The following is a 56,094-nucleotide window of genomic DNA, read 5'->3' as shown; positions in this document are numbered from 1 at the left end:
AGGCGCAGATACCGGTTCGTGAACCAGGCAAAAACGCCTTTCTGAAGCGCAAACGTCTCGAAGCCGAGGCCTTCGGAGCCGCGGTTGATCATCGAGATGCCGTAAAGCGCCTTGATATCGCCGCCGCCGGGAAGCGAACCGACTTCCTTGGCCAACAGCGGAAGCGCTTTTTTTGACGAGCTGGATGACGCGGATGGCGATCTGCATCTCCGAACGGGAGCTCATGCCGATATCCAACATCATCTTGTTGACGAAATGCAGCTCCAGCACGCGATCGCCCTTGGCGATCCGCTCGCCGTCGTCAAGCGTGAGCGTCGGTCCGCCGTACCGGACGATCCGGTAATGGAACGACTTCCCGTCCCCGACCGGACGCAGCCGGAACAGCCAGCCGAACACGTCTTCCCACAGCATCCAAGCCGCCACGACCGCACGTTTGAACGGCCCGGGCATCGGTACGGCGGCCGATTGCGTCCGTCCCTGCGGAACGCTTCCATCGGCCGGATCCGCGCGAAGCCCTTCGCGCCGCGCGCTCGCCTCGTCCTTGTTCAGCTTGGTCTGCCGCATCATCTCGCCGATGCCGACGAAGCGAAGTCCTTCGCGCTTGCCGTCCTCTAGGATGCGGCCGACGGCGTCGATCGTATTGGCGGGCGCGTCGGGATCGGCGCCGAACGTGTCGCCGCAGTCGTGAAGCAGCAGCACCGCGCCGGGCTGAAGCTTGCGCCTGATCTTGCCGTAAAGGCGCTCCGCGCCCACCTTGAGCTTCCAATCCCCGAACAACGCGGTCCACAACACGATCTGCGGCTTGCCACGGCCGATGAAGTCGAAGACGTTCACGATGCCCCAGGGCGGCCGATAGTATCTTGGCCTCATGCCCGTAATCCGCTCCACGATATCGCCGGTCCGCACGACGTGCCGTCTGACGCTGACCGGACCCATGATCCAGTTGCTGCGGTGCACGTAGTTATGGATGCCGATATCGTGCCCCTCCTCGTACATGCGGCGCACGATATCCGGATGCTTCTCCGCATGCGCGCCGACGACAAAAAAAGTCGCATGCGCGCCATGCGCCTTTAACAAGTCGAGCAGCCGCGGGGTGTATACCGGATGAGGCCCGTCATCGAACGTCAGCGCGATCTCGCGGTCGGCGATGCCTTTGGAGAAGACGCGAAACCCGAACATCCGGCTGATGAATCCCGGCAAAAATGCGTAAAAGGTCAAAAAATAAAAGCCCCACCATAGAATGACGTCCATCCCTTTACCACCAACTTGCTTTATGTTATAAATGTTGCCGCCGTTCAACTTCTCTTATTTTAACATAGGTCGCGCGAAAATTGACGATGCGCCTTATTTTTTTGAAGACGCCGACACCCGATAATGCTGCCGCAGATTTTGAGACGCCGTAGCCTTGTCGGCGTATTATCGGTTAATATAGAATCCATAGCCTCATCTAACCTATAAAGGAGAAGTACATAATGCTCTCGCTGTATCAAAAATATTGGAGAACCGCGTTCGACATCGCATTGGTCGTATTGACCGTCTGGCTTATCATGTTCGCTTTTAGTTATTTGTATAAGATTGCTACCCCGGTATTCCTTTCCTTTATCATTTTTCTTTGCATCGAGCCGCTAGCCCGCAGACTGCACAAGCTGGGCATCCGCAAGGCGATCGCTTCCGGCATCAGCGTACTGTTGTTTACGGCGGTCCTGCTCGCCGCGCTGGCAGGCATCGGATTCATGTTCTATCACCAAACGTCCGAGCTCGTCGAGAAGCTGCCCAAATACCAGGTTCAAGTCGAAGCCCAGATCCGTTCGATCACGGCCGAAGTGCAGCAGCGTTCCGACAGCCTCCCCGACGGCCTAGCGGACAAGCTGCAGGGAGCCGCCGAAAATATCGTCAAGTTCGGCACCAAGCTGGCAACCAACTTGTTCAACGGCACGGTCGGCTTCGTCAGTTCGTTTTCCTCGTTCGTGTTGAATTTTTCGATCGCGCTGATCCTTGCTTACTTCTTAAGCGTCGAGATCGATATGTGGAAAAGGCTGGCGGGCCAGCGCTCGCCCAAAACGCTGAAAAGCGCGTTCTCCTTTTTGCGCGAGAACGTGTTCAAAGGCATCGGGGCTTATCTGAAGTCTCAGCTGAAGCTGATCAGCATCACCTTCCTGGTCATCCTGATCGCCCTGCTCGCGCTTCAGGTGAACAACGCGTTTACGATCGCGCTGCTGGCAGCCTTCTTCGACGTCCTGCCGCTGCTCGGTGTCAGCACGTTGTTCATCCCCTGGATCTTATATTTGTTTATCGTCGGGCAGACGGGCCTTGCCATCTGGCTTACCGCGCTGCTGCTCGTCGTGACGCTGACCCGGCAATTTCTGGAGCCGCGCATCACGGGCCAGACAGTCGGCGTTTCCGCCTTTACGATGCTCGCCTTCATGATGATATCGTTGTCCTTCTTCGGCTTCGCGGGATTGATCGTGGCGCCGATCCTGATGATTCTGCTCAAGGCGCTTTACGATCAAGGCTACTTCCACAGCTGGATACGCTGGCCCAAGGAAGAGTTCATCGTCTCGCCCTTTAATCCCGTCGCGGACGCTACGACCGTGCCGGGGGGGACCGAGTCCGTCTCCTCCGAGTGACGAAGCGCGTCCATAACGTCGCCGAACACGGCCGGCGCCGCATTGCGGGCGCCGGCCGTGCGATTTTCGAGCAGCACGGCAACCGCGTACCGGGGACGGCCTTGGACCGGCCCGTATCCGACAAACCATTGATCGTTCATCGCAGGCCGCTTGCCGGCAAGCTCCGCCGTTCCGGACTTGCCCGCGAGCGGCCATTCGTTCGATGCGAGCGCTTGCTCGGCCGTGCCTTCCGTGACGACCGCGCGCATCGCTTCGCGCAAGGCTGCAGCGGTAGCCGGCTTGATGCTGCCGAATTCGGACGGCGCGCGCCGCGTCGGCATGCGCGCGAGCAGACCGCCGTCGGCGTAGCGGATCTCCGTAGCGATGCGCGGCGCCTGCACGCTTCCTCCGTGGAGCAAGGTCACGATCATATTGGCCGCCTGCAGCGGCGTCACCCTGACGTCGCGCTGCCCGATGCCCGTCCCTGTCCGCACGCCGCCGTCCTTACCGGCTTCCGGCGACGCGAATATCCCGCCCGGCTGTTCCTCTTCCAGCAAGCGCAGCGGCTTGCCGTCGGCGAACGCGCCCGTCTGCCAGCCAATCTGCCGACCTAGCCCCAACTTGTCAGCCGTCTCTGCCAGCATCGCCGGATCGAGCCGCTCCGCGAGCGCCGCGAATACGACGTTGCAAGATTGTGCGAACGCCTCCTTGACGGTGAGCACGCCGTGACCGCCGTGCAGCCAGCAATTCAAGCCGTATCTGCCGTACGTCCCTGCGCAGCGGAACGTCTCGTCCAACGTCGTCACGCCCGCCTCGAGCGCCGCTGCAAGCGTGACCGTCTTGAACACCGAGCCTGGCGGAACGGCGATGAGCGCATGGTTGCGTTCGTCCGTGCCGGCGATCCCGATATGCGTCGGACTGAACGCGGGAAGCGAAACCATGCCTAGAATGTCCGCGCTGTCGACGTCCAGCACGACGACAGCCCCTTCCTTGATGCCGTGCTTTCTCATCGCCGCCTCTGCCGCCCGTTGCACGTCCGCGTCGATCGTCGTCTTGACGAGAAGCGGATAATGCGGATTCGCCGGTCCAGAGATGCGCATGCCGATGCCGGCGAGCGGTCTACGCGCGCCGTCGGTCGTCGCGACCGCATACGTGCTGCCGATTCCCCGGATCAGCCTATCGAGCGACAGCTCCAGACCCGCCTCACCGATCGGATCGGTAGACTTCGCTTTTCCGGCGGCCAGCGCCTTGCCGTACAGCTTCGTCAACCGCGCGGGATCCTGCGCCGTATAGCCGATCGCGTGCAGCGGCAAAAAAGGTTCCTGCGACGAGCCGTTACGGTCGAAATAGGGCACTACGGCAATGCCTGTCAGTTCGAGCGCGCGGATTCGCCTCTCCTGCGCCTCTGTCAGCGCCGCGACAGCCCCCCGTATGCTCCTCTTTCCATACGCGCGGCTCTCGAATCGCACCGAGCCAGGCATCCACCTGGTTAACGCTCGTCCCCAGCGTTTTCGCCAGCGCCTGGAGCCTGTCCGCCGTGCCGCGCGGCATCCCTCCCGTGGGGAAAGCCGCCAGCGCGCGGATCGTCCTGCCGGTCAAAGGCCGTCCGTCGCGATCGAGAAACCGGCCGCGACCGTTGTCGAGCGCAAGCGGATCCGAATGCTGGAGATAAGCTTGCTCGGAAAGACCCGCGATCGCGTTCTCGCTCTTTCCGCCCCCTCCCAGCTGCACCCATGCCAGTCTCGCTTCCATAGCGCCGAAGACGGCGGCAAGCGCGATCATCGATTTAAATAGTCGAGCTGTCACTTTATCGTTCAACAGCCATCCCGTCCCCGTCCACGTCGTATAACGCAGTTCATTTCCATTGTTGCCATGCCCCCCTTTCGTTAACCTGCCTTTTACGCCGAAGGCACTACGCCGGAGCAAAGAAAAAAGCCGCCCCCATGCGCGGGAGCGGCATCCGATTTGCGATGAACCGATACGATTCGATTAAGCGACGGTAAATTGAGACAACGACTGACGAAGCTGCTGCGATACCGTCTCTAGCTTATTGGACAGCTGTACGAGACCGTCGCTGATGCCCAACTGCTCGTTGCTGAGCGATGCGACCTGCTCGCTCGTGGCCGAAGCTTGCTGCGCGACGGCGCTGACGTTCGTCATCGTCATCGTCAGCGTCTCCTGCGCCTTCTCAAGCTGCGATACCGACGCGGTAGCGGCATTGAGACGACCGTTGAAGTCGCTCATGTGGGATTGCACGTTTTCGAAAATTTTGTTGGCATCCCGAACGGCTTCGATCTGTTCCTTGAAAAGCGGATAAGCGTCGGAAAGCACGGACACCGTCTCGTCGATCTCCTGGCCGATCCGGTCGACGATCTCGCCGACGACGCCGATCGATTGGCGCGACTGGTCCGCGAGCTTGCGGATCTCGTCCGCGACGACCATGAATCCTCTGCCTGCGGCGCCTGCGCGAGCGGCTTCGATCGTAGCGTTCAGCGACAAAATGTTCGTCTGCTTCGTCATGTTGCCGAGCAATTCGAGAATTTTGCTGATCGAGCCGGTGCTTTCCTTGAGCTTGTCGACCTTGTCGACCATAGAACGCGTCATCTCTTCGGTATGCCCGGTCTTCTCCATCAGGCCGGCCATATACTGCGTACCCTTGCGTCCGGCTTCCTCGACTTCGTAAGCAGACTTGCCCATCTCGACGTTGGAATCGATGACGGAGACGACCTTGTCGCCGATCTGCCCCGTCATCTCGCTGCCGCGTTCGGATTCGACGGCCAGGTTCGTCGCGCCGCTCGCGATCTCCTCGGTCGCCACCGCGATCTCCTTGGCCGCGCTCGCCGTCTTCGTCGACGCGAGCGTCAGGGAGCTGGCGGTCTCCAGCACCTCGCGCGCGGATTGGTTGGTCTGGCGCACGAGCTCCGTGATGCGCTCCATCATCCGGTTGAAGCTGTCGGACACTTGTCCGATCTCGTCTTTCTGCCGAATGGAGCTGCGCACCGTCAAGTTGCCTCGCTCGCCTTCGTTCATCAAGGTGCGCAGTTGGCCGAGCGGCCTGCCGACCGTCCACATGATGAAAAGGCCGATGAGCGCCGCGATGAGCACGGACAATCCGCACATGAGGAAGGTCAGGTTGCGGATCGCTTTCGCGTCCTTGACGAGCGAAGAAGTCGGGATGTTGCCGACGATGGTCCAGCCGCTCGTGCCGGTCGATTTGGAACCGACGGAGAGCATCTCCCGCCCGCCTGACTTAATCTTGACTTCGCCGGATGCGTCCGGCAGCTTTTCCGTGTACTTCTGGCCCATCAAGGCGGTGTCGGCCGCGTAGACGATCGTGCCGTCCGGGGCGACGATATACGTTGCGCTGCCGTCGCCGAAGCTGACGTTCGCCAGCATGTCCTGCAGCGCCTTGACGTTAAGCTCGATGACCATCAAGTACGGATTGCCCGAATTGACGTTCATCAGCGCCCGTCCGAGCGCGATCGTCGGCGCCGTCTGCTTGCCGGTAATGCCCTTCTGCATCGTCGGGATCCAGACGACTTTGCCTGCCGCTTGCTTCATCGTGTCGAGAAAAGCGGGCGGATTCGCCTTCATATCGGGAATGCCGCCCGAATTGGAAGAGCCGATCACGGCCATGGACGTATCTGTCGGCAGCAAGAATATGCCGGCGATCGAATTGTCCGAGATCATGACGTTGGACAGCTTCGTCGTAATCGTGCGCTGGTTGTCGAACCGCTCGAAGTCGTCCGTCGACGAGATGGCCGATCCGACCTGGGAGATAAACTCCGAGTCCGACAAAAACTCCATCGACTTGCGCTCGTAGCCGGAGAGCAGCAGATCCATCCGTCCGGATACCTGCTTCGCCGTCTCCATGCTCGATTCGGATACTTTCTTTTCGATGACGGAACGAGACTTGGAATAGGAGAATAGTCCCAGTGACACGACGCAAAGCAGGATCCCGCAGAATACAAGAATGAACAGCTTCACGCCGACAGAACGGATCGGGCTTTCCAGCTTCGTTTCTTTCATTTGTTGCCCGAATTTTTTCGCGTACCCCCCCCAGCGTGCCGGCTCCTTGCTTCCACTCCACCGACTTGACACGATCGCGCCAACTTTGCTTCATCTGACACACCCTCCGAGACTTAGTTAAATGACTCCTGGCCGCCGAGACCGCGCCGTTAATTGCGGCGAATCCCGAACGGGAACACGTTAAAACGTACCTTTGCGGATGCGGACAAACCAAAAAGCTTGCCGAACATCCGACAGCGCAGAATCATCTCCGAATATATATCGGCCATCTGCACTATCTGTGTTAATTCGACAAGCTGTTTTATTCTCCTGTTGAAACGCTTTCTGGTGCGAATTATTTATTTTTTTGCCGAAATTAGGCGGATCCGATCTTTTTTCGCATCATATCGAGCGGCGCGACAGGTTCGGAAGTCCGTATTCGGAGCAGCTGAAGCGGATGCCGGGCGACGTCGACTGCCTTCCCGTCCATATCGGCGAGCGGTCCCGCGACCTGCTTGAAGCTGCGTCCGCCCGGGCCGACGAACTCGACCTCCGTGTTCGGACGGAACGGGCTGCGCTGTTCGACGACGGCGATGCCCGTCTTGGGATCGTACTCCCGCACGATGGCGGCGAAGTCGTAAGGCGCGGGCTTTTCCTCGGGCTCGTAAATATGCTCGGAAGCGCCGGGCGTGCTGTAGAAAAAGCCGGTATTGAGCGGCCGATTCGCCGCCTTGCCGATCTCCTCCTCCCACGCGGGACGAAGCGCGTAGCCCTCCGGATCCGCCATGTAGGCATCGATGGCTTGACGATAGGCGCCGACGACGGAAGCGACGTAGTGGATGCTCTTCATCCGGCCTTCGATTTTGAAGCTGTCCACGCCCGCTTCGATCAGGTCCGGGATGTGACGGATCATGCACAGATCCTTGCTCCCCATCGTGAACATATGGTCGCCGGGGTCGCCGACGGGCCCATGGTCCTGGTGCAAGTCGTACTTCCAGCGGCAAGACTGGCAGCAGCCGCCGCGATTCGAATCGCGGTCGGTGAAGTGGTTGGAGAGCACGCAGCGACCGGATACCGAAGAGCACATCGCCCCATGGATAAACACCTCGAGCTCCAGGTCCACCTTGGACTTGATCTCGCGGATCTCCTCCATGGACGTCTCCCGCGCGAGCACGACGCGGGGCAGGCCGACTTCCTTCCAGAACTTCACGGCCTGCCAGTTCATCGTCGACTGCTGCGTGCTCAGATGGACTTCAAGTCCCGGCGCGTGCGCCATCGCCGTCTCGACGATGGCGGGATCGGCCGTGATGATGGCCGCGATGCCGGCGGCTTCCAGCTGCTTCAAATAGTCGGCGATGCCGGGGAGATCCTCCTGGTGGGCGTAAATATTGGTCGCCACGAAAACCTTCGCGCCATAGCGGGCGGCGAATTCGACGCCTTCTCTCATTTCCTCGAAGCTGAAGTTGTCCGCGTTCGAGCGGAGCCCGTAGCTCTGTCCGCCGATATAGACGGCGTCCGCGCCGTAGTGGACGGCGAACTTCAGCTTCTCGAGATTGCCGGCGGGCGCGAGCAGCTCGGGCCGGTCTAGCCGGTACCGGCGCCCCTTCCCGGCCGCGGCTTCGGCATGGACGGCAGTGCCGTTCATCGTCAACACCTCCATTAGTAAACTTGCTCCTTGTACAAAAATCCGAAGCTGAGCTCGCGGCCGGGATCTTGCAGCGCCCGGATCGGCTCCAGCCATTCTTCGTCGAATTCATAGGCTTCGGGATCCCGATGCCATGCGTCGACGACATGCCGGTAGCTTCGCAGGACGGCGATGTTGTAAGCCTCGGACTTCAGCAGCGGCTCGATATAAAAGCTGTCGACGCCAGCTGCGAGCAGCTCAGGCAGCGCTTCGAGCAGGCAAATGTCGTCCGCGCTCATCACGTGCGTGCCGTCCGCGTCCTCGTAGACGGGCAGGCGCTCGTCGGGACGCTCCGCCTCGATCAGAAACCGTCCCTCGCTCGGCCCGAGATCGACGAGACTCGCTTCCCGGCCCAGGTAATCCATATAGCTCTGCAGCAGGTTGCGCTGGGAGTGGTAAATATTCGTCATACCGTGCACCTGAACCTGCACTTCGATCGTGCCGCTTCGCTTAAAATCGGCGATCTCCTCGCCGTTCAGCTCACGCGCCAGGACGGCCCGGGTAACCCCGCGCTTGGCCCAGAAGGCAGCTGCGGCCGAATTCGTGCCCGTCATCTCGACGTTCCAGTGCAGCGCGATGCCCGGCGCCGCGTCGCGGGCCGCCATCCATACGGCGGGATCGCCGAACGTCACGCCGTCCGCCCCTGCCTCCGCAGCCGCGCGAAGATATTCGGGCAGCCCGTGCAGCTCATGGTTGCGCAGCAGCTTGCCCGCCGAGATATATGCCTTGACGCCGAGCCCGTGCGCGCTGGCGACGGCTTCCTTCAGATCGGCTGCCGCGATCGAGCCGGGCAGACGCGCACCGAACCTGGCATCTCCGATGAGCACGGCGCTAGCGCCGGCTTCGGCGTAAACTTTGATCTGGTCGAGCGAGCCGGCCGAGATCAGCAGCTCCGTTGTCATTTCCCTCACCTCATCCAAACGTGAGGCCCGGCGCCTGCCTTCGCCGACTCGCATCCGCAAGGGAATGCGCGCCGCGCGATTGCCGCCGCCGGGCCGTAATGTCGGTCGCCGTCTCACGAAAGCGCCGTTTTACTTCGCGTTCTTTTCGCTTTCGCGAATGTTCCTTTGATGCTGCTTGTACGTCTCCGCGAACAGATGCGTATTGGAGCCGTCCTTTTTTGGTCACGTAATACAAGTAGTCGGTATCGGCCGGATACAGCACCGCTTCGATCGACTTGAGGCTCGTACTCGAGATCGGCCCCGGCGGAAGCCCCTTGTTCTGGTACGTATTGTACGGACTGTCGACCTTAAGGTCGTCGTTCGTCAGCTTCTCTTTTTTGCTTGTCCAGCAAATACTGGATCGTCGCGTCGATCTGCAGCGGCATTTTCTTGTCCAGACGGTTCAGGATAATGCCGGCCACGATCGGCCGCTCATCGTCCACGACGACCTCCCGCTCGACGAGCGATGCGGCGGTCAGCAGCTCGTGGAGCGTCCAGCCGCGCTCCTCCAGCACGCTCTGCCAGTCCTCCGGCAGCGTCCCCAGCTTGCGGTCCAGCTCCGCGAGCATCCGGTCGATGATGTCGGACTCCGTGCTCCCTTTTTTCATCTCGTACGTCTCCGGGAACAAGTAGCCTTCGATCGGAAAGCGCAGGTCTTTGCCTGTCGGGATTTGCTTGGTCCAGGTCGTATTCGCGAACTGGGTCGGGTTGCGGACCGCGTTCATGAACTTGTCCTTGTCGACGATCCCTTCCTTCGCCAGCCGGTCGGCGATCTGCACGACGGTGAATCCTTCGGGAATCGTGAACCGAATCGTCTCGGCGGCGACGGTCTCGCCGTTGTTCAGCTTGGCGACGATCTCGCCGTTCGTCATGCCCGGCTTGAAGTCGTACTCGCCGGCCTGGAACCTCGAGCCTTCGTTTTTATACTTGAGCCACATGCTGAATAAAAACGTGTTGCGGATCAGTCCGTGCGTCTCGAGCGATTCCCCGACTTTTTTGGCGCCCATGCCCTTGCTGATGGTGACGCGTATCGCCTGGTCCGAGGACGCGGGCGGCCGCAGACCGTTCCATACGTAAAATAGGACCGAGGCTGCTGCGATGACGACGAGTCCCAGCGCGATCAGGAAGGACCAAAGCGCGGCGTGCCCCTTCTTCGGCGGCTCGTCGTCTTCGGTCTCTTCTTCGCCGGGATCGGGCGGAATATCGGGCTTGCCGGCAGCGGCGGCACTTCGCGCGGGCGCCGCCGACGGCCGATCGGACGGCGACTGCCGATCGGGCGCCGGCGCCGGTCGCGCCCGCGGCGGCAACGGCGCGATCGCCGGCAGCTCCTCTTCGCCGCGCTCCCGGGCGCGCTCCGCTTCGGGCGCTCCGCGGTCTTCCGGAAGATTGCCCGAATAAACGGATTTCCACCCGTTGTTGTCGTCGTCTTTGCTCACGCTCTCGTACCTCCTGCTTGAATAAAAAGCGGCCGAATAGCCGTGAAGAGCGGTTGCCCGCTCTCCACGAATGCCGCGCCAGCGGCCTTTACGGCCGGTCTTCCGATCCGAATTGCAAGTCGTCGTATGCTTCGGCGACGTCTTCCCATTCCTCGTCGTCGTCCACCGACTCCAGCTTCGGCTCGCTTGCGTCCTCGGTCAAGACGCGGAATACTTCGATCTCGCCTTCCTTGCGCATCGCGTCGCTCTGAAGAACCGCATAAGGCTTGCCGTTCACGCTAAGCTCGGCCAAAATCCGGTAGACCTGCGCCGAACCGCTCTCGCCGGTCAGCTCGATCTCGGCGCCGAACGCCTGCTGCAGCGCGCCTCCCCCGAGCGGCGTCGCCCGGCTTCCCGACTTCGTTCATCGCTCTTCACTGCCGCCGAATTCGGCCGCCAGCGTGTTGAACGTCTCCTCGACGATCTCCCACTCTTCTTCGCTCTCGATCGGATACAGCTTGATCTCGTCGTCCTCTTCGTCGAAGCGGAACGCGTATACTTCTTGCTCCTCGTCCTCGGCGTCGGCCGGCACGACCATCATATACTTGCGGTCGGTGCCGTCGTCGAGCTCGAAGCGCATGATCACCTCGAACGCCTCGTCGTTGCCGTCGTCGTCCGGGATATAAATAATCTCCGCTTCTTCTTCCGGGCGGATCGTATCGTCAGCCATGCAGGTTAGCCCCTCTCGATCTGGAATCCAAATAGCTCTGAAGCAATATTGCCGCGGCCATCTTGTCGATGACCTGCTTGCGCTTCGCTCTGCTCACGTCCGCCTCGAGCAGCGCGCGCTCCGCGGCGACGGTCGTCAGCCGCTCGTCCCACAGCTTGACGGGAAGCTTCAGCGTCTCCTCGAGCCTGCCCGCGAAGGCGATGCACAGATCGCCCCTAGGACCGACGGAGCCGTTCATGTTCTTCGGCAGTCCCAGGACGATCTCGTCGGCCGCAAGCTCCGCGGCCAGCTCCGCGACCCTGCGCAGGCACGCGTCCTCGGTCTTGTGGTGAATGACCTCGACGCCCTGGGCCGTCCAGCCGAACGCGTCGCTGACGGCCACGCCGGTGCGCCTGTCTCCGTAGTCCAACGCCATGATCCTCGGCATCAGCGGTGCTGCTGAAGATAAAAGCGGACCATCTCTTCGATGAGTTCGTCGCGTTCTTTCTTCCGGATCAGACTTCTAGCGTTGTTGTGCCGCGGAATATAGGCCGGATCGCCGGACAGCAGATAGCCTACGATCTGATTGATGGGATGGTATTCCTTCTCCACCAGCGCGTCGTGCACCGTCAGCAGGATATCCTTCGCGGAGATCTCCTCCGGGTCGGGCATGACGTCGAATTTGACCGTCTTATCCATTTGATTTTTGTCGGACGAGCTCATTTTCGCAGCACCTCGCTTTATGCCAACATCATATCATATTCTCAGCTGGACGGGAAATGGAAGCGCGCTCCCGGCTGTAGCGGGAGACGGGCGTCTCGCCCGCCGTGCGCGCGCAGGCAACGCCGCACCGATCCGCCGATCAGGCGCCGGCGCCCGCTGCCGCAACCAGGCCTTCGGCCGCGAGAAGCGCATCGCCGAGCTTCGCAGGGTCCTTGCCGCCCGCTTGCGCGAGCTCCGGCTTGCCGCCGCCGCCGCCGCCGCAGATGGCGGCTAGTTCCTTGATCAGCTTGCCCGCGTGCAGGCCGCGCTTCACGAGCGCCGGCGATACGGAGACGACGAGGCTCACCTTGTCGTCGTGCACCGCGCCGAGCACGAGCACGGCCTCCGGCAGCTTCGCCTTCAGCTCGTCGGCGACGCCGCGCAGCGCGTCCATGCCGCCGACGTTCACCTTTGCGGCCAGCAGCGTCAGGCCGCCGACTTCCTTGGCGCCGCCCAGCAGCTCGGCGGCTTCGAGCCGGCCGAGCCGTCCTTGCAGCGACTCCACCTCGCGCTGCGTCTGGCGCAGCTCGCCCTGCAGCGCCTCGACGCGGCGCGGCACCTCGGCGACGCCCGTCTTGAGCAGCGCGGCCGCGCCCTTCAGCAGGCCCATCTGCTCGTCCATGTACGCATAGGCGTGGCGTCCGGTCACGGCTTCGATGCGGCGAACGCCCGATCCGATGCCGCTCTCCGCCACGAGGCGGAACAGGCCGATCTGCGCCGTGTTCGACACGTGGCAGCCGCCGCACAGCTCGAGGCTGTAGTCGCCGACGCGCACGACGCGCACGATGTCGCCGTATTTCTCGCCGAACAGCGCCATCGCGCCGAGCGACTTGGCTTCGTCGATCGGCTTCAGGCTGATGTCGACGTCGGTGCCGAGCCAGATTTGCTCGTTCACCCTGCGCTCGACGTCAGCCAGCTCGGCTTCGGTGATCGCGCCGAAGTGCGAGAAGTCGAAGCGCAGCCGTCCGGGTTCGACGAGCGAGCCCGCCTGGTTGACGTGCTCGCCCAGCACCTGCTTGAGCGCCTTGTGGAGCAAGTGCGTGGCCGTGTGGTTGCGGACGATGTCCGCGCGGTCCACCGCGTCGACGCTCGCCGTCACCTTGTCGCCGACCTTCAGGGTGCCCGAAGTGACCGTCACTTGATGCAGCGGCTGACCGTGCGGCGCCTTGCTCATGCCGGCGACGGCCGCCACCAGGCCGCCCTCGCCGACCAGCATGCCCGTGTCGCTCACCTGGCCGCCGCTCTCGGCGTAGAACGGCGTCCGGTCAAGAATGACCGTCACCGTCTCGTCTGCGCCGGCGGCATCGACGAACCGATCGCCGGACACGATCGCAGCGACGGTCGCGCCGAGCGTCAACGCGCCGTAGCCGTCGAACTCGCTCTTGACCGTGTAGTCGGCCAGCGGCCCGCCCTGCACCTTCATGCTCTCCGTCTCCTGACGGGCCGCGCGCGCCCGCTGGCGCTGCTCGTCCATCGAAGCGTCGAAGCCTTCGCGGTCGACCGTCATGCCTTGCTCTGCGGCGTAGTCCTCGGTCAGGTCGAACGGGAAGCCGTACGTATCGTACAGCTTGAACGCGTCCGCGCCGGCGATCGTCTTCTCGCCTGCCGCCGATGCCTTCGCGCACAGGTCCGCCAGCAGGGACAGCCCCTCGCTCAGCGTCTCGTGGAAGCGCTCCTCTTCGGTGCGGATGACGCGCTCGATGAACTCGGCCTTCTCCACGACGGCCGGGTAGTAGCCGCCCATGATGTCGCCGACCGTCGGCACGAGCTCCCACAGGAACGGACGGTCCACGCCGATGACCTTGCCGTAGCGGACCGCGCGGCGCAGCAGACGGCGAATGATGTAGCCGCGGCCTTCGTTCGACGGCATGACGCCGTCGCCTACGGCGAAGGCGACCGTGCGGATGTGGTCCGCGATGACTTTGAGGGCGACGTCATGATCGGCGTTCGCCTTGTATGAAACGCCGGCGATGTCGGCAGCCCGCGCGATGATCGGCTGGAACAGGTCGGTATCGAAGTTCGAGTCGACGTCCTGAACGATCGAAGCGAAGCGCTCGAGACCGGCGCCCGTATCGATGTTCTTGTTCGGCAGCGGCGTATAGCTGCCGTCCTTGTTGTGGTTGAATTGCGAGAAGACGAGATTCCACACCTCGAGAAAGCGCTCGTTTTCGCCGCCGGGGTAGCATTCCGGATCGGACAGGTCGCCGTAGGCTTCGCCGCGGTCGTAGAAAATCTCGGTGCACGGTCCGCAAGGGCCTTCGCCGATATCCCAGAAGTTGTCCGTCAGCTTGACGATCCGTTCGGCCGGAATCCCGATTTTCTCGTTCCAGAACTTGAACGCTTCCTCGTCGTCAGGATGAACGGTGACGGACAGGCGATCCGGCGCGAAGCCGATCCATTCAGGACCGGTCAGGAATTCCCAAGCCCAAGTGATCGCCTCTTCCTTGAAATAATCGCCGATCGAGAAGTTGCCGAGCATTTCGAAAAACGTGTGGTGGCGGCGCGTCTTGCCGACGTTCTCGATGTCGTTCGTGCGGATGCACTTCTGCGAGTTCGCGATGCGCGGGTTTTCCGGCTTTTCGCGGCCGTCGAAGTAAGCCTTCAGCGGCGCCATGCCGGCATTGATCCACAGCAGCGACGGATCGTTGTGCGGAACGAGCGATGCGCTCGGCTCGACGCGGTGTCCTTTGGAAGCGAAAAAAACGTAGCCATCTGTCGCGAATCTCGGCGGCTTTTAACGGTTGCATAATGAGGTTCCTCCCTTGTCGTTGCGGCGCTTCGGCCAGTTCTTTACCTGTAAAAAAATAAAAAACGCCCCTGAAATTCAGGGACGAATCGATCGCGGTACCACCCTGGTTATTCCGCCTGACGCCGGCAAGCTGCCTGGTATCGGCGCGGAATCGCCTTATTCAGGCTGTAACGGGCCTGCCCGTCGGATTCGGTCCGAAGCTCGGAAGCCGGCTTCCCCCGCCCTTCGCACGAAGACGCTCGCAGCCTGGCCGGATACCGCTTGTCCGCGAAGCCGCGAGGCTCGGGGGGCGATACGGGCAAGGCGTCTTCTCTCTGCACTGCGGACTCTCGGGGTACTCTTGCTTCTTCAACGCTCGATAGCTATGTTTCGCTCGCGTTTTGCATGCGACGTTATCATTATAGAGTTGCGCTTTCGGCGGTGTCAAACGGTTTTTCGCCGGATATAGTAAGCGAACAGATGCTGGACGACGACGCGCAGCGCCGCATAGAAGGGCACCGCCAGCAGCAGACCGACGACGCCCGCCAGCTCGCCGCCGATCAGCAGGACGAAGATGATCGTGAGCGGATGCATTTTCATCGACCGGCCCACGACCTGCGGGCTGATGACGTTGCTCTCTAGCGTCTGGCACAGCGTATTGACGATGACGACGAAGAGCGCCATTTTCCAAGAGATCGTGCTCGCCATGACGAGCGCCGGCAGCGCGCCCAGGAACGGTCCCAGATACGGGATGATGTCGAACAGCGCGACGAAGGCGGCCATGAGCAGCGGATACGGCATGCCGATGATCAGATACCCGATATAGGCGGCGAGTCCGATGCACAGCGACACGATGAATTGTCCCCGAATATAGCTGCCGAGCGCCATGTCAATTTCTTTGAAAAGCCGGATCGTGCCCTGTCTTCTGGCGCGCGGCAAATATTTCAGCACGGCCCGTTCGAAAACGTCCATATCCTTCAAGATATAGAATACGAGGAAGGGTACGATCATCAACAGGAATATGACGTTGACGACGGCGCCGATATTGTTCAAAAAATTGGATATGCGCACGGAGATTTGCTTTTCCAGCCCGAATACGGCCCGGTTGATGCCGCTTCGCACCGTATCAGGCAGCGAGTCGTTTTTGTTGAAGCTGTCCACCAGGCTTTGCGCGCGCATCGTCAGCTCCGGCATGTGCTCGTTCAGCTCGCGTACCTGCGCGGCGAACATCGGGGCCACGTTCACGAGCACGACGACGCTGCTGCAGACGAATACGGCGTAGATCAACAGCACCGCGGCGGTTCGCGGCATTCTCCGGTGATGCAGCATGGCGACGATCGGATTAAGCACGTACGCGATGATCATTGCGATCAGGAAAGGCGCAGACACGGCCTTCGCGAATCGCCATACCGACAGCAGCATGGGCCTGACGAGCGTCGCCAGGTACAGCGCGAGCAGCGCCAGTACGATATAGACGAGCACGGCCAGCAGACGGCTTTGCGACAGCCGGTTCATCCTGTTCACCCCCCGACCGATGTTGTCCGGTCCACCCTCCAGTATATGTACAAGTGCGCCCGCATAAACCTGTATCAAAGGACGAACCCGGCATTCCGGACGTACAAAAAAAGCCCCTGCGCTCGATGCGGAGCGCGAGGGGCCGTCAGGGGGGGCGATGATAATCCGATAGACCGGAAAGAATCGTCACATGCCGCCTGCGTGAATATGCGGGGGGAATCGGTTCGCCGAAAAACAGATCGTCGAGCGAGCTCAGCGTGCCGTCTTCCTCGACTTGGTAAACGGACATCTTGTCCCCGTTCACCGTCAATTCAATAAAGCAGCTCCAGCAGTAAAACTGATGCGATCCGATCTTGCCGATATCTTTGGAATTGCAGTTCGGGCATCTCATCATCGGTTATCACCATTCACTTTCCGCGTTAGGGTCTCTATCCATAATTCGCTCATAGGATACGGGCACGAGGATCGCGTCCTCGCCCAATGTCAAGTCCTTCGGGCCGTCGGGCAGGTACATGCGCCGTCGTCCTTCGAACACGTCCGCGAGTAATCCGTCCGTCAACTCATAGCCTGCTATTTGTGTACCCGCGGTCTTGCGAAAATAAACATCGGAGATGCGGCCGAGTTCCTGGCCCTCCAACGTATAGACGGGAAGCTCCCTCATTCGGATCAATCCCGTATGAAACGTCCGCTGCAGGCGCTTGCGTGACATGCTGCGAATCGCTTCCTTGTCCTTGACGACGAGGGCGTCTTCGCCGGTCGTCAGGATGTCCGTCCACTTCGCGATGCGGACCTTGCGCCGGAACCCGAAGCCGCCGTCCAGGACGACGTACTCGGCCTCCCAAAACTCGTCGAAGCCGATGTCCAGCACCCGGCCTACGCGCTTGCCGTTCGGGAGCAGCACCGGCAATCCGATCATCTGCTGCAGGCTACGATTCATATTAACCTCGCGTGTATAGGCGACTGCCTGTTATCTCTTACGCAAGCGGGCGACAATGGTTGCAACGATTTCTGCCGTTTTTTCCGCTTGAGAGATAGTATTGCCCATTCCGAAGCTAAATCTTACCGAATTTTTGCAAAAATGAGGCGAAAGCCCCATCGCCGTAAGCACGTGCGACGGCTGCAGCGAACCGGACGTGCATGCCGATCCGCCGGAGGCGGCGATCCCCTGCAAATCCAAATTCATCAACAAGGTCTCATTAGAAACGCCCGCGATGCCGATATTCAAAATATGAGGCAGCCGTCCTGCCGGGTCGGGGTCGCCGTTAACGGTCACTCCGTCGGAACCGAGACGCTCGCGCAAGCCCGAGAGCAGCGCGTCGCGAATCGCTGCGGCATGCGCGCGTCGCTCGTCGACCGCGTGGGACGCGAGCGATGCGGCCGCGCCGAATGCGGCGATCCCCGCCACGTTCTCCGTGCCCGCGCGTCTGCGACGCTCTTGGGAACCGCCGTACAGCAGCGGCTGCCAGGGTGTCCCCGCCCGCACGTAGAGCGCGCCGACCCCTTGAGGTCCGCCGATCTTGTGGGCGGACAGACTGAGCAGGTCGACGGGCAACGCGCCGACGTCGAGATGCGCGTAGCCGAGCGCCTGAACGGCGTCGACGTGCATGACGGCGCCATGTACGCGGGCCAACTCCCCGATCTCGGCGACCGGCTGGAGGGTCCCGGTCTCGTTGTTCCCGTACATGACGCTGACGACCGCGGTCCTATCGTCGATCGCAGCTTCGGCGTCCCGTACGGATACGCGTCCTGAAGCGATCGACCGGCAGCACCGTAAGCGCGAAACCTTCGGCAGCAAGCCGCTCCGCGGCGTGAAGCACCGCGTGATGCTCGACGGCCGTCGTCACGATGCCGGTCCGCCGCGGGTCCTTGGCGCGCTGCGCCCGGGCCGCGCCGAACAAAGCGGCATTGTCGCTCTCGGTTCCGCCGCCGGAGAACGTCAGTTCGTCCGGCCGGCAGCCGATCGCGCGCGACAGCGCGTCCCGCGCTTCGGTCACGCGGCTGCGGGCGCCGCGGCCGTACGCATGCAGGCTCGAAGGGTTGCCCGGGGCATCGCCGGCCGCCGCTACATAAGCCGCAAGCGCCTCGGGCACCATCGGCGCGGTCGCCGCGTAATCCATATAAATGCGTTCCATATCCATCACCGGCTACATCTAAATATAGAACATATAGCTGTCGGGCTTGCCCTCATCCTTGAAGTTGATGAGATCCGACAACGTCGTGGAGTCCAGCACGCTCGCGATGCTGTCGCGGATGCGCAGCCACAGATCGCGCTTGGCGGCGTCGTCCTCTTCCGTAAAGTCGACCGGGCTGATCGGTCCTTCGAGAATGCGAATAATGTCCCCCCGCCGTGATGCCCTCCGGATCCTTCGAGAGAATATAGCCGCCGTAGGCTCCGCGAATGCTCTTGACCAGACCCGCGTTGCGAAGCGGAGCGATCAACTGCTCCAGGTAATGCTCGGACAATCCGTTTTTTTCGGCGATGCTTTTCAGGGAGATCGGGCCCTCGCCGAACTTGGAGGCCAGTTCCATCATAATCGTCAGTCCGTAACGACCCTTCGTCGAAATCTTCAAATCGGCACCTCGTTCCACGCAGATAGCGGCGCAGTCGTCTCTTTTATGTTGATAGATCCGTATCATGGATGCAAAAAATAGGGAGTATCCCCATATCACATCTATGTTATCACATCATCCATCGTTGTGGTCAAAAAATCGGTGACATATTCATGTAATTTGTTATGCGCCTTCTTTTCGACCGATCTTCCTCGCCCGCGCTCGACCGCGGGTTCCCGCTCGGCGCATGCCGCGAACTTGTGCTACAATGGGGAATGCCGGTTCGGCCCGATCCCATTCGCTTGCGCAGGAGTGATTATTATAATGAAAGATTCAAGGTTTGCCAACCCCGCGGACATCCGCGTCGTCGTCGGCATGTCCGGCGGCGTAGACTCTTCGGTCACGGCGCTGCTGCTTAAGGAGCAGGGCTTCGACGTGATCGGCGTGTTCATGAAAAATTGGGACGATACCGACGAATCCGGGGTGTGCACCGCGGATATGGATGCCGAAGACGTGCGCCGCGTCTGCGATCAGATCGGAATCCCCTATTACACCGTCAATTTCGAAGAAGAATACAAAGACAAGGTGTTCGCTTACTTCCTCGACGAGTATCGCAGAGGCCGTACGCCGAATCCCGACGTCATGTGCAATCGCGAGATCAAGTTCGGCGAATTTCTGCAAAAGGCGCTCGACCTCGGCGCGGACGTCATCGCCACGGGGCACTATGCCCGCGTCGAATTCGCGAACGGCGAGTACAAGCTGCTGCGCGGCGTCGACGCCGGCAAGGACCAGACTTACTTCTGCACGCGCTCGACCAGGACCAGCTGTCGCGCGCGATGTTCCCGATCGGCCACCTGCCGAAGCCCGAAGTTCGGCGCATCGCCGAAGCCGCGGGCCTCGCGACCGCCAAGAAAAAGGACAGTACGGGCGTCTGCTTCATCGGAGAGCGCAACTTCAAGACATTTTTAAGCCAGTACCTCCCCGCCCGTCCGGGCGATATGGTCGACGCGTCCACCGGCGAGGTCAAAGGACGGCACGACGGCTTGATGTACTACACGCTCGGACAGCGTCAGGGCCTCGGCATCGGCGGCTCCGGCACGGGCGAGCCTTGGTTCGTCGCGGATAAGGACCTGGAGCGCAACGTGCTGTACGTCGTGCAGGGCGAGCGCGATCCGATTCTATACTCGCACGGCTTGACCGCCGGACAGGTCAACTGGATCGCCCCCCGCCCGGCCCGAAGCGCCGCTGCGCTGCACGGCGAAGTTCCGCTACAGGCAGCCGGATCAGGGCGTGACGCTGACGCCGCAGGCCGACGGAACGGTCGAGGTCGCCTTCGACGCGCCGCAAAAGGCGATAACGCCAGGACAGGCCGTCGTCTTCTACGATGGCGAGACATGCCTGGGCGGCGGGACGATCGAAGTCGTGCACAAAGCCGCATTGCCTTCGCGAAGCTAAAACGGCGACATACCGCGCAGCATTTCATGAAAACCCCGGCCGCCTTGTCATAATAGACGAGGCAGCCGGGGTTTTGGTTTGTTTGAAGTTAAGCGACAGACATTAAAAAAGCCGCCTGCGGCCTTTATTTGCTCAATGGCGTGATGCTTACGGACTGAGGAGCCCTTATTCTTGTTGCTATCGCGCTTTGCGGCCCGCTCACGGACCCAGGAGCCTCTGTTGCGGGATTAGAGACCTTTTTTGACTGAATTCGGGCGGATAACGCAGAAATTTTGCAAACAAGTACTGCTCGTAGCCAATCTACTAGCGCATCTTCCTCCCCGGAGAGTTGAGGGCACGCTTGAGAAGCGAAAGGTGTTAGATGGTCGCCGCCATGAAGGCGATTTTGAGGGTGGCAGATGCGAATAGGCGCAAAAAAAGCCCCGCCTCATCTAAGCTACGACAACACCACTTTTAATTTAGATTTGGTCATGCCTCATTTAGTTGTAGTTCGCTTACTTGTACAGGATGCGCTGCGGCTTCAAGCGCTTGGGGCGAATCCGCGGCCGTCCTCCCTTTTTGCGCCGTCCCCGGCTTGTTCGTTCCTTTGGGCGGTGGAGCACCGCGAGCAAGGCCTCCATCGGCTTTCTCAGATACGCCCTGAGCAGGGTGATGAACTCGCCGCGATCCATCGTCGGTGCATGCCCTTGCCGCCATAGCTCCACCAGCAAATAGGCGATGAGATTCAAGTAGATTTGGTTCCATACGGCTTGTTCTTTGGTGCTGTACAGTTTCTTCAGGCGTAGCTGTTGCTTCATAAACTTAAAGAAAAGTTCCACCTTCCACCGGTAACGATACATCTGCGCGATATCCTCAGCCGAAACGTCGAAGCGATTGGTGAGCGCCCGTACACGGTGCGACTTTCCTTTTTTGATCCGTGAACGAATAAGTCACCAGCCGAAAAATTCCCGTTTCACCTGTTTTCGAATCGGTCAGCTCGACCTGTGCATCCTGTTCGATGGAAGGGCCGACATCCTCTTTTTGAAGGATGACTTTCACTTTACTATTGGCCTTCAGCCGTGCCACAAAGCGAATCTTCTCCCGGTTCCAACGCAGGAACTGTCCGTAGTCGATATAGCCGCGGTCCAGTAGGTGCGTGGCTTCACTGCGCGTCACTAGGGCTCCGGTCACTTCCGCGTCCAGGTCGGCCACACAAGCTGTCGATAGCACCACGCGGCTGGGTACTGCGCTTTTTTCGCCGGTCAGGTCCAAGCTGACGTGCATTTTAACGGCGTTGTGGCCCTTTTGCTGGTAAGCCCACTCGCCGCGGACTTTTCCCAACGTGAGGACAGTCGCATCTACGGCAGCCAGCGGACCAAAATGCTTCAGCGGACGTGGCAGTCCGAAGGTTTGAGCATACCGCGCCACCAAGTCCGTATACGTCTGTTTCAGCACATCGGTTGACAGCTGACGCAACCTGCGGTTGAGCGCTGAACCGTCGATTGACGAAAGGTTCGTCCATTTCTGCATCCAGGGTGTACTGGATAAGTGTTGCGCAATCTCACCCACGGCATTTCGCTTCTGCAGGATCCCTTCCAGATAGAGAAGCGTTGTGTTCCAAGCAAAGAGCTTTTTCGCATAGGCATCGCTCTTTAAAGCGGTATTGTGCTGTCCCAACACCCCTAAAACTTGACGAACAACCCTTTCATTGCTTACGATTGTATTCAAGAGGTCTCCTTACCGTAGGTGTTGTCGTAAACTCTACGTTACAGGAGCCTCTTTCTTTTGTAAAATTCCCCTCCTTTTCCTACCTCACTCGAGTCTTTGCAAAATTTCTGCGGATAACGACTCTCCAGTCCGCAATGATCGCAATTGCACCGTTTTTTACGAAATAGCGTCATCTGAGTCCATCTGAGTCCGGTATGTTCGCTCGGTTGCCTTCGGTTACTCCCGCAGTTCTCATTCGCATCTCCCCATTACCTTGCCGCCTATCGTCACCATTAGGTTAGCAAGTGAAGCCATCGGGGGAGATTGGACGCCGCCGCCCCTGTTCGCAATCTTCCTGTGCGAGGGATGAACTTCGAATGCCTGCTAAGGATGGTCAGGCGTTTCCGTCCCGGCTCTTCCATTCGGCTGAAAAGCCTGTGTTATCCAGAGATATCTGGTCGGGACTAAGGCGTATTCCGGGTCAAGAAGCCCTGTATATCGTTACTTGTCGGGACTAAGGCGTATTCCGGGTCAAGAGGTGCAGTACATCGTTCCTTTACGGACTGCGCCGTATTCTGGGCCGCAAAGGCGCTGTACAGCGTTATCTGTCGGGACTGTGGTGTATTCCGCGCCAAAAGGCGCTGAAGGGCGTTAATTGTCGATTTTATACTTGCCTTATCAAAAAAAGAACCCCCGGCAGCGCCGGAGGCTCTTCGATAGACTGTCGTGCTATAGTGAGCGGCCGCGCGGGCGGTGCTTACAGCTTAACGACGTTGGATGCTTGCGGTCCGCGGTTGCCGTCGGTGATCTCGAATTCTACTGCTTGACCTTCGTCCAAAGTCTTGAAGCCGTCGCCTTGAATGGCGGAGAAGTGAACGAACACGTCGTTGCCTTCTTCGACCGAGATGAAGCCGTAGCCCTTCTCTGCGTTAAACCACTTAACTGTTCCTCTCAAATGAAAAACCTCCTAAAATCTCGCCGTAAATCGGCGAATGACATTATTATAGCCGAATCCTTGTCAAGACGCAATATGTGAATTTTATGTCTCATTTTGTCTAAGGATCGAGTCGCTGCGGCTAGCCCTTTTTGCGGAGCGCCAGCACGCGGCTCTCGCGCGGCACGAACGGCAGGCCGCTTGGAACGAACGAGGCCGCAGCCTCGGATGCCAGCGCCCGAAGCAAGCGATCCAGATAAGGTACCGGCTCCCAGGCCAGCGTGACGAGCGGATAGATTCGAACCTCGCCGCCCGGCTTGGTCGCACGGAGCAGCTCGCGCAGCGCCGCTTCGTGGAACGCCTCCCCCGAACCGGTCCGCGTACAAAAATAAAAAATGGCTGCATACGACCAGCGAGAACGAACCGTCCGCGAACGGCAGATCCGGCAAAGACGCAGCCCGATATTTTGCTCCGCCGGCTTCGGATCGAAAATGAGCGGCGAACGCTTCGAGCGACGCCTCGCGCATGCGCCTGTGACGCTCCGGCGATCCGTAGTAGCTCCAGTCGTAAACATGCGCCATGGCGGCGATCTTTTCGGAGGACGTATCGATCTCCTTGACCGCGGCGGCTACGATTGCCTCCCGGTCGCCTTCGTAAAAGGGATCCGCCGCATAGGCGTCGATCCCTTGCGCGCACAGATGCGCCGTAAACGAGGATGCGCCGCCGGCCACATCCAATACGCGATGTCCTGTCAGCTTGCCGGTCTCGATCCCGAACATTCGCTCGTATTCCTCGTACGACCGGCATGTCGAAGCGACCCCCGCCTGAGGGTATGCGGGCATTTTCTCCATTTTAATCTCTTCTCCTCTCGTCTCTTCAAGCTCGGCTCTTCTCGTCTCTGTTCGACCCCTTCGGGTTAATGATACTTTGCCATCGGCGACTTCGGCTGTCAACCCTTTGCTTGCGTACGATTTTCCCGTCGGGCCGCGGACCGACATTGATTTCTGCCCGCATCTCTTCTATAGTCATGAATAACGGCTTCGCCGTATCAGAATCGGCACAAGAGCTGCCGGACGGGAGGCGTTAACCATGTTCGCCAAGCACGTTATTTACAAAAACGACCATTACAACATGCTGACCGTGGAGGTCCAGGGCAAGACGCTCGTCGTGCGCCAGATATCGGACCAATGGGGCGAGGAGTGCCACAAGTTTCTCAGCCGCCCCGAGATGATGCACTGGGCCGAGCGGCACCTTGTCGCGGAGGACTTTCCGGGCGGAGAGCAGCAGCTGGCCGAAGTGATGAACAGCCTGCGAAACGTTTAAGCGCCGGCAATCGCCGGCCGCCGGGAAAGGAGGACGCGACCTTTATGGATTACAGCGCCACGCTGATCTACGCCATCGCGGCATTCGGGCTCGCAGCCGTGCTCATCTGGCAGCGCGACCACGTGCCGGCCAAGCTTCGCAGAGGTCTCGCGACCGTCTCGCTCGTGCTCGTGGCGTTCGCTTTTTTTCTGATCGTATACGCCTTTTTCTCGGCGGGCAGCGCCTGAAGCCGGCCTCATGAAGCAGGCCGGGACCGGATATACTACGTCGGATTGCCATTCGTTGCTAAACGGAGGTCCGTCCGATGAAAATATCCGCGAAGCCGCTGGCCGTCCTGCTCTCGGCCGCGATGCTGTCCGCGTCGTGCGCGCAGGCGCAAGCCGGAGAAGCCGCCGATCGGGGCGGCAGCAAGACGACGATCGCGCAGGCCGAAGCCCGCAGCGAATCCAACGTACCGAGGAGGCTAACCAAGATGAACGAAGTGCTCAAACGCGGCGAAGTGCCCGCCGAACACCGCTGGCATCTGGAGGACATTTACCCGGACCAGGCGGCCTGGGACCGCGAATACGCGCAGGTGCGCGAGCAGATCGGCGAGATCGCGTCCTATCAAGGCAAGCTGAAGGACGCAGCCGCCATCTCCGCCTGCTTCGCCAAGGACGACGAGCTGTCGCTGCTCGCCGAACGCCTCTACGTCTACGCGAACATGCGCAGTCATGAAGACATGGCCGACTCCAAGTATCAGGCGCTCTCCGAAAAAGCCAAAAAGCTGAGCGTCGAGGCCGGCGAAGCGACTTCCTATATTACGCCGGAGATTTTGAGCTTGTCCGAGGAGACGCTCAAGGCGATCATCGCGGATCCTTCGCTCAAGCCTACATACCGGCGCACGCTCGAGGAGATGCTGCGGCGCAAGCCGCATACGCTCACGAAGAGCGAGGAGTCGCTGCTCGCCCAGGTCGGCAACCTGTCCCAGGCGCCGAACACGATCTTCGGCATGCTGAACAACGCCGACATGAAATTCCCGAAGGTGAAAAACGAAAAAGGCGAGGAAATCGAACTGACGCACGGCCGGTACATCCAGTTCCTCGAAAGCCGCGACCGCGGCGTGCGCGAGGCGGCCTTCAAGGCGGTATACGACACGTACGGCAAATGGCGCAACACGCTCGCCGCGACGCTGAACGCGAACGTGACCAAAAACCTGTTTTACGCGCACGCCCGCCATTATCCGTCCGCCCTCGAGATGTCCCTCTTCGGCGACAACATCCCGGCGAGCGTCTACGACAACCTGATCTCGACGATCCACGACCATCTGCCGCTCATGCACCGCTACATGGCGCTGCGCAAAAAGCTGCTGAAGGTCGACGAGCTTCATATGTACGACCTGTTCGCGCCGCTCGTCGAAGCGTTCGACATGGACATCGGCTACGAGGACGCCAAAAAAGACCGTATACGACAGCCTGAAGCCGCTCGGAGACGACTATCGCAAGGTGCTGCAGGAGGGCTTCGACAAAGGCTGGATCGACGTCTACGAGAACGAGGGCAAACGCAGCGGCGCTTACAGCTGGGGCGCTTACGGCACCCACCCGTACGTGCTGCTCAACCACAAGGACAATCTGAACAGCATGTTCACCCTCGCGCACGAGATGGGACACGCGCTGCATTCGTACTACTCCGACGAGAGCAACGAATACCGCGACGCGCAGTACACGATCTTCCTCGCGGAAGTCGCCTCGACGTTGAACGAAGCGCTGCTCATGGATTACCTGCTCGACAAGTCGAAGGACCCGAAGGAAAAAATGTACTTGCTCACGTACTACGCGGATCAGTTCCGCACGACCGTGTTCCGCCAGACGATGTTCGCCGAGTTCGAGAAAATCGTCCATGCGAAGGCCGAGAGCGGCGAATCGCTCACGCCCGAAGCGCTGTCGGCGATCTACTACGACCTGAACGTCAAGTATTACGGCACAGACATGGTCGTCGACAAGGATATCGCGATGGAATGGGCGCGCATCCCCCACTTCTACACGAGCTTCTACGTGTACAAGTACGCGACCGGCTTCTCGGCGGCGACCAGCTTCGCGAAGCAGATCCTGAGCGAAGGACAGCCCGCCGTCGACCGCTATCTCGGTTTTCTGAAGAGCGGCGGCAGCGACTACTCGATCAACATTCTGAAAAAAGCGGGCGTGGACATGTCGACCCCCGCCCCGATCGAGCAGGCGCTGAGCGTGTTCGAAAGCCTGATCGAGCAAATGGAGCAATTAACAGAGAAATAAGACCTAAACCATATGCGACTTTAGAACGCCCGCCTTTCGCGGGTGTTCTTTTTTTTATACTGCCGAACCATAACTCGGCAGGAATCGAGCGCTATCGACACGAATAGATACACGGAATGTTGACGGGGAGAGGGATAGGATGCTGCGGAAGGACTTGACGTCCGAACAATTGCTGACCATTATATTCGAATATATGGCCAAGATCTCGAGCGAATCCAAGCTGGACAAGGTGCTCGTGCTGATGGCCAACATGGGCCGCGAGATGATCCTGGCCGACCGCTGCACCGTATGGCTCATCGACGAATCGAGCGGCGAATTGTACACGACCGTCGCGCATGGCGTCAGGGAGATCCGGATCCCGATCGGTTCGGGCCTCGTCGGGCACGCTATCGCGACCGGCGAGCCGGTCATCATCGAGGACGCCCGCCACGATCCGCGCCACAACGCGGAAAACGATCGCAAGACGGGGTACCAGACGAAGTCGATCATCACGATCCCGTTCAGGAACAACGACGGCGAGACGATCGGCGCCTATCAGGCGATCAACAAGATGACCGAAGCCGGCAAGTTCACGGACTACGACATGAACCTGCTCTCGCTCGCCGCCTCTTACGCGGGCAAATCGCTCGAGTCGGTCATGCTGCACCAGGAGATCGCGGACACGCAGCGCGAGATCATCTCCACGATGGGCGAGATCGGCGAGATCCGGTCCAAGGAGACGGGCAACCACGTGCGGCGCGTCGCCGAATATTCGTACGTGCTGGCGAAGGCGTACGGGCTGTCCGATCGCGAGGCCGAGACGCTGCGCGACGTGTCGCCGATGCACGACATCGGCAAGGTCGCGATTCCCGACGCCGTGCTGAACAAGCCGGGCAAGCTGACCGACGAAGAATACGACATAATCAAGTCGCACACCCGGGTCGGCCACCAGCTGCTCAAAGGCTCGCGCCGCGAACTGCTCGCCGCGGCCGCGATCATCGCCGAGCAGCACCACGAGAAGTGGGACGGCAGTGGCTATCCGCACGGGCTCGCCGGCGAGGACATCCACATTTTCGGGCGGATCACCGCCGTGGCCGACGTGTTCGACGCGCTTAGCGCGGAGCGCGTATACAAGGCCGCCTGGCCGCTCGAACGCATCGAGAAGCTGTTTCGCGAGGAGCGGGGAAGGCACTTCGATCCCGCCGTCGTAGACGTTTTTTTCGATAAGCTGGACGAACTGGTAGACATCCGCGACCGTCTGAACGACGGATTGAACGAAGAAGCCGGTTAACCGCCTTGCGCATCTCCCCGCGGCTTGACGAACGGCGACAGCGCCGCGAGCCAAGCCGCGGCCTTCTCCTCGAGCCCCTTGTGCTGCCGCGTCGGAATCGGACTCGACGACGGAACCTTGAGCACGGCGCGCCGCAGTACCTCCGGATGCATGCCGTGGTGCCTGTCCAGCGTTTCGTATGATTTCCCTCCGTTGCAAACGATGACCTCGATGCCCGGATACGCCCGCAGCAGGCCGGGAATATCCGTAGGCACGGCCTCCCTTATATCGGCATCCAGACTCCCTTTCCGTTCGCACGAAGCGATCGTATCCCAGAGCGCGCAGCCGTGCGCCAGCGCAAAACGAAGCCGATCCTCATAAGACGCGTCCGGCACGCCTGCGCCGTGGAGTCTGTAGAGGATCGGCCAAAAGTGGTTGCGGGCATGCCCGTAATAACGGCTCGCGGCGAGCGAAGCGGTCCCCGGCATGCTGCCCAGAAAAAGAAGCCGCGAATTCGCGTCGACGACCGGCGGCATGGCATAAACTTTGTTTGAAATCGCCATGTCGGCTCACCTCCATCCCTCCATTTTGTCATAGCCGAGAGGCGGAAGGCAAATCCAGAACGCTTTGGAAGAGAGCCGAAATGAGCCGATTCAAGCTTAGCCCTTGACGCTTCCCGCGGTCAGCCCTTCGATAATTTGCCGCTGCAGGAACGAATACAGGAGCAGCACGGGCAGCACGCTGAACACGATGCCCGTGCAGACGAGCGCGTAGTTGGTCTGGAAGGCGTCTCGGAAGCCGACCATGCCCGTCGGCAGCGTGCGGAGCGCGTCGCGGCTGATGAAGAAGTTGGCGAGCAGGTACTCGTTCCAGTTGCCCAGGAAGTTTACGATAAAAACGGTGACGAGGGCCGGAATCGTAAGCGGCAGAATGATCTTCCAAAACATGCGGATCGCGCCCATGCCGTCGATCGTCGCGGCCTCCTCCAGCTCGTGCGGGATGTTGTGCATGAAGGCGACGAGCAGCAATACGCTGAACGGCAGCGCGCCTGCCGTGTAAGGCAGGAACAGCGCCCAATGCGTATCGAGAATATGAAGATCGCGGACGAGGAAGTATTGCGCGATAAACAGTACGTTGCCGGGAATGAGCATGCCGACCAGCACGAGCTGATAGATCCATTTGCTGATCCGCGTCAGCTTCATGCGCGCCATGGCGAATGCCGTGGCGGCGGACAGGAGTACGCCGACGATGGCCGCGCTCGCGGCCAGGTACAGGCTGTTGAAAAAGTAGACGCTGATTTTCGCCTTTACCCAGGCTTCCTTGTAGTTTTCGAAAACCCAGGTTTTCGGCAGGCCGAAAGGGTGCAGCGCGATCTCCGTATTGTTGGCCTTGAGCGAGGAAAACAGCACGAACAGGAACGGCACGAGAATGATGACGACGTAAACGATCATGAAGAAGTGCGGGATGGTTTTTTTTGACGGCAACCGGCATCAGTACTCAATCCTTTCTTGTCTTCTCGCGATGAGCAGCTGATACAGCGCGGTCAGAATGAGCGCGATGACGAAAATGATGATGGATAGCGCGGAGCCGTAGCCGTAATCGCCGTACTTGATCGCTTTGTTGACCATGTAGGAGGCCATGACCTCGGTGCTGCCTGCGGGTCCGCCGCCCGTCATGACGAGGACGATGTCGACGACGCGCAGCGCGCCCGCGATCGACAGCATGATGACGACGTTGACGATCGGCCGGATCAGCGGCACGGTCAGGTACCAGGCGCGTTGGACGCCGGTCGCCCCGTCGATCATGGCTGCCTCGTCGATTTCTTTGGGAATGCCGAGGATCGCGGCCAGGATAAGAACGATATAAAAGCCCATCCACTGCCAGGCGTTCGTCAGCAGAATCGAGAACATCGCCCACTTGGGCTCGGCCAGCCAGTAGATCGGATCGATGCCGAACAGGCTCAAAAAGTTATTGAGCAAGCCCACGTCCGGATCGTAAATGTAGCCCCAAAGAATCCCGATGATCGAAGTCGACAGGATCGAGGGCATGAATACCGTCGTTTTGTAAAATCCTTGGAATCGCTTGACGTTGCTGATCAGCAGCGAAAAAAACGATGATGAGCGGCACCTGAATGCAGCAGGAAAACAACAGAATGATAAGGTTGTTCCAGATGGAACTGCGAAATTCGGCGTCCTTGAAGGCGTTCGCGAAGTTGTCCAGGCCGATGAACTGTCTGGCGTTCAGCCCGTCCCAATCGGTGAAGCCGAACACGAACGACGTGATCGTCGGATAAATAAAGAAAAGGAAGTACATCGCGACCGTAGGCACGACGAACAGCATGTAGACATAGGGATTTTTTAGCGTCGTTTTCATTTTTGCATCCTCCCCGGCCGTCTTCGAAGATATAGAGAAAGCGCCGCCCGCGCTGAACGGGCTGCGCTTCTCGATCGCTTCCGCCGGCGGCTTATTTCGCGGCGGCGTTTTCGGCGTCTTGCACTTTTTGGATGGCGTCGCCGACTTGCTGCGGCGTCGCTTTGCCTGCGATAAGCTTTTGCAGCTGCGTCTCGGTCTCGGTGTACACCTTGGACTGCACGACCGAGTCAAAGTGCGGGAACGTCTTGCCGGCGGACTTCAGTACGTCGAGCACTTGCTTGAGCAGCGGGTCCGTCACTTGCGAGATCGAAGCGTCGGACAGCTGCATCGATGGCAGGACGCCGTCCTCGAGCAGGCCGCGAAGCTGCATTTCGTCGGAATACATGTTTTTAATGAACGCCTTGACGGCGGCGAGCTCGTTGTCGTTCAGGTCGGCGGAGAAGCCGTAGCCTTCGCCGTAGTTGGCGTTGACTGCCGTTTGATCGCCTTTGCCGTTCGGAACGGCCGGGAGCGCCACGTAAGCGACTTTGCCCGCGATCGCGGCGCCGACCGCGTCGTTCTTAAAGGCCGAGTTGCGCCAGGAGCCGTCGAACATCATGCCGGCTTTGCCTGCGACGAAGTCGTTCAGCATGTCGCCGTACTCCTTGCCGAGCTCGCCTTTGGTGAAGTAGCCTTTCTTCTCCCAATCCGCGTAAAGCTGATAGGCGGCCACGACGTCTGGGGCGTTCCATTTGGCTTCGCCGGACTTGAAGCCCGGGATGGCGGCTTCGCCCGCGACGCGGCCGATGAGCGTGTTCACGAGCATATTGGGCACCCAGGCGCCCTTGGAGCCGACGGCGAACGGGGTAATCTTGTTCTGCGCCAGCGTGTCGGCCGCTTTGATGAGATCGTCCCAAGTCGTCGGCGGATTCAGGTTGTATTTCGCGAACAGCTCGGTATTGTAGAAAATGCCTTCGGTGTTGCCGCCGATCGGCAGTCCGTACACCTTGCCGTCCACGGAGAAAGAGTCGAGGACGTTCAGGAACTTGTCTTTGATGCCCAGCTCATCCAGGATCGGTGTCAGGTCGAGCAGCCGTCCGGCTTTGGCGTATTTCTGCGCGTCGCCTGCGCCGCCGAACAAAGAGAATACCTTTGGCGGGTTGCCTGCGGCCATCTCGGCCGGCAGCTTCGTGAAGCGATTGACGCTGTCTTCGACGCCGTCCAGCTCGAACTTCAGCCCCGGCACTTCGCTTTCCGTCTTTTTGACGACGTCGTCGAGGATCGCCTTGCGGAACTTCTGCGGCTCGCCGATCTGGATGTGACGGAGGGAAACCGTGAAGTTCTCGACCTTCGGCGGCTCGGAGGCGCTGGCGGACGGGGATGCGGAAGCCGAGGCGGAAGCGCTGGGGCTCGCGGATTCGCTTGCCGAAGGAGACGCGGCGCCGCCATTGTCGTTGTTGCCGCCGCAGCCTGCCAGCACGGCGGACATGGCGACCGATGCGGCCAATACGGAAGTCAGTTTCTTTTTCACTCGTTGACCCTCCCAAAGATTGGTTTGGCTTGCTTTTATCTTCTTCATTGTAAAAGGAATCGACCGGTATGTAAGGACGTCAAACCCCTAAAGGGGGGGATACAATCCGATAGTCGTTCATTGATAGCCAAAAAGGACGCGACAGGACGCGCCGGCATCCGGCACGCATCCCATATCGCGTCCTTTCGTGAAGCTGCATTTCAGGTCTACCGGAATCGAAACTCTAACGGAATCGAAACGTCCCCGTCCCGACGGCGTCGTCGCCCCAAAGAAGCTCGATCGCGTCGCCATCGGATAAACTGCCGACGCCCGCCGGCGTCCCCGTGAAGAGCAAATCGCCCGGGCCGATCCCGTACAGGTCGCCGACGTGAGCGGTCAGCGCAGCAAGATCGAACACCATGTCGTTCGCGTCGCCTCGCTGAACTTCCTTGCCGTTCAACCGCATGGCGAACGTCCGCCCCCGCTTCTCCGCATCCGCGCCATAAGGCAGCCAGTCGCCGAGCGGCGCCGAATGGCGGAAGCCTTTGGCCGCGAGCCAAGGGTAGCCCTTCGCCTTCAATTCGTCCTGTACGTCGCGCAGCGTCAGGTCGAGACCGACCGTAAAGTGCGTATACAGCTCGTGCGGCGCGATGCCCGGTTCGTAGGTCCTGCTGGCGAAAAAGACCAGCTCGGCTTCATAATGCACTGCCCCGCGCCCTCTCGGCAGTTGAACGTCGGCGCCGTCCAGCCTGACGACGGCATGCGAAGGTTTCGCGAAAATCATCGGGGAAGCGGGAACCGCGTTGCCCAGCTCAGCGGCATGCAGACGGTAATTGCGCCCGACGCAAAATAGATTACGGCAATCGACTGCCTGAGGTTTGGTCATGCTGTTGTCTCCTTCATCTGACGGCCGCAAGCCAACGGTCCGGATAGTTCGTGCAAAGTTGAAACGATTGCGAATAGACCGCCAGCTTGTTCAGCTCCCGCTGCTCGTTGACCGTCCAGGCCATCACATCGATGCCGGCGGCTTCGGTCTGCGCGAGCAATGCGACATTGACGTATTTGTAATTGATCGAAAGTATCGTGGCGCCAAGCGAATCGAGGACGGCCGCGATGTTGGACGGACGCTTGTCGAGGATGAGGCCGGTTCGCGTGCGCGGCGCATGGCGCCTCGCGGCAAGCAGCAGCGCATGATCGAAAGACGTCAAGATCGAATCCGCTTCCCGTCCCTGCGATTGCAGCAGCTCGCCGACCTTGCGGGCGAGCAAGTCCCTGTCGGGCTCGCCGTCCTTCAGCTCGATGTTGAGCCTGCATCTCCCGCGAGTGAGCTCCAACACTTGCGACAGCGTCGGAATTCCTTCGCCCGCGTACATGCGGTGGAACCAGCCGCCGGCATCGAGAGCGGCCAACTCGGCCGCGGTCTTGTCCCTCACCCTCGCCTTGACGCCGGTCGTCCGTTTGAGCGACGCGTCGTGAATCACGACGGGAATCTCGTCCTTCGACAGATGGACGTCCAGCTCGATCCATTCGACCGCCGGTTCGCTGAGCGCCAGCCTAAACGCGGCCATCGTATTTTCCGGGGCCGCCCCGGACCACCCCCGATGCGCGACGCACGGGTGCAAGGCTGCCTTTTCCGTCACATTCATCCGATTCGTCCTTTCTTTCCTTCTCCTTCTATTTTGCCGTAATGCGGCCTTTCGAATCTACGGATGCGCCGTACGAGACCTTGTTCAGCCGGGCCAGCAGCGCTGAGGCTTGCTCGGGCTCCATCGGTCCGGGCTGCGAGGCCTTGGCGTACATCGGATCGAACTTCAGCCGGCATTTGCCGTCCGCTGCGCACGTGGCGGTCAGCACGCCGGTATCCTGCGTCTTGGAATAATCCTGCTTCGTCGTAAAGACGAAGTTGCCCAAGCTGTACGCGATCCACTTGCCCTTATAGGCTTCAAAGCCTTGCAGCACGTGGGGATGGCTGCCGATGATCAGGTCGGCGCCCGCGTCGATCAGCGTATGGCCGACGTTGAATTGCGCCTTTTTGGGCGTGTCCGCCCGTTCGTTGCCCCAATGAACCATCACGACGACGATATTGGCGAGCTCGCTCGCCTTCTTGACTGCCGCCACGGCCCGGGTCGTATCGTACGTCTCGGCGACGCCCGGATGATCGGGTCCCGCCTTCCACGAGCCTTCCGGCACGACGTTCGATACGCCGATATAGGCGACCGTTATGCCAGTATGCTCGAAATAGACGGGCTCGAACGCCTCTTTGTCGTCCGCGCCCGATCCCATATGCTTGAGCTTGATATCGTCAAGCGCGTCCATCGTGTCGCTCAGGCCTTCCCAGCCCTGGTCGAGCGTATGGTTGTTCGCGAGGCTGACGACGTCGAAGCCGGCATTTTTGAGTCCGGCCAAGTATTCGGGCTTGCCCTTGAATACGAACTGCTTGTTCTGCGCCGGCGTGCCCCGCGTCGTGATCGGCGCCTCCAGGTTGCCGGCGGCGATATCGGCCGATTCCAGCAGCGGCTTCGCCAGCTTGAACGGATAGTCCACGCCGTTTTTTTCGATCAATGCGCCGACGGTCGACGCCGGCAAGATGTCGCCGACAAAAGCAAGCGTGACGGATGCGCCGGATGGCGCCGAATCGCCCGGATCGCCCGCCGTTCCCGCTTCGGGCGTAGCCGCGGGTACTTGGACGGAAGGGGAGGGCTGCTCGGACGCGCTATCGCCCGCGGGCGCTTCGCTCCCCTTCACTTCGACATCCGGTTCCGCCGAGGAGGAGGGCTCGGGCGTCTCCTCAGGTTGTTCGGATACAACGGGGGAAGCCGTGGGCTCGGCCTCGTTCGAATCTGGAGTCGCGGAGGCTGACGAAGAGGCGGATGACGAGGCCGAAGCGACGGGCGGCAGCGCCTCGCCGCCGTCTCCGTTGCCTGCGACGATCGCCGCGTATACGCCCACGGCCGCGATCAGCAGTACGGCAAGCGCCGCGATGGCGACGACAGGCCAACGGCGCTTCCGCTTGGCTTTTTGCTTGGATTGAACACGAGAATAGGACATTCGGATGAGACCTCCGCACGATCGCTTAATGCCCGTTATTATACCATAGACTCGAACGCCCAGGCGAAATGCAAAGCCCGGGATTCGCCGGCCGACATAAAGATACCGCCCCTCAGCGCGAAGTCTGATAGGCGGCAGCATTAAAAATAGCTACCGGTCAGAAAAAAATAACGCCATCATGATCGGCCGTGCGCGCCCGTCCTGTCTTGCGTTTGCTCCCTGTATTCCGAGGGCAGTTGCCCGGTAAACTTGCTGAACACCCGCGTAAAATACCTTCGCTCGGCGTAACCGACCATCTGGCCGATCGCCGTGATGCTCTTATCGCTGATGGCAAGCATCGACTTGGCCATCTCCATCCGCTGCTTGGTGACGTATTCGACGAACGTCTCGCCGAAGTGCTGCTTGAACAGAAGACTGAAGTAGCTGCCGCTGATTCCCAAATAATCGGCCATCGCATCGATGCTAAGGTCGGAGGACAGGTTGCGTTCGATATAATCGCGCGCCGACAGCATCAGAACGTCGCTCGTCTTCTTTTTCATCACATTGTCGATCGAACGGTCCACAAGCCGGTTAATGACGGTCAGCGTCTCGCGGATGCCCGGGTTGCGGTCGAGCTGCTTCCAACAATCCGTTTCGTCCTCCCCCTGTATGACGTCCATCGAACGCATCTCCCGCAGCAGATGAAGGCAGAGATAGTGAAGGATCGGTTGTACGCGCTCATACGAACCGTCCGGCAGTTGCCGGAAGCTCTCGTTCAATTCCCGCAGCGCGCCCTCTGTCTTCCGGCGGTCGCAGCGCTTCAGGCCCGTGACCATTTCCTCGATCCGGTCCCACAGTCGCTGGGAATGCTCCGATTGTTCCTTCGTCCGCTCGGGCACGATAACCGCATCGTCCCGTCCCCCGCTCAGGCTGAGCGAACGCTGCAGATTCTTGTAAGCCCGCGCCAGCTTTTCAAGCGATACGGGCGCCGGATGGAGCGCTACGCGTATTTGGATCTTGATATACCGCTCCACGGCTTCTCTCAACTGGCGGGCCCATTCCTCGCACTCCGCCCTGTCGAACGCATGCGCCGGCATGCGCTCGATCAGCACGCACCATTCCCCGTTTCGAACCTGCAAAGCGGTATATGGAATTTTTAGCGATGACAGATAATCCTGAAGGACATTATGGACCGCGAAATTCCATAGTTTTCGCTCTTTATCGTCCCAATTCCGTTCCTTCTGCGAATAGTCCGCCACGTCTGCGAGCAGCATCGCGAACGACAAATCCCCGGACAGCTCGTGCTGCTTCAGAAAAGGCTTTGTCGAGCTGCCTCCCACCTCGAGCAGCACGTCATAGAGCACCTTTTCGTAAGCAAGGTGAAACACTTGGCGCCATTCGCGCTGAATGTTTTGCTGCTCGGTCTTGCGCTCCCGAATGCCTTCCGCGAGCCTGCCGATCGTTTGTCCCAGCTCGTCGTAGTCCAGCGGTTTCAAAATGTAATCCTTGACCTCGTACCGTATGACGGAGCGGACATAACTGAAGTCCTGATAGCCCGTCATCATGATCACCTCGGCGTCCGAGCCCATCTCCCGCAGCGCCTCCAGAAACTGAATGCCGTCCATGACGGGCATCCGGATGTCGCACAGGATCAACTCCGGCGAATGCGCGCGCGCGATCGCCAGCGCCGCTTCGCCGTTTTTGGCCGTGCCCGCGATCTCGACGTCAAACTCCTCCCAAGGAATGACGGCCTGCAGATTTTTTAAAATGTTGATCTCGTCATCCACCAACAGCGCCTTTAATCTCACGTTCGCCGCCTCCCGACTCGCATGGTATGACGCATTTGATGATCGTCCCCTGTCCCGGTCCGCTGCACAGCATCAGTCCATAGTTCGGGCCGTATTGAATCCGCAGCCGATCAGCGACATTGCCTACGCCCATTCCGCGCCGCTCGCCCGTCTCAGGCGATTCCCCGTACAGCTGCTCTAGCGTCGTCACGCCGCTGGAGGCGAACAAGGCAAGCCGCTCATCGGAAATGCCGATGCCGTTGTCCTCGACGTAAAATACGATTTTCTCATCTTCAAAAGCCGCCGATACGCGAATTTTGCCTAAATAATCGATGCCCTCGAATCCATGCTGAATGCTGTTCTCTACGAGCGGCTGGAGCGTAAGCTTCAGAATCGAATGCGACATCAGCTCGGGCGGGACTTCGATCGAATATTCGAACAGCTCTTCGAAGCGGAATTTTTGAATTTCCAAATAGCTGCGCAGATGCTCCAGCTCCTGCTCGATCGCGATTTCTTCCTTCTGCGTAATGCTGATGCGAAAAATGTTGCCGAGCCGCTGCACCATTTTGCTTACTTTCCGTCCCTCGTTCTGTACGGCCAGTATGTTGATCGACTCCAGCGCGTTAAACAAGAAGTGCGGCTTGATCTGCGCCTGCAGGAGCATCATCTCCGCCTTCCGCTTGCGACGCTGTTCCATCGTTACGTCGTTGAGCAGCTCCGATACCCGTTCGACTAGACTGTTGAAGCCTTTGGCAAGGATAACCGTCTCGTCGTTGCCCGTCACGGGCACCCGCGTCGTCAGATCCCCACGCTCGACCTTCCGCATCGCCCCGACGACGCTAACGATAAAGCTGATCGTCCGGCGGACGAACATCAGGTTGAACACAAGCGCGCAGGCCAGACAGCCGATCGTGATCATGACGACATAACGGAGCATCGAAGCGAGATCTCCCGACAAATACCCCCAGTCCGTTACGGTCACCAGCGTCCAGTCCCCCCGTTCCGAGACGCTTGATGTCGCCCAGGTTGTGAACGGACACGAGACTTTTCTGGCCGTCGAACTTCATCTTTCGTGTCTGGAAATTCCGCGACATGTCCAGCTTGCCCTCCGGATCGGTCTCGGCGAACGACCGGCCTTCCGTCTTGCCCGCGCTGTCGTATACGACGACGCCGCCCCGTCCTACGATCAGGTAGCGTCGGTCGCCATCCCCTTCGGTATTGTAAAAATTAAACGTCCGCGCCAATTCGTTCATTCCGAAGCGCATGACGAGCACGCCTTTCGGCTGGAGCGTATCGATGTCGAGCAGGACGCGAATCTGCGTGAACAGGTTGTTGGCGCCCGTCAGACTCGCATCCTCGTTCGGACCGATCCACACCGGCGCGCCGTTTTTTTTTGAGCACTTCAGGGTAGATGGGGTTGCGCTCGAGTACGTCCCGCGGGATCGGTTCGTCGACGACGAACCTGAGGTTCACGACTTTGCCGTCGATATGATACAGCGTGACCGACTTAATCCCAGGGTAAGTAAGAAGAACCCTGCCGGTCAGCTTCTGTTTCTCGAGCAGCTCCTCGTAGTCTCCGCTCTCGGTATCTTTGGATTGATCTTGTTTGCCGCCGGTACTCTGCGCGCCCGCGCCCAACGCCTGCTCCACGCTCTCTACGCTGTCCTCCGTCGTCACCCAGAAATCCGAGAAATAATTGGCTTCCTTGATCATGTTGTTCAAATTGCGACCGATGGCGTTCATCGACAGTTCCATCTGATCCGAATACTTTTGCTCCGTAATATGCTGGAAGGCCAAATAAGAAATCGTCCCGAGCACGACGAGCGGCATGATAATAAAGAAAAAAAAGGCGGTAAATACGCGTTTGCCCAGACTCATCGGCCCCAGCCTTCCTCAATCCCGTACGATGCGGGCGATTGTTCGTCTAACTTCCTGGAGTCATTATAGCAGGATGCAAGCGGACCGTAGTCACATTATAGGACGCGAAGGCCGCGAACATAAGCGCGTATTCATACGGTCGGGGGGATAAAATCGTCTACAAGCAGCGCCGAGGTGATATACCTCATTTTTTGTTTTCATACCATTATCCCCGTCGCTCAGAACAAACTCCATTTAACAGGAAAATGGAATTTTCATTTGATAAACGAACGTATGTTTGGTATAATATGATTGTTCCTTAGTACTTGTAAAGGAAGCCTTGGAGGAAACCCCTATGACAAATGACGCGTTTCTTAGCGCTTTCGGCACGGAGCAAGCCTGCATTTCTGCCTTGTTCAATGCGCGCTGGCCAGCTGGATTTCGTTGTCCGGGTTGCGGCGATGCTCGGTATTACGAAACTACGACGCGTCGTCTACCTTTATACGAATGCGCTTCATGCCGAATGCAGACATCGCTGATCGTAGGCACGGTCATGGAGGGGAGCCGCACGCCTTTGACGAGATGGTTTTACGCGATCTATTTGTTATCCGGAGATCACGGCATTAGCGCTTTGAGACTCTGCGAATTGATTCAGGTCACCTACAAAACCGCCTGGCTAATGGCGCATAAGATCCGAAGCGCCATGTCCGAAGCCGACGCCTCCGTACGATTGACCGGCGATGTTAGGATCGATCGTTGCTATTATGGCGACCCGACCTTCGACGACGCGCTGCAGCCATTGCTGATCGGCGCTTCATTTAATGAGGCAGCCGAGCCTGCCATGATCAAGATCAAACAACCGGATCCCGATCATATTTATGAAAATAAACGATTTATTACACCGGAAGGCGTCCAAGCCTTTCATGAGGAACATAGCGACTGTTCGTCCACGCTTGAACTATGCCGTTATCGCAAAAATCACCCCGCGCTCGTCTTGGTCGTTAAACAAATGAACGCTTGGCTGAACCTAACCTTTAACGGCATCGGCGCCAAGCATTTACAACGATACTTGAACGAATTTACATATCGTCTCAATTGCAAGTCTCGCGGCGGCACGGTCTTTTTTGGAGACCGTAAGTTGGTGCGCGAGCTCGCCTGTCCTTACCTATCCACAGCTTACTGCATTCAAGCGGACGCTTCAGGTGCCATGGCTGTGCTTCGGAAGCAAATCTCGTTGGAAAGGCTCGCATTTGTCCCGATGGGGTGCGTAAGCCCTTAGTTGGTTCTGGTTCTGGTTCTGGTTCTGGTTCTGGTTCTGGTTCTGGTTCTGGTTCTGGTTCTGGTTCTGGTTCTGGTTCTGGTTCTGGTTCTGGTTCTGGTTCTGGTTCTGGTTCTGGTTCTGGTTCTGGCTTTGCTATTGCTATTGCTATTGCTATTGCTATTTCTATTGCTATTGCTATTGCTATTGCTATTTCTATTGCTATTGCTACTGCTATTGCTATTGCTACTGCTACTGCTACTGCTACGTTCTCTTATTTTGCTTGCTTCTGGTTCTTTATTTCCTGAGTGGTGGGGATAATGGCATGCTGGAGAAAAAACGAAGCTCTTCACTGGAAGGGAGGGAATTTTTGGAATAAATAACGCCGCTTCGCCTGTGGACGGCGGAGCGGCGGCGACTTGCATCGCTATAGCCCGAGCATTTGACGCGCGGCGGCGCGACCCATTTCAACGCAATCGGGCAGGCCCACCGCATCGAACGGAGCCCCGGTTGCGTAGACGCCGGGCAACGACGATGCGAGCTGCGCCCGAAGCGCTGCGATCGCGGCAGTATGGCCGACCGGATATTGCGGCATCGAGTGGCGGAGCCTGGTGATTTCTATGAATTCGGGAACGGCGGTCAATCCCATCAGCTCCCTCAAATCGTAGCGAACGGCTTCGGCGAGACGATCGTCGGAAAGTTCGACGCCGGATTCGTCGCCCGCGCGGCCTATGTAGCAGCGAATCAGCCGCTTTCCTTCCGGAGCGGTATGCCGCCACTTGGCGGATGTCCACGTGCTAGCCGTGATCGTTCGCCCTTCCGAGCGGGGAACCAAAAATCCGGAACCATCCAGCTTATGCCCGAATGACTTGGCGTCGAAGCCGAGTACGACGTTCGCCACGGATACATAATCGAGCCGCGCCAAAGCGGCAACGTCGACATGCGGACGCAGAAGCTCCGACGCAGCGAACGCCGGCAAGGCGATCAGTACGCGATCGGCATCGAAGGAGGATCCGTCTTCTAATTGAAGCGTATAAATCAGGTTTTGATTCGCGGAGCTCCACACGGCATCAAGCGCGTCATCGCTCAAGCGACGTTCTAACGAGCGGACGCCCAAGCCGAGCCGAACATCGCAGTCATACGCCTCAAGTCTGGCTTGGAGAGACGCGATCAACGTGCTTAATCCGTTTCGGAACGTCAGAAATGCCGTTGGCGGGATCGGATAGCCGCCGACCGCCTCGGATCTTGCGGCCGCAGCCTTTTCCCGGCGGCGGGGGCCTTGCGCTTCGCATCGATCATGCCTCGAATGACGCTTCCGTACTTGCGCTCCATTTCGGCAAATTGAGGAAATGTGGCCCTAAGGCCAAGTTTATACAAATCCCCGGCATGTATGCCTGCCAAAAGCGGTTCGGCGATCGCCTCGACCATCTCTTTCCCGAGCCGGCGTTCGAGAAAATGGCCGACGGACTCGTCTTCGTCCGTAAGTTTAGGCGGTAGACGCAGCTCGTCGAGCGCCCGCAACTTGCCGTGCGGCGATATAAGCGAATTTTGCGCAAAAGCGCCAAGATCGTTCGGAATGCCCAGATTAAGCCCTTTGGGCATCGGAAGAAGTCTGCCGCCGTGCGCGAGATACGTTTTAACGGCAACCGGATTCGTACCGACGAGTTCCCCCCAGCAGACCGAGGTCTTTGGCCAGTTGAAGCATCGGAAGCTTACGTCCCAAAAACGAATCCGCGCCCCGCTCGATTACGAAACCGTCGCGCCGAAGCGTGTTGACTTTACCGCCAAGCCGGTCAGCGGATTCGAAGACGGTGACGCTCGCGCGAATCCCCGCTTCATCGGCCAAGCGGCATGCGTAAAACGCGGCGCTTAATCCGGTCAGTCCGCCGCCGACGACCGCGATTCGCAGCGAACCTTCCCCGCTCATGCCTGGGTTGCGCCCGCGGCGCCTTCGGTTTCGTCGAATCGGACTGCCGCGCCGATCACCGAGTCCGCGAGTGCCTGCATATATTTGGGATCGTCATTGAGCATCTGGATGCGCGCCAAGGAAATACCAAGCTCCGAAGCATGGCGTTTCGCCTCGATATCGATATCGTACAAAACTTCCAGATGATCGGATACGAACCCGACCGGCGTTACGAGCACGAATTTGACGTTTTCCTCGGCGAGCCCGTTCAGCGTCTCCAAAATGTCCGGTCCCAGCCAAGGCTGGCCGGTCTGTCCGGCGCTCTGCCAGGTAAACTGCCAACGCGAGATGCCGGCGGCTTCCGCGACGGCCTTCGACGTTTCGAGCAGCTGTTCCTGATACGGATCGTTCATCTCCAAGATGCGGGCCGGCAAGCTATGCGCGCTGAACAATACCAAACCGTCGTCTGCGGATATGCCGGCCTTGTCCAATCCGGCTTGGACCCGCTCGGCCAACGCTTCGATAAGGACCGGATGAAGGTGATACTTCTCCACGCCGGCGAAAACGATATTGTGCTTGTCAGCCGTTTCTTGCGCTCTTTTCAAGTAACCGCCGACGCTCATCGACGAGTATTGCGGCGTCAGGACGATGCCAACGGCTCGCTCGATGCCGTCGCGGGCCATCGCTTCGATACCGTCCTCGATAAATGGAGACGCGTGCTTCAATCCTTGATAGCATACGTAGCGTCCTTGCCCCGCAAGTTCGTCCAGCCGGCGTTGAAGCGCCTCTACCTGCCGGTTCGTGTTTTCCCGAAGCGGAAATACGCCGCCGACGATCGCGCGATACCTGGACGTCAAGTCCTCAAGCTGGGCCTCGGTCGGCGGATGCCCCCCGTCTGATATGCGTATAATAAGCCTCGACGCCCTCCAAACTTTCAGGCGTGCCGTAAGACATGACGAGGACGCCGACCGGCGCCTGCCCGGAAACGCTCATAGGGATACCTCCGATGCCAGCTTCTGGCGGGTATAATCGTGGACGTACGCGGTCAGTTCCTTCAACTTCTCAAGCGAGGCTTCGGGGAACAAGCCGTGACCCAAATTAAAGATAAAGCCCGGCGTTTGCATGCCTTCGTCCAGAATCGCGCGCGCTCTGTCATGGATGATTTCTTGCGGCGCGGTTAGCACGTACGGATCGAGATTGCCTTGAACCGCGAACCGACCGCCCGTGCGCTCACGGCCTTCCGCGATCGATACGCGCCAATCGAGGCCGATCACGTCGGCCTGCAGGCTTTTCATATAAGGAAGCAGCTCGCCGGAGCTCACGCCCGGAAAATAGATCTTCGGGATCGTAATATCCGCGGTCTGCGCGAAAATGCTCTCGACATGCGGCAGCACGAACTCCGCAAAATCGCGAGGCGCAAGGGCGCCTACCCAGCTGTCGAACAGCTGCACCGCTTGGGCTCCGGAGGCGGCGTGCGCGCGCAAATATGAGGCTGCCATATCGGCCAGCTTGGCCATCAGCTTGTGCCAAACGGCAGGCTCGCCGTACATCAGCGCCTTGGTTCTGATATACGACTTGGAGGGACGGCCCTCGACGATATAGCTGGCCAGCGTAAACGGCGCGCCGGCGAACGTAATCAGCGGGACGTCGAGTTCCCGGTTCAAAATGCGAATCGTCTCCAGAACATGGCCCAGGTCCCGCTCTGCGTCGAACGGCTTCAACCGGTCGACGTCGGCCTCAGTGCGCACGGGATTGTCGATGACCGGCCCGATGTCCTTGACGATATCGAAGTCGATGCCGATCGATGCGACAGGGTTCATAATATCGGAGTATAAAATCGCGGCGTCCACGCCGAGCTTGCGAACGGGCATCATCGTCACTTCCGCCGCGAGCTCCGGCTGCCTGCAAATTTCGAGCAAGCTGTATTTCTCTTTGATTTTCCGGTAATCGGGGTCGTATCGTCCGGCTTGTCGCATGTACCAGACGGGCACCCGGTCGACGGGTTCGCGCCTGCACGCGCGCAGGAAGCGGTCATTCATATTTCAGTATCCCCTTTAGGTCATAAGATAGGTCCCGATCACGAAGCGATCATTCGGTTTTATTATGCCCTTTTTTGACCGAATGCCACAACCTTTCGTCCTCGGGTCCTTATGACAATCCGTTGACAAACCGTCGTTGAATCCGTGAAGAAGAGGCGAGGTGCGCGTTTGGAACGCTGGAAAATCAATTTGACGGTGCTGTGGCTCGGCAACTTTCTGGTGATGGCCGGCATGACGATGATCACGCCCTTCCTGTCTCTCTACCTGCAACAGGATCTCGGCGTCGTGGGCGAGCATGAAATCGGCGTATGGGCAGGTCTTATTTTCGCGGCGAATTTCGTCACTTCGTTTTTCTTTCAGCCGCTTTGGGGCAAGCTGTCGGACCGCTACGGACGCAAGGTGATGCTGCTGCGCTCGGGATTCGGCATGTCGATCGTCATGGTACTGATGGGGTTCGCGGCGACGCCGCTCCATCTGCTGCTGCTCCGGATGGCGAACGGGATTATCTCCGGCTACTCGCCTGCCGCCGTCTCGCTCGTCTCCGCCTCGACGCCTAAAGAGAAAATCGGCTTCGCCATGGGAACGCTGCAGTCCGGCGGTACCGCCGGCACGATCCTGGGTCCGCTAATCGGCGGATTGATGGCGGATACGTTCGGTTTCCGTCCGATTTTTTTATATTACCGGTTCGCTCATGTTCGTCGCTTCCGCGCTCTCCTGGCTGCTTGTGCGCGAGCGCTTCGACCGGGCCGCCGCCCGCGTCGCGCCGCAAGCCAGTCTGGCTTCGGGGCTGAAGCGGTTGACCGCGATCCGGGAGCTTCCCGCGCTCTTTTCCGTTACGTTCCTGATCCAGTTCGCCTTGCTCAGTCCGATGGCGCTCATCCCGATTTACGTGCAGCACCTGCACGGCACGACTGAAAATCTGGCCTTCTGGGCCGGCTTCGTCGGGTCGGTCACGGGCTTCTCCAACATGATCAGCGCGCCTCTGCTCGGTAAGCTGAGCGATCGAAAAGGAGCTACGCGCGTGCTGGTCTACTCGCTGCTTGGAGCGGGTCTGCTCTTTATTCCACAAGCCTTCGTCGCAAACGTGGGGCAATTGCTCGTTTGCCGGTTTTTGCTGGGCTGCTTTGTCGGCGGGCTCATCCCGACGGTCAATGCGCTCATCCGCCGGCATACGCCCGACGACAAAGTAAGCATGGCGTTCGGCTTCAACAGCAGCGCCGTTGCGCTAGGCAATATGGCCGGCCCCGTCATCGGAGGCGCCTTGTCGGGATACATCGGCATCGAAGGCCTCTTCCTCGTCTCCGCCGCCGCGCTTCTAGGCACCTCGGTCTGGGCGCGAAGCGCGCTTGTCAATAGATCGTCCGCAGCGGCTAGCGGACCATAAACAGCGCAAGTCCGTCATACGACGGCAAATGCGTGCCGAGCAGGCGCGGATCGGTCGCCAATCGGCGATTGAAGTCCCGCACCGCCTGCACCGCCGGCCCTTGCTTGGCATCGTTTAACGTGCGGCCTCTGAGTAGCGTATTGTCGGCGGCGATCACCGCGCCCGGCGCCGCAAGACCGATCGCGCGCTCCAGGTAATTCGGATAATTCTCCTTGTCCGCGTCGATGAAAAAAAAGTCGAAGCGCCTTCCCGACGCCTGCAGCTTGTCCAAAGAAGCCAGCGCGTCGCCCACGATCATTTCCGCCAGGTTACCGTAGCCGGCCCTCGCGATATTGGCCGTCGCCAGCGCCGCGTATTCCGGATTCAGTTCAAGCGAAGTGAGCCGCCCGGCTGCCATCAATCCGCGTGCCAAGCAGATGCCGCTATATCCGGCCAGCGCGCCGATCTCCAGCACGGCCTTGCACCGCGCCGCGGCGACCAGCATCGTCAGCAGTCTGCCGTATCCGGGGGCCACCGATATGTCGGGCATTCCCCGCTCCCGAATCGACTCGCTGACGCGGGCCAAATCTTCGTCTTCGCCGAACAATCCTTCAAAGTAAGCTTCGGGACTTAGCGCCCCGCCTTGCTCCTTGCCTTCCGTCACCTTCAGTTCCTCCCCGCACGCCGATTCACGATCATGGCTAAGCGAACAAAATTATAAACGTTGCGCGGCTTTCCTGCAAAAAAACGGCACCCTTCGCGCGTGAAAAAAAACATGTCAAAGCGTTATACTGTTTTCTGTATGTAAAACGCCAATATAAACGCCGCCTTTGTCGCGGCAAACTGCAACCGAATTCTCGGTCCTGCCGGAAAGCGAGGAATTATCATTTCATGAATATCCAACTTCGAACGACGGTCGCTAAAGGCGCCAAACTGGCGGCGCGCGGTCTTGCCTCCTGGCCGTACTGGGGCGCCATGCTTGTCGTTCTATCGATCGTATACAAGCTGAATTGGCTCGATCACCAGCTGAATGTCGGAGGCATGAACGAGTGGAAATGGAAGGTCAACTACGGCGCCATGGTCATCGCGACCTTCTGGGTGGTCTGGCTCGGGCGGCGGGCTCGCGCCGTATCGCTTGCCGTCCTCGATTTGATTATCTCCGTGCTTTTGTTCGCCGATCTCGTCTACTTCAGATACTTTAAAGATTTTATTTCCATTCCCGTGCTTCTCCAGGCCAATCAGGTCAGCTCGCTGGAGGACAGCATCTGGAGCCTGATCCATCGGGGAGACCTGGTGCTGCTGTGCGACATCCCGGTAGCGCTCGCGTACGCGGCATGGGCATGCTGGTACTGGCGACCCGCGCGAATTGCCCGCCGCAACGGCGGCGTACAAGTACGCAGCAGCTCCCGCTCCCGCCTGATGCTGAATACCGCGCTGGCAGCCCTCCTGCTCGCGATGGGAATTTCCATGATCGTCGGCCCCGTCAATCAACAAAAAAACGGCTGGGCGAGCGGACTTTTCGTCGGAAACTGGTGGAACATTCCCATTTACAACGTGACTGGCCTGCTCGGGTTTCACGGGTACGATACCTACCGGTACGCCAAGGAGCACTGGTTCAGCGGCGGCGTCAGCGAAGCGCAGGTTCAAGAAGCGAAGGATTGGTTTGACGCCCGCAAACCGCTCCAGGAGCAGGCCGAATCGGAGCCGATGTTCGGCGCGGCAAAAGGTAAAAACATCCTCATGATCCAAGCCGAGGCGTTCCAATCGTTCGTCATCGGTCAATCCTTAGGCGGGCAAGAGATTACGCCAAATTTGAACGCGCTGATCGGCAAAAGTCTTTATTTCCCCAACTTCTACCACCAGACCGGCCAGGGCCGCACCTCGGACGCCGATTTCCTGACCAGTTGCTCGCTGCATCCGATGCCGACGGGCTCCGTGTTCATCCGGTTCGCGGACCACGACTTCAACTGCCTGCCCGAGATCCTGAACGCCCAAGGCTACGATACGACGGTTCACCACGCCTACGACGGCAGCTTCTGGAATCGCAACAATATGTACCACAATATGGACTACGGCAAGTTTTACAGCATCAAGGACTTCGACGAAGACGAGCCGCTGGGCTGGTCGATCGGCGACAAGTCGTTCCTGCAGCAGACGGTCGATCAAATCAAGGAGCGCGGCGCATCGCCTTTCTACGCTTTCGCGATTACGATTTCCGGCCATCATCCGTTTAATCTGCCCGATTACAAGACCGAATTCGAAGTCGGGGACTTCGACGGAACGACGTTCGGCGACTATCTACAAGCGGCGCACTACGTGGACGCGGCCATCGGAGAACTCATGGACCGGTTGAAGGACGAAGGGTTGTGGGACGACACGGTGCTGATGCTGTACGGGGATCACGACAACTCGCTCTACGACAAAAAGCCGTACGAACAGTTGATCGGAAAGTCGCTGTCCGACGAGGAGATGGACGCGATCATCCGCAAAGTGCCCTTCTTCATCCACTTTCCTGGCGATGCGAACGCGGGGGTCAGCGAAAAGGCGGTCGGACAGATCGACACGGCCCCGACCATTCTGCAGATGCTCGGCATCCCGATGGGAGAAAATAAAATGATGGGCATCAGCATGCTGTCCGCCGCGGAAAAGCCCGTCGTCTTCCGGACCGGAGGATTCACGGACGGCAAGGTATACTACATGCCTTCGAACGGGGGGACGACAGGCGGCTCCTGCTACTCGCTCGCGGACGGATCGGCTGCGGACGTATCCGCATGCGACGCAGGCAAGGAAGCGGCAGATCGGGAGCTTCGGGTCTCGGACGTCGTCGTCGAGCACGATCTGCTGCCCGAGCTGAAAAAAAGAACAATGAACGATGGATTTGCCGCAATGAACGATCAAAAAAAGAGCGCTCCGGCTTGGTTCGATGGCCGGGCGCTCTTTTTGACTTATTTGCGGGCTTTGATAAACGGCTTGACCTTCTCGAGCGCCTCGTCTTCGGTCGGCGCCGCGATGTAACGGCCGTTGATGAAAACGAACGCCCGCTTGGCGCAAGGGCCGCAATACGACTTGCAGCCGACGCGGATCTCGGCGGCCGGGTCCAGCTTCTGCAGCTTGCTCGTGAGCGTCTTCACCCGCGTGTGCTTGCACTTGTCGCAGATGCGGATGTCGTTGGGGCTCGGTCCCGCAAGGGGATCCGCCGCAGGAATGACGCGGACCTCGGGGGGGCGCTGCCCGATCAATGATCGCCATGGTTCCCCTTGCTCGGATTCGTAATCACGAAGCCTTCCTGCGGAAAGTAGAGATAGTCGATCTTGACGCCGTCGAGCAGTTCGGCGCCCTTGGTCAGCAGAACGTCGATACCTTTATCTGTAGAAACGATCTCGTCGTCCTCCGTCGGCTTGGTCATGTCCAGACCGTAGTGGGCGTGATCGCCGTGGCTGTGCGTAATCAGGACGCGAAGATACAAGCCTTCGTTCTCCGGCTTGTCCAGCTCGAGCTTCAGGATCTTGGCCGCATTGCGCGTAATCTTGCATTGCATGATCGTGTTCACTCCAATCGTCGGCATCTCTCCCTGCGATGCTTCGCCGGGGAGATCATGTACTATTGTATATTCACCCGGGGCTTAAGTCCAGCGCTTCCGTAAGCAGCCGAAGGCAGTCGTCGTACATCTCTTCGAAATCGGACAGGGGCAGCGGATTGCGCCCGCAGCCCGCCTCGACGGTAAAGCCGGGCCTGCGATACTTCGCGATAAACCAATCCTTGTAGCCCGCGTCGCTGCCTGTCAGTTCTAAGGGCCGATAGCCGGAGGCGAGTCCCAGGCGATGCGCCCATGCCTTCGACTCCGGCGGCTCGAGCCCGCCATAATTCCAGTAGATCTCCTCGCCTTGCGTATGGAGCGCGATGACGGCGTCGAAGCTGTGCGCTTCGGTGAATGCGGCCAGCGCAGCCGCCTCAGGCTCGGAAAGCGGCGCTTCGCCGCCATAATCGCGCGGGGCCGGACCGTACACGGCGCGCCGGCGGCGCTCTTCCTCCCAGCCCGCGGGAAACTGGTCGTTCAGATCGACCCCTCTGGCATTGGCCTTCCAGTTGCGAAAAGAAGCGGAGCCGCGGTTCCACCGGCCGATCCGGGCGGAGAGCGGATGTTCCGGCCGCAGTCCCTCCTGCACGAGTTCGACGCCGTCGGGGTTGACCATCGGGACGACCCACAGCGTCGTCCGCTTGTATAGGTCGGCGGCGTCGAATCCTCCGATCTGCGTCTTGCGGCGGCAAGCCCGGCCGTAATCCTCCAGAAAGCGCATCGCGATCAGCGACGTGATCCATTCGTTGGCGTGCATGGCCGCGTTCACGTGCCAGCGGAACGGGCCGTCTCCGATGCCGGCTGCGAGGATCGGCTTGCCCATGACGCTGCTGCCGATCGCAGCCGTTTTTATAAACGGAAACGCGCGCGCCAGTCGCTTCAAATCGGCAGCCACCCTGTCCGGACCGTAGGCGGACGAGGGTAAAACGATACGTCCGGCTGCCGCCGCAGGGAGCGCGATTCGCGTTCCTGGCGCCGGTTCGGCGGCTTCTAGGGACAAATGCGGATTCAGCGCTCTCAGTCTGCTCGCCGTGCAGCCGAACCATTCGGCGATCGCGGCCAGCGCGTCTCCGGGCTGCACCACGTATATGCGCTTTCGCGCAGGCATAACGGGCACGTACAGCAGCTCGCCTGCGCGGATCGGCTCGTCCGCGGGCCGCTGCGGATTCGCGCAGGCGAGCTCGCGGACCCCGATTTGAGCCGAGCGAGCGATCGACCCGTACGTATCGCCGTGCGTTGCCACGTATTCTTCCATGCGCATGATCGATCCCTCCAGCGTTCGCTTCGCAGCGTGCGGCGCGATGCCCCATGCGCCGACGCGGTATATTTTTGTATGCCTTGGCGAACGCGGTTATGACGCCGGAAAACAAAAACGAAGCCTTCCGGCGTCCGCGGGACGGCCGAAAGGCTTCGGTGATTAACATGCTTATGCGCCGATATGCGGCACCTGCCAGACGACAGGCGTCAGCCGGATCTGCTCGCCGAGCCAGGTCTGGGCGATCTCCCTGAACTTCGCCGGGTCGCCGCTGCAAAAAAATTGGTGAAGCGGCGCGCCGTCCGCCTCCGCAAGCTGGCCGGAGCGCTCCAGGATCGAACGTATCTCTCTGGCGGTCTCGTCGGCCGAGCTGATGAGCGCGACGTCCGGCCCCATCGCCTCCGAGATCGCGTCGGCGAGGAACGGATAGTGGGTGCAGCCCAGAATCAGGCTGTCCAGCTGCGTGCCCTTCAACGATTCGAGCGAGGACGCCACGATCTCCTGCGTGCGCGCCGAGCGGAAATTGCCGTCCTCGACGAGCGGCACGAAGCCCGGGCAAGCCCGGCTCACGACTTGTACGCTGCCGCCCGACAGCGTACGCAGCGCCGCCTCGTAGGCGCCGCTGCGAATCGTGCCCTCCGTGCCGATGACGCCGATGACGCCCGTACGCGTGCGTCCGAGCGCGGCGCGCGCGCCGGGACCGATGACGCCGACCACGGGGACGGAGACGCGGCCCGTGATATCCTCGAGCGCCACGGCCGTTGCCGTATTGCAGGCGATGACGATCATTTTCGGATTGAATTGGACGAGATAGTCGACAATCTCCCGGGTAAATTCGACCACTTGCTCGGCTGAGCGGGACCCGTAAGGCGTGCGCGCCGTATCGCCGAAATATAAAATCTTCTCTCGGGGGAAGCTGACGCATCACTTCTTTGACGACTGTCAGTCCGCCCACGCCGGAGTCCAGGACTGCGATCGCTTGTTGCACGAGAACACCGCTTTCTGCTCAGGAGATGACGAATCTAGATAAATTATGAGATTTTCGCGCAAAAGGTACCTACATATTAGCGCATATTCAGGTGCGGTTCAAGGCATGAAGCGGCGCCGCCCGGACGCTCCGGACGGCGCGGAAGTGAAGCGAGGAAGCGGCTGCGGGATTAGATCGCCGCCGATTCTTCGGATGCGGAGACGCTCTCCTCCGCGCTTTTTTTGGAGAACTTGGCGCGCACGCCTTCGGCCCAATCGGCAGACTTCTTCGCGATCGTCTGCGCGGCGCCGCCTGCCGCCTTGCCGATATCGGCCGTCTTCGCGCCGACGAGCTGAGCGGTGTCCGCGAGATCCTTGCGAAGCGCTTTGCCCGGCTTCGGCGCGAAGAGCAGCGCTGCCGCCGCGCCAAGCGCCGCGCCCGATACGGCGCCGAACAGGAATGATTTAACAACCTTGCGTTCTGCCATCTTGTATCCCTCCGATGTGGTTTAATTCCTTCGTTCCTTGCTTCGGATACGCGCTAGCGGCGTCGGTCGGCCCTGCCTTCGTCTCCGGAAGGAGAGACTTCGGCGAACGATTCGTCGTCCTGCGCTTCGGACGGATCGAAGACGCTTTGCGTCCAGCGGACGAACCGCCCGCGCCAGGCATCCAGGATCTCCGCCGCCGATTCGGCCGATCTGGCGGCGGCCTCGCCGAACGCTCTGCCGCCTTCCGCCAGCCTTGCGGCGGATCTCGCCGCGCCGCGACATAGCTCCGCAGCCTCCGCGGCGCCTGAAGCGAGCCGGCGCATCTGCCGCAGCGAATCGGCGCCTTCGGCTTCGAGCGTCTTGGCGGCTTCCCTGCAGGCGTTCAGCGCGCGCGCCGCCGACACCCCCGCGAGCAGCGCCGCGACCGCTACGGCAGCAAACATAACCGCAGCTGCGTATCCCGCGATCGTCCAAGCCATCGTCTCTCCTCCTTCCGGATCGAACCTCCGTATTCGAAGCCGGGCATCCGCCCATGCGCCTAACACATTATAAGAACTTGCGGCCCGTCCTGACACATCGGACAAGCCTCATTTTTTCGCCTGCGCCTGCCCGCTTAAGCCGCCGCGCGGCAAAAAGCCGGCCCGAGGCTGTCGCCCCCCGCCGGCTTCGACTGTCGCTTTAAAAACATGTCTTAAGACATCGCCGCTTTTTCCGCAGCCGGAAGCCGGATCGCATAGGCGCATTTCGCGCCGCCGTCCGCGATGCATTCGGTCCGATTCACCTCGGCGCCCAGCAGCGCCTCGAACAGCTGCTGCTCGCAGCGGCACGCCTCGCGATACTTGCCAGCGACCTGGGCGATCGGGCAATTGTACTCGTACAGCGTGTAATGCTCCCCTGCGCCGTCCCGCTCCCAGTGGGACATGTAGCCGCCAGCCTGCTGGATCGCGGCCAGCTCGGCCACCCGCTCTTCGAGCGTCGCGCCGGCCATCGCCGATTTGTGCCTTGCGATCAGCTTGTCGCGGCGGCCCGCGAACATGCGTCCGATGATCGCCTCGCCCGCAGGATCGTCGTCAAGCTCGCCGAGCAGATCGAGGGCAAGCTGCGGATATTTCTTTGGAAACAAATCGTCAGCGCGCGGCGTCAATCGGTAGATGGAAACGGGCCTGCCCATCGCCTGCTTCAACGTCTCGGCTTCGACGAGTCCCTCGCGCTCCAGTGCCTGAATGTGGCGGCGGACGCCCATCTCCGTGATCGACAGCGCCTGCGAGAGCGACGCGATGCTGCCGCCGCCTCCCGTCCGGAGCGTCTGGAGCAGCTGCTGGCGTGTTGTCCTTCCTTCGTCGTGCGGCAGCATAGGCCTCTCCTCCCACGTACGGTCGGCGCCAAAAGAAAAAAAGCCGCCCGCTTATGCTCCTATTGTATAGGAATAAGCGGGCAGCGTAAATTGCCAATCCTCGTCAGCGCGGCTGCTCCCACGGGTCGAGCTCGCGCCGCAAGTACAGCTTGACGGATTCGGAGAACGAATCCAGCAGCGTCTTAAGCTCGCCGGTCAATGGATTCAGCCGCTGACGCTGCCACAGGTCGTAATCCTGCACGAGCGGCCTGCGAAGCGCTACGAGCGCACGCAGGCGCTCGGTCAAGCGCTCGTCGATGACGCCCTCGCCGCCGATGACGCCGATGATGTCCTCGTAGCTGCCCGCGTCGCGCATCATAAATCCGTCGATAAGGAAGCTGCCGATGTCGGTCACGATCTCGAGCGCCAGATGCAGGCAGCGTTCCTGCGCCAGTCCCTGGAGCAGATCGCCCTTCCAGTCGGCCGCGATTGCGGATGCGGCTTCGCCCAGATCCGGCACGCAGCGCAGCCGGCTCGCGATCGCTTCCCTGTTTACATAATACATGCCATCACCCTCAATCCTTCTTGCCGCGCTTGCTGCGCCCTTTGCGGCGCAGCCAGTAGATCATGATTACCGCGCTGATGATGATCACCAGCAAATAAGTCATCATTTCGTACAAATCGCCGGCGCCGGAGTCGGTCGTCGTGTTCACGCGCTTTCGCTCCCTTTAGCTCTCGTAGTCGACGACGGCCTGCGCTTCGCGCGCGACGGACATATGCTCGATGACCTTCTTGTGCTCAGGGTGCACCTGGTAGGCCTGCATCTCCTCCAGCGAGGCGAACTTCGTCACGAGCGAGATATCGTAGGAGCGCTCGGAATGAACGACGTCCGTGCCGACCTCGATCGACAGCAGCTGTTCGATTTTACCTTCCATGTTGCGCAGCACGCCCGCCGTAAGGGCGACGCTCTCAGGGCTGCGATCCTTCAATTTAAAAAGCACGATATGAGTCAGCATACGGTTGTCCCCTTTCAGGATTGTGCGCATGTATCCGCGCGTCTATCCCGCATGTCCGTCCGTCGCGACGCGCATACTATACGCATTCTCGCTGGACGCCGCGGAAGGAGGCAGGTCATGCGGCTCACTTATACGATCGTGTTCACGGCGATCGGACTTGCGCTATGTTTGTTCAATGCGACGGGATACGATCCCCACAACGCCTTTTTGTTCATGTTCAGCGTGCCGATCTGGTTCGTGGAGCTGTTCGGCGACATTCACAAGGTCAGCGTGATCGGCATGTACGCGCTCACCGTGCTCAGCTACGCCGTCATCGGGGCGGTCTGCGATTATCTGATCGCCAAGCTGTACCGGCGAAGAAGCGCCTGACGGGCGCGGACCGAACGAACGGCCGAATTGGCGAAACCTACAAGCATCCGATTCGTAAAAAAAGGAGCCGGCAACGGCTCCTTTCTCCTTTGCGCAAGGATCGTTATTCGACGACGATCGTGGACTTCATGGTCGAGTGGCCTTGTCCGCACATGATCGAACAATGAATCTCGATCGTCTTGCCCTTGTCGCTCTCCGGGAACGTATAATCCGCCTCTGGATTTTCCTGGGTGAGGTCGAGATTCGCGGCCTGGATTGCAGCGCCGTGTACGCCCAGCTTGTTCGAAAATTTGATCTTGTAGTTGGTGCCCGCCTTGACGCGATACTCCGCTTGATCGAACTTGTACCCTGCCGATGTCGCGGTGATCTTCAGCAGCTCCTGGCCTTCGGCCAAACCTGCTTCCTCGCTCTCAGGCTTCGCCGGCAGATCGTTAGCCAAGAGGTACACAGCAAAAAAGACAGGCCACGATTAGCAAAGCCGGCATGATCCATTTAAACATCGTTGCTCCCCCCTGCTTCCTCGGAATGTCTACCTCTTATATTACCTAAAAGGGGCGCTTTAACTCAACTGTTGACGACGTGAAAGCGTCAACTTTTTTTCACATTTGACAATTTAATGAACGATCCTTTAATAATTTTTTCCATTTTCAAGATTTTAAATCATCGTCCTTGCTTTTGCTTTTCAGGACTTGGATGGCCTGCTTCAGCCGTTCCGGCAGCGGCAGCCCGAGCCGCCCGCAGTTTTCGACAATGGAGATCAGTTCGTTGGCCAGGTAAAAATAAGTGGCGCCCCCCATGACCGCGTTCGTGCCCAGCAATTGATCGATCCGATGGCAAACGAGCAGCACGAGGAGCATCAATCCCTTTTTTGGCCAGTCCCGTGAAGCCCGTCCGGCTGTTCAAGCCGGGACCGATCCGGACAGCTGCATATACGCCCGTCAAATAATCGACGCCCATTGCGACGACCAGCAGCGTCAGCGCCTCGCTCCACATGCCGAACGCAAAGGTGAGCACGGAGCCGGCAGCGGCGACCGCGCAATTCATCGTCCAAGACATCCCGTTCACTCCCCTCCGAGCCGTACTTTTGTCCGGCATGCGCCGGCAGACTCCGTACAGCGTATGCAAACGGGACAAGACCCGAGGCGGCATCTGCGGCGATGCTCGCAATAAGCCGGTCTTCTCGCGAAAATCCGCGCCAAGCGTGAGAACGCCTCTCTCGGGGTAAGGAGTGCTGACGGGACATGGACGCGCTTGCGTCCGCCGGGCTCAGAATGAAGGACAATCATGCGATCGGAGGGAATTCGATGTCTCATTACGTGGAAGTTCAGAAAGGGATTCGAATCTACGTCGAGGATATCGGCGAGGGCACGCCCATTATTTTTCTTCATGGCTGGCCGCTCAATCACAAAATGTTCGAGTATCAATACCTTGAACTGCCGCGCCTGGGCTATCGCTGCATCGGGATCGACCTTCGAGGCTTCGGCAAGTCCGACGCGTCATGGGACGGCTACAATTATTGCAGCTTGGCAGACGACGTGAAGGCGGTGATCGACCACCTGGGCGTATCGGGCGCGACGCTCGTCGGCTTCTCATTAGGCGGCGCGGTCGCCGTGCGTTATATGGCGAGGCATGCGGGACACGGCATCTCGAGGCTGCTGCTCGTCGGAGCCGCCGCGCCTTCGTTCGTGCAGCGCGAGGACTTCAAGCACGGGACGCCGCCTGAAAAGGTGGAAGACATGATTCTGCAGGCGTACGCAGACCGGCCGGCGCTCGCCGCCCAATTCGGCAAAATGCTGACGGCATCCAAGCCGAGCGCCGGCATGGCTGCCTGGCTGCAGTCGCTCGCTTTCGAAGCTTCCGCCGTCGGCACCTACAAAGCGCTCGAGTCTTTGCGCACCGAAGATCTGCGGGAGGACTTGCCGCTCATCGGCGTCCCTACCGCCATTTTTCACGGGGTTCAGGACGAGATCTGTCCGTTCGCGCTGGCTGAGGAGATACGCCGTCTCGTTCCGGCATCGACGCTCCATCGCTTCGAAGAGAGCGGGCACGCGGTGCCGTTCGACGAGCCGCAGCTGTTCAGCGAGCGACTGACGGCATTTCTCGCGGATACGCGCGTCGTGCCCGAGCCGATCGAGGTATCGCCGGAGCAAACGCCG

The 56,094-nt window shown here is 59.7% G+C and carries 55 protein-coding genes and 11 pseudogenes (2 of these 66 running past the window's edge); 13 read left to right on the top strand and 53 right to left on the bottom strand.

Annotated elements, in window-relative coordinates; all coding sequences use genetic code 11:
• Positions 1-155, bottom strand: partial view of a YkoP family protein gene (locus tag OMP40_RS42200; RefSeq protein WP_420872075.1) — the 5' portion only. Its footprint begins 247 nt before the window's first position; only the first 155 of its 402 coding nucleotides appear in the window; it begins with the start codon at positions 153-155; the stop codon falls past the left edge of the window.
• Between the two features lie 34 nt (positions 156-189).
• A pseudogene (locus OMP40_RS42195) lies at positions 190-1,179 on the bottom strand (polysaccharide deacetylase family protein); the annotation flags it as partial.
• A gap of 293 nt (positions 1,180-1,472) precedes the next feature.
• On the opposite strand from OMP40_RS42195, the gene ytvI reads away from it, so the two are divergent.
• Complete coding sequence (gene ytvI, locus OMP40_RS23770) at positions 1,473-2,627, top strand: sporulation integral membrane protein YtvI (RefSeq protein WP_277535138.1); 1,155 nt, start codon at positions 1,473-1,475, stop codon at positions 2,625-2,627.
• Here ytvI and OMP40_RS23765 read toward each other — a convergent pair.
• The 17 genes and pseudogenes from OMP40_RS23765 to cymR form a co-directional block, all read right to left on the bottom strand.
• The gene (locus OMP40_RS23765) at positions 2,513-3,919 is read right to left on the bottom strand and encodes a peptidoglycan D,D-transpeptidase FtsI family protein (RefSeq protein ID WP_277535137.1); all 1,407 of its coding nucleotides are present in this window, start codon (positions 3,917-3,919) and stop codon (positions 2,513-2,515) included. The two genes, ytvI and OMP40_RS23765, sit on opposite strands and share 115 nt — an antisense overlap.
• A 22-nt stretch (positions 3,920-3,941) precedes the next feature.
• Entirely contained in the window at positions 3,942-4,532 is a 591-nt protein-coding gene (locus tag OMP40_RS23760; RefSeq protein WP_277535136.1) for a hypothetical protein, read from the bottom strand.
• Between the two features lie 63 nt (positions 4,533-4,595).
• Positions 4,596-6,635 (bottom strand): methyl-accepting chemotaxis protein, encoded by a 2,040-nt coding sequence (locus tag OMP40_RS23755; RefSeq protein WP_277535135.1) that lies wholly within the window; start codon positions 6,633-6,635, stop codon positions 4,596-4,598.
• 355 nt (positions 6,636-6,990) lie between these two features.
• Complete coding sequence (locus OMP40_RS23750; RefSeq protein WP_277535134.1) at positions 6,991-8,274, bottom strand: peptidase U32 family protein; 1,284 nt, start codon at positions 8,272-8,274, stop codon at positions 6,991-6,993.
• Positions 8,274-9,200 (bottom strand): peptidase U32 family protein, encoded by a 927-nt coding sequence (locus tag OMP40_RS23745; protein WP_277535133.1) that lies wholly within the window; start codon positions 9,198-9,200, stop codon positions 8,274-8,276. Before OMP40_RS23745 ends, OMP40_RS23750 begins: the two co-directional genes overlap by 1 nt.
• A gap of 10 nt (positions 9,201-9,210) precedes the next feature.
• Positions 9,211-9,567 (bottom strand): endolytic transglycosylase MltG, encoded by a 357-nt coding sequence (locus OMP40_RS40340; protein ID WP_338131320.1) that lies wholly within the window; start codon positions 9,565-9,567, stop codon positions 9,211-9,213.
• Positions 9,548-10,675 carry an endolytic transglycosylase MltG gene (gene mltG / locus OMP40_RS23740; RefSeq protein WP_338131227.1) on the bottom strand — a complete coding sequence of 376 codons (1,128 nt, stop codon included), beginning with the start codon at positions 10,673-10,675 and terminating at the stop codon, positions 9,548-9,550. Before mltG ends, OMP40_RS40340 begins: the two co-directional genes overlap by 20 nt.
• 88 nt (positions 10,676-10,763) lie before the next feature.
• Positions 10,764-11,006 (bottom strand): DUF1292 domain-containing protein, encoded by a 243-nt coding sequence (locus tag OMP40_RS23735; protein ID WP_277537993.1) that lies wholly within the window; start codon positions 11,004-11,006, stop codon positions 10,764-10,766.
• Positions 11,007-11,078: 72 nt separating this feature from the next.
• Entirely contained in the window at positions 11,079-11,384 is a 306-nt protein-coding gene (locus OMP40_RS23730) for a DUF1292 domain-containing protein (RefSeq protein WP_277535132.1), read from the bottom strand.
• Positions 11,377-11,811, bottom strand: a complete 435-nt coding sequence (gene ruvX / locus OMP40_RS23725; RefSeq protein ID WP_277535130.1) for a Holliday junction resolvase RuvX — start codon at positions 11,809-11,811, stop codon at positions 11,377-11,379. Before ruvX ends, OMP40_RS23730 begins: the two co-directional genes overlap by 8 nt.
• Positions 11,811-12,086 carry an IreB family regulatory phosphoprotein gene (locus tag OMP40_RS23720; RefSeq protein WP_177244236.1) on the bottom strand — a complete coding sequence of 92 codons (276 nt, stop codon included), beginning with the start codon at positions 12,084-12,086 and terminating at the stop codon, positions 11,811-11,813. Before OMP40_RS23720 ends, ruvX begins: the two co-directional genes overlap by 1 nt.
• Before the next feature lie 139 nt (positions 12,087-12,225).
• Positions 12,226-14,872 (bottom strand): annotated as a pseudogene (gene alaS, locus OMP40_RS23715) (alanine--tRNA ligase).
• A gap of 425 nt (positions 14,873-15,297) precedes the next feature.
• Positions 15,298-16,368: an AI-2E family transporter gene (locus tag OMP40_RS23710; RefSeq protein ID WP_277535127.1), complete on the bottom strand. Its 1,071-nt coding sequence runs from the start codon at positions 16,366-16,368 to the stop codon at positions 15,298-15,300.
• 145 nt (positions 16,369-16,513) lie between these two features.
• Positions 16,514-16,762: a hypothetical protein gene (locus tag OMP40_RS23705; protein WP_277535126.1), complete on the bottom strand. Its 249-nt coding sequence runs from the start codon at positions 16,760-16,762 to the stop codon at positions 16,514-16,516.
• 6 nt (positions 16,763-16,768) lie between these two features.
• Entirely contained in the window at positions 16,769-17,305 is a 537-nt protein-coding gene (locus OMP40_RS23700) for a PRC-barrel domain-containing protein (RefSeq protein WP_277535124.1), read from the bottom strand.
• Between the two features lie 30 nt (positions 17,306-17,335).
• Positions 17,336-18,500: pseudogene (locus OMP40_RS23695) on the bottom strand (cysteine desulfurase family protein).
• Positions 18,501-18,518: 18 nt separating this feature from the next.
• Positions 18,519-18,939 (bottom strand): annotated as a pseudogene (gene cymR, locus OMP40_RS23690) (cysteine metabolism transcriptional regulator CymR).
• A gap of 303 nt (positions 18,940-19,242) precedes the next feature.
• On the opposite strand from cymR, the pseudogene OMP40_RS23685 reads away from it, so the two are divergent.
• Both OMP40_RS23685 and OMP40_RS43170 read left to right on the top strand, forming a co-directional pair.
• Positions 19,243-19,802 (top strand): annotated as a pseudogene (locus OMP40_RS23685) (MnmA/TRMU family protein); the annotation flags it as partial.
• Positions 19,803-19,916: 114 nt separating this feature from the next.
• Positions 19,917-20,426, top strand: coding sequence for a tRNA methyl transferase PRC-barrel domain-containing protein (locus OMP40_RS43170; RefSeq protein WP_459076931.1), 510 nt, complete (start codon positions 19,917-19,919; stop codon positions 20,424-20,426).
• A 441-nt stretch (positions 20,427-20,867) separates the two neighbouring features.
• Here the strand turns inward: OMP40_RS43170 and OMP40_RS23670 are convergent, their stop codons facing one another.
• From OMP40_RS23670 to OMP40_RS23655, 4 genes are all read right to left on the bottom strand, one after another.
• Positions 20,868-21,287 carry a transposase gene (locus tag OMP40_RS23670; protein ID WP_338131319.1) on the bottom strand — a complete coding sequence of 140 codons (420 nt, stop codon included), beginning with the start codon at positions 21,285-21,287 and terminating at the stop codon, positions 20,868-20,870.
• The gene (locus OMP40_RS23665) at positions 21,226-22,080 is read right to left on the bottom strand and encodes a transposase (RefSeq protein WP_277529652.1); all 855 of its coding nucleotides are present in this window, start codon (positions 22,078-22,080) and stop codon (positions 21,226-21,228) included. Before OMP40_RS23665 ends, OMP40_RS23670 begins: the two co-directional genes overlap by 62 nt.
• A 736-nt stretch (positions 22,081-22,816) precedes the next feature.
• Positions 22,817-23,014: a cold shock domain-containing protein gene (locus OMP40_RS23660; RefSeq protein WP_277535122.1), complete on the bottom strand. Its 198-nt coding sequence runs from the start codon at positions 23,012-23,014 to the stop codon at positions 22,817-22,819.
• A 121-nt stretch (positions 23,015-23,135) separates the two neighbouring features.
• Positions 23,136-23,567 carry a hypothetical protein gene (locus OMP40_RS23655; protein ID WP_277535120.1) on the bottom strand — a complete coding sequence of 144 codons (432 nt, stop codon included), beginning with the start codon at positions 23,565-23,567 and terminating at the stop codon, positions 23,136-23,138.
• Between the two features lie 515 nt (positions 23,568-24,082).
• On the opposite strand from OMP40_RS23655, the gene OMP40_RS23650 reads away from it, so the two are divergent.
• Both OMP40_RS23650 and OMP40_RS23645 read left to right on the top strand, forming a co-directional pair.
• Complete coding sequence (locus OMP40_RS23650) at positions 24,083-24,316, top strand: hypothetical protein (protein WP_090114816.1); 234 nt, start codon at positions 24,083-24,085, stop codon at positions 24,314-24,316.
• Between the two features lie 44 nt (positions 24,317-24,360).
• Complete coding sequence (locus OMP40_RS23645) at positions 24,361-24,543, top strand: hypothetical protein (protein ID WP_217598003.1); 183 nt, start codon at positions 24,361-24,363, stop codon at positions 24,541-24,543.
• A 58-nt stretch (positions 24,544-24,601) separates the two neighbouring features.
• On the opposite strand, the gene OMP40_RS23640 is transcribed toward OMP40_RS23645, so the two are convergent.
• Entirely contained in the window at positions 24,602-24,805 is a 204-nt protein-coding gene (locus tag OMP40_RS23640) for a hypothetical protein (RefSeq protein ID WP_277538210.1), read from the bottom strand.
• Between OMP40_RS23640 and pepF the strand changes: the two are divergent.
• Positions 24,789-26,586, top strand: a pseudogene (gene pepF, locus OMP40_RS23635) (oligoendopeptidase F). The gene OMP40_RS23640 and the pseudogene pepF overlap by 17 nt on opposite strands.
• A 139-nt stretch (positions 26,587-26,725) precedes the next feature.
• Positions 26,726-27,856 carry an HD-GYP domain-containing protein gene (locus tag OMP40_RS23630; RefSeq protein ID WP_277535116.1) on the top strand — a complete coding sequence of 377 codons (1,131 nt, stop codon included), beginning with the start codon at positions 26,726-26,728 and terminating at the stop codon, positions 27,854-27,856.
• Here the strand turns inward: OMP40_RS23630 and OMP40_RS23625 are convergent.
• The 11 genes and pseudogenes from OMP40_RS23625 to OMP40_RS23575 form a co-directional block, all read right to left on the bottom strand.
• Complete coding sequence (locus OMP40_RS23625; protein WP_277535115.1) at positions 27,853-28,398, bottom strand: DNA-deoxyinosine glycosylase; 546 nt, start codon at positions 28,396-28,398, stop codon at positions 27,853-27,855. The genes OMP40_RS23630 and OMP40_RS23625 overlap by 4 nt on opposite strands.
• 96 nt (positions 28,399-28,494) lie before the next feature.
• A complete protein-coding gene (locus tag OMP40_RS23620) occupies positions 28,495-29,286 on the bottom strand; it encodes a carbohydrate ABC transporter permease (protein WP_420872074.1) in 792 nt (263 codons plus the stop codon).
• 39 nt (positions 29,287-29,325) lie between these two features.
• Positions 29,326-30,208, bottom strand: a pseudogene (locus tag OMP40_RS23615) (carbohydrate ABC transporter permease).
• A 91-nt stretch (positions 30,209-30,299) separates the two neighbouring features.
• Positions 30,300-31,718: an extracellular solute-binding protein gene (locus tag OMP40_RS23610; RefSeq protein ID WP_277535112.1), complete on the bottom strand. Its 1,419-nt coding sequence runs from the start codon at positions 31,716-31,718 to the stop codon at positions 30,300-30,302.
• A 223-nt stretch (positions 31,719-31,941) separates the two neighbouring features.
• Positions 31,942-32,583, bottom strand: coding sequence for a fumarylacetoacetate hydrolase family protein (locus tag OMP40_RS23605; RefSeq protein ID WP_277535111.1), 642 nt, complete (start codon positions 32,581-32,583; stop codon positions 31,942-31,944).
• A 13-nt stretch (positions 32,584-32,596) separates the two neighbouring features.
• Positions 32,597-33,343, bottom strand: a complete 747-nt coding sequence (locus tag OMP40_RS23600) for a glycerophosphodiester phosphodiesterase (protein WP_277535110.1) — start codon at positions 33,341-33,343, stop codon at positions 32,597-32,599.
• Between the two features lie 28 nt (positions 33,344-33,371).
• The gene (locus OMP40_RS23595; RefSeq protein ID WP_277535109.1) at positions 33,372-34,745 is read right to left on the bottom strand and encodes a CapA family protein; all 1,374 of its coding nucleotides are present in this window, start codon (positions 34,743-34,745) and stop codon (positions 33,372-33,374) included.
• A 176-nt stretch (positions 34,746-34,921) separates the two neighbouring features.
• Positions 34,922-36,532, bottom strand: coding sequence for a response regulator (locus tag OMP40_RS23590; RefSeq protein WP_277535107.1), 1,611 nt, complete (start codon positions 36,530-36,532; stop codon positions 34,922-34,924).
• A complete protein-coding gene (locus OMP40_RS23585; protein ID WP_277535106.1) occupies positions 36,504-37,448 on the bottom strand; it encodes a sensor histidine kinase in 945 nt (314 codons plus the stop codon). The genes OMP40_RS23590 and OMP40_RS23585 overlap by 29 nt, the downstream gene beginning before the upstream one ends.
• Positions 37,351-37,776, bottom strand: a complete 426-nt coding sequence (locus OMP40_RS23580; RefSeq protein WP_277535105.1) for a hypothetical protein — start codon at positions 37,774-37,776, stop codon at positions 37,351-37,353. The genes OMP40_RS23585 and OMP40_RS23580 overlap by 98 nt, the downstream gene beginning before the upstream one ends.
• A complete protein-coding gene (locus tag OMP40_RS23575; RefSeq protein ID WP_277535104.1) occupies positions 37,739-38,389 on the bottom strand; it encodes a hypothetical protein in 651 nt (216 codons plus the stop codon). The genes OMP40_RS23580 and OMP40_RS23575 overlap by 38 nt, the downstream gene beginning before the upstream one ends.
• Before the next feature lie 334 nt (positions 38,390-38,723).
• Here OMP40_RS23575 and OMP40_RS23570 point away from each other — a divergent pair, with 334 nt between their 5' ends.
• A complete protein-coding gene (locus tag OMP40_RS23570) occupies positions 38,724-39,647 on the top strand; it encodes a transposase (protein WP_277535102.1) in 924 nt (307 codons plus the stop codon).
• A complete protein-coding gene (locus OMP40_RS23565; RefSeq protein ID WP_277535101.1) occupies positions 39,632-39,934 on the top strand; it encodes a hypothetical protein in 303 nt (100 codons plus the stop codon). Before OMP40_RS23570 ends, OMP40_RS23565 begins: the two co-directional genes overlap by 16 nt.
• 119 nt (positions 39,935-40,053) lie before the next feature.
• Here the strand turns inward: OMP40_RS23565 and hemG are convergent, their stop codons facing one another.
• The 5 genes and pseudogenes from hemG to hemE all read right to left on the bottom strand — a co-directional run bounded on the left by hemG (position 40,054) and on the right by hemE (position 43,571).
• Positions 40,054-40,800 carry a protoporphyrinogen oxidase gene (gene hemG / locus OMP40_RS23560; RefSeq protein WP_277535098.1) on the bottom strand — a complete coding sequence of 249 codons (747 nt, stop codon included), beginning with the start codon at positions 40,798-40,800 and terminating at the stop codon, positions 40,054-40,056.
• A gap of 23 nt (positions 40,801-40,823) precedes the next feature.
• Positions 40,824-41,228 (bottom strand): hypothetical protein, encoded by a 405-nt coding sequence (locus tag OMP40_RS23555; RefSeq protein ID WP_277535097.1) that lies wholly within the window; start codon positions 41,226-41,228, stop codon positions 40,824-40,826.
• Positions 41,229-41,262: 34 nt separating this feature from the next.
• Complete coding sequence (locus OMP40_RS23550) at positions 41,263-41,553, bottom strand: FAD-dependent oxidoreductase (protein ID WP_277535096.1); 291 nt, start codon at positions 41,551-41,553, stop codon at positions 41,263-41,265.
• Positions 41,550-42,525 (bottom strand): annotated as a pseudogene (hemH, locus tag OMP40_RS23545) (ferrochelatase). Before hemH ends, OMP40_RS23550 begins: the two are co-directional and overlap by 4 nt.
• On the bottom strand, positions 42,522-43,571 hold the full coding sequence (hemE, locus tag OMP40_RS23540) for a uroporphyrinogen decarboxylase (RefSeq protein WP_277535094.1): 1,050 nt from the start codon (positions 43,569-43,571) through the stop codon (positions 42,522-42,524). Before hemE ends, hemH begins: the two are co-directional and overlap by 4 nt.
• 168 nt (positions 43,572-43,739) lie before the next feature.
• On the opposite strand from hemE, the pseudogene OMP40_RS23535 reads away from it, so the two are divergent.
• Positions 43,740-44,955: pseudogene (locus OMP40_RS23535) on the top strand (MFS transporter).
• Here OMP40_RS23535 and OMP40_RS23530 read toward each other — a convergent pair.
• Positions 44,942-45,604, bottom strand: a complete 663-nt coding sequence (locus tag OMP40_RS23530; protein WP_277537987.1) for an O-methyltransferase — start codon at positions 45,602-45,604, stop codon at positions 44,942-44,944. The pseudogene OMP40_RS23535 and the gene OMP40_RS23530 overlap by 14 nt on opposite strands.
• Positions 45,605-45,825: 221 nt before the next feature.
• Between OMP40_RS23530 and OMP40_RS23525 the strand changes: the two genes are divergently transcribed.
• Positions 45,826-47,949: an LTA synthase family protein gene (locus OMP40_RS23525; protein ID WP_277535092.1), complete on the top strand. Its 2,124-nt coding sequence runs from the start codon at positions 45,826-45,828 to the stop codon at positions 47,947-47,949.
• On the opposite strand, the gene OMP40_RS23520 is transcribed toward OMP40_RS23525, so the two are convergent.
• The 10 genes and pseudogenes from OMP40_RS23520 to OMP40_RS23475 form a co-directional block, all read right to left on the bottom strand.
• The gene (locus tag OMP40_RS23520) at positions 47,880-48,140 is read right to left on the bottom strand and encodes a YuzB family protein (RefSeq protein WP_277537986.1); all 261 of its coding nucleotides are present in this window, start codon (positions 48,138-48,140) and stop codon (positions 47,880-47,882) included. The genes OMP40_RS23525 and OMP40_RS23520 overlap by 70 nt on opposite strands.
• A gap of 29 nt (positions 48,141-48,169) precedes the next feature.
• On the bottom strand, positions 48,170-48,472 hold the full coding sequence (locus tag OMP40_RS23515) for an iron-sulfur cluster assembly accessory protein (protein ID WP_277537984.1): 303 nt from the start codon (positions 48,470-48,472) through the stop codon (positions 48,170-48,172).
• A 73-nt stretch (positions 48,473-48,545) separates the two neighbouring features.
• On the bottom strand, positions 48,546-49,772 hold the full coding sequence (locus OMP40_RS23510; protein ID WP_277535091.1) for a M14 family metallopeptidase: 1,227 nt from the start codon (positions 49,770-49,772) through the stop codon (positions 48,546-48,548).
• Between the two features lie 165 nt (positions 49,773-49,937).
• Positions 49,938-50,754 (bottom strand): annotated as a pseudogene (gene racE / locus OMP40_RS23505) (glutamate racemase).
• 169 nt (positions 50,755-50,923) lie between these two features.
• Positions 50,924-51,220, bottom strand: a complete 297-nt coding sequence (locus tag OMP40_RS23500) for a YtxH domain-containing protein (RefSeq protein ID WP_277535089.1) — start codon at positions 51,218-51,220, stop codon at positions 50,924-50,926.
• Between the two features lie 53 nt (positions 51,221-51,273).
• Positions 51,274-51,699 (bottom strand): hypothetical protein, encoded by a 426-nt coding sequence (locus tag OMP40_RS23495; protein ID WP_277535087.1) that lies wholly within the window; start codon positions 51,697-51,699, stop codon positions 51,274-51,276.
• A 212-nt stretch (positions 51,700-51,911) separates the two neighbouring features.
• Positions 51,912-52,574 carry a helix-turn-helix transcriptional regulator gene (locus OMP40_RS23490; RefSeq protein ID WP_277535085.1) on the bottom strand — a complete coding sequence of 221 codons (663 nt, stop codon included), beginning with the start codon at positions 52,572-52,574 and terminating at the stop codon, positions 51,912-51,914.
• 103 nt (positions 52,575-52,677) lie between these two features.
• Positions 52,678-53,118, bottom strand: a complete 441-nt coding sequence (locus tag OMP40_RS23485; protein WP_277535083.1) for a DUF86 domain-containing protein — start codon at positions 53,116-53,118, stop codon at positions 52,678-52,680.
• A gap of 10 nt (positions 53,119-53,128) precedes the next feature.
• Positions 53,129-53,266: a hypothetical protein gene (locus OMP40_RS23480; protein ID WP_277535082.1), complete on the bottom strand. Its 138-nt coding sequence runs from the start codon at positions 53,264-53,266 to the stop codon at positions 53,129-53,131.
• Positions 53,267-53,281: 15 nt separating this feature from the next.
• A complete protein-coding gene (locus OMP40_RS23475; RefSeq protein ID WP_277535080.1) occupies positions 53,282-53,569 on the bottom strand; it encodes a Dabb family protein in 288 nt (95 codons plus the stop codon).
• Between the two features lie 117 nt (positions 53,570-53,686).
• Here OMP40_RS23475 and OMP40_RS23470 point away from each other — a divergent pair, with 117 nt between their 5' ends.
• A complete protein-coding gene (locus tag OMP40_RS23470; RefSeq protein ID WP_277535079.1) occupies positions 53,687-53,938 on the top strand; it encodes a hypothetical protein in 252 nt (83 codons plus the stop codon).
• Positions 53,939-54,041: 103 nt separating this feature from the next.
• Here the strand turns inward: OMP40_RS23470 and OMP40_RS23465 are convergent, their stop codons facing one another.
• Together OMP40_RS23465 and OMP40_RS42190 are read right to left on the bottom strand one after the other, a co-directional pair.
• Positions 54,042-54,332: a cupredoxin domain-containing protein gene (locus OMP40_RS23465; protein ID WP_277535077.1), complete on the bottom strand. Its 291-nt coding sequence runs from the start codon at positions 54,330-54,332 to the stop codon at positions 54,042-54,044.
• A gap of 253 nt (positions 54,333-54,585) precedes the next feature.
• Positions 54,586-54,994: pseudogene (locus tag OMP40_RS42190) on the bottom strand (phage holin family protein).
• Between the two features lie 185 nt (positions 54,995-55,179).
• Between OMP40_RS42190 and OMP40_RS23455 the strand changes: the two are divergent.
• Positions 55,180-56,094, top strand: partial view of an alpha/beta fold hydrolase gene (locus OMP40_RS23455; RefSeq protein ID WP_277535075.1) — the 5' portion only. 9 nt of this gene lie beyond the right edge of the window; the window shows 915 of its 924 coding nt (coding positions 1-915); its start codon is at positions 55,180-55,182; the stop codon falls past the right edge of the window.

It is taken from the genome of Cohnella rhizosphaerae (assembly GCF_029525575.1).
GTDB lineage: Bacteria > Bacillota > Bacilli > Paenibacillales > Paenibacillaceae > Cohnella > Cohnella rhizosphaerae.
Note: the sequence above shows the minus strand (reverse complement) of the source record. Positions and strands in the feature narration are given on the sequence as shown.

What these genes read in the sequence shown, in the direction of transcription:
- ytvI (WP_277535138.1), top strand. Translation starts at nt 1,473, where the DNA reads ATGCTCTCGCTGTATCAAAAATATTGGAGAACCGCGTTCGACATCGCA.
- OMP40_RS23755 (WP_277535135.1), bottom strand. Translation starts at nt 6,635, where the DNA reads ATGAAAGAAACGAAGCTGGAAAGCCCGATCCGTTCTGTCGGCGTGAAG.
- OMP40_RS23750 (WP_277535134.1), bottom strand. Translation starts at nt 8,274, where the DNA reads ATGGAGGTGTTGACGATGAACGGCACTGCCGTCCATGCCGAAGCCGCG.
- OMP40_RS23745 (WP_277535133.1), bottom strand. Translation starts at nt 9,200, where the DNA reads ATGACAACGGAGCTGCTGATCTCGGCCGGCTCGCTCGACCAGATCAAA.
- OMP40_RS23730 (WP_277535132.1), bottom strand. Translation starts at nt 11,384, where the DNA reads ATGGCTGACGATACGATCCGCCCGGAAGAAGAAGCGGAGATTATTTAT.
- ruvX (WP_277535130.1), bottom strand. Translation starts at nt 11,811, where the DNA reads ATGCCGAGGATCATGGCGTTGGACTACGGAGACAGGCGCACCGGCGTG.
- OMP40_RS23720 (WP_177244236.1), bottom strand. Translation starts at nt 12,086, where the DNA reads ATGAGCTCGTCCGACAAAAATCAAATGGATAAGACGGTCAAATTCGAC.
- OMP40_RS23710 (WP_277535127.1), bottom strand. Translation starts at nt 16,368, where the DNA reads ATGAACCGGCTGTCGCAAAGCCGTCTGCTGGCCGTGCTCGTCTATATC.
- OMP40_RS23705 (WP_277535126.1), bottom strand. Translation starts at nt 16,762, where the DNA reads ATGATGAGATGCCCGAACTGCAATTCCAAAGATATCGGCAAGATCGGA.
- OMP40_RS23700 (WP_277535124.1), bottom strand. Translation starts at nt 17,305, where the DNA reads ATGAATCGTAGCCTGCAGCAGATGATCGGATTGCCGGTGCTGCTCCCG.
- OMP40_RS43170 (WP_459076931.1), top strand. Translation starts at nt 19,917, where the DNA reads ATGGTCGACGCGTCCACCGGCGAGGTCAAAGGACGGCACGACGGCTTG.
- OMP40_RS23655 (WP_277535120.1), bottom strand. Translation starts at nt 23,567, where the DNA reads ATGTTTACGACTGGAGCTACTACGGATCGCCGGAGCGTCACAGGCGCA.
- OMP40_RS23650 (WP_090114816.1), top strand. Translation starts at nt 24,083, where the DNA reads ATGTTCGCCAAGCACGTTATTTACAAAAACGACCATTACAACATGCTG.
- OMP40_RS23645 (WP_217598003.1), top strand. Translation starts at nt 24,361, where the DNA reads ATGGATTACAGCGCCACGCTGATCTACGCCATCGCGGCATTCGGGCTC.
- OMP40_RS23630 (WP_277535116.1), top strand. Translation starts at nt 26,726, where the DNA reads ATGCTGCGGAAGGACTTGACGTCCGAACAATTGCTGACCATTATATTC.
- OMP40_RS23625 (WP_277535115.1), bottom strand. Translation starts at nt 28,398, where the DNA reads ATGGCGATTTCAAACAAAGTTTATGCCATGCCGCCGGTCGTCGACGCG.
- OMP40_RS23620 (WP_420872074.1), bottom strand. Translation starts at nt 29,286, where the DNA reads ATGATCGTTTACGTCGTCATCATTCTCGTGCCGTTCCTGTTCGTGCTG.
- OMP40_RS23605 (WP_277535111.1), bottom strand. Translation starts at nt 32,583, where the DNA reads ATGACCAAACCTCAGGCAGTCGATTGCCGTAATCTATTTTGCGTCGGG.
- OMP40_RS23600 (WP_277535110.1), bottom strand. Translation starts at nt 33,343, where the DNA reads ATGAATGTGACGGAAAAGGCAGCCTTGCACCCGTGCGTCGCGCATCGG.
- OMP40_RS23595 (WP_277535109.1), bottom strand. Translation starts at nt 34,745, where the DNA reads ATGTCCTATTCTCGTGTTCAATCCAAGCAAAAAGCCAAGCGGAAGCGC.
- OMP40_RS23585 (WP_277535106.1), bottom strand. Translation starts at nt 37,448, where the DNA reads ATGCTCCGTTATGTCGTCATGATCACGATCGGCTGTCTGGCCTGCGCG.
- OMP40_RS23580 (WP_277535105.1), bottom strand. Translation starts at nt 37,776, where the DNA reads ATGCGCTTCGGAATGAACGAATTGGCGCGGACGTTTAATTTTTACAAT.
- OMP40_RS23575 (WP_277535104.1), bottom strand. Translation starts at nt 38,389, where the DNA reads ATGAGTCTGGGCAAACGCGTATTTACCGCCTTTTTTTTCTTTATTATC.
- OMP40_RS23570 (WP_277535102.1), top strand. Translation starts at nt 38,724, where the DNA reads ATGACAAATGACGCGTTTCTTAGCGCTTTCGGCACGGAGCAAGCCTGC.
- OMP40_RS23555 (WP_277535097.1), bottom strand. Translation starts at nt 41,228, where the DNA reads ATGCCCAAAGGGCTTAATCTGGGCATTCCGAACGATCTTGGCGCTTTT.
- OMP40_RS23550 (WP_277535096.1), bottom strand. Translation starts at nt 41,553, where the DNA reads ATGAGCGGGGAAGGTTCGCTGCGAATCGCGGTCGTCGGCGGCGGACTG.
- hemE (WP_277535094.1), bottom strand. Translation starts at nt 43,571, where the DNA reads ATGAATGACCGCTTCCTGCGCGCGTGCAGGCGCGAACCCGTCGACCGG.
- OMP40_RS23525 (WP_277535092.1), top strand. Translation starts at nt 45,826, where the DNA reads ATGAATATCCAACTTCGAACGACGGTCGCTAAAGGCGCCAAACTGGCG.
- OMP40_RS23515 (WP_277537984.1), bottom strand. Translation starts at nt 48,472, where the DNA reads ATGCAATGCAAGATTACGCGCAATGCGGCCAAGATCCTGAAGCTCGAG.
- OMP40_RS23510 (WP_277535091.1), bottom strand. Translation starts at nt 49,772, where the DNA reads ATGCGCATGGAAGAATACGTGGCAACGCACGGCGATACGTACGGGTCG.
- OMP40_RS23500 (WP_277535089.1), bottom strand. Translation starts at nt 51,220, where the DNA reads ATGGCAGAACGCAAGGTTGTTAAATCATTCCTGTTCGGCGCCGTATCG.
- OMP40_RS23495 (WP_277535087.1), bottom strand. Translation starts at nt 51,699, where the DNA reads ATGGCTTGGACGATCGCGGGATACGCAGCTGCGGTTATGTTTGCTGCC.
- OMP40_RS23490 (WP_277535085.1), bottom strand. Translation starts at nt 52,574, where the DNA reads ATGCTGCCGCACGACGAAGGAAGGACAACACGCCAGCAGCTGCTCCAG.
- OMP40_RS23485 (WP_277535083.1), bottom strand. Translation starts at nt 53,118, where the DNA reads ATGTATTATGTAAACAGGGAAGCGATCGCGAGCCGGCTGCGCTGCGTG.
- OMP40_RS23475 (WP_277535080.1), bottom strand. Translation starts at nt 53,569, where the DNA reads ATGCTGACTCATATCGTGCTTTTTAAATTGAAGGATCGCAGCCCTGAG.
- OMP40_RS23470 (WP_277535079.1), top strand. Translation starts at nt 53,687, where the DNA reads ATGCGGCTCACTTATACGATCGTGTTCACGGCGATCGGACTTGCGCTA.